This is a genomic window from Labilibaculum filiforme, assembly GCF_002843315.1.
Taxonomy (GTDB): domain Bacteria; phylum Bacteroidota; class Bacteroidia; order Bacteroidales; family Marinifilaceae; genus Labilibaculum; species Labilibaculum filiforme.
This window is the reverse complement of record NZ_MVDD01000022.1, coordinates 1-57671: the sequence shown is the minus strand read 5'-3', so window position 1 is coordinate 57671 and position 57671 is coordinate 1. Positions and strand designations below refer to the sequence as shown.

The window sequence follows — 57671 nt, the reverse complement described above, 5'->3', positions numbered from 1 at the left end:
TTCACTCGCTGATTTTTTCCTGATGCCACCTTTAAAATCATAGAGGTTGTATTTAATGGAAAATCTCACCCATGTGTTATCATTATCAGGATTTAAGCCTGCAACGATATTCCCATATTTATCTTCCCATGAATTATCAGAAGTGTTGAAAATATCATTGGCCATTATTGCAACGTTTAACTTTTTACTGAAAAAAGAAGTGTTTACACCAACAGACAACTTGGATGAACTCTCAAAATGCGTCATTAAATCTTTACTGCTGCTACTATATAAGTAATTTGCAAAAATACTTGTTCTGGATGTAATTGAATAATCGTTATTGGTTTGAAAATACCATGAGGATTGTCGTATTTTTCGAACTCCTTCCAAATATGGGATTTCGATAAATGGTTTCTCTCCTCCTAAACTAAAGGTTGAATTCAGTTTTTTTCCGGAATAATTGTAATTGATGTTCAGATACATGTATTCGGCTTGCTTGATATTAACAGGAGTATATTTTACGATATCTGGATTTACATCATCGCTAACTGCACTTTGAATTCGAGCATTTTTTTCGTATTTGTATGCAAAATTAACCGAGAGATTTTTGAACAAACCAAAACTAAGGTCAAGATTGTGACTGATTGTAGGTTTTATTTTTGGGTTTCCGGTACTATACGATAGTGCGTCAAAATAGGTAATGTCGGTACTTAATTCATTAAAACTTGGTCGGTCAATTTTTTTAGCGTAACTCAATGTTACATTTACATAGTCGGAAAATTCTTTGTTGATTAAGACAGAAGGAAACCAGTGCCCGTAAGTTGAATCGAGAACAGTTTTTTCGTTTGAAGATATTTTGGTGTCGGTATACTCATAACGAAATCCTGCTTCCAATTTGAAATTATTTAGTTTTGGTTCTAAGTTGAAATAAGCAGCACTTATACGGTCATCAATTTTATCATTAATTTGGTAGTTTTCTGTTGTGGTGATTTGATTCACTGAAGTAACTTTTCCATTGTTAGTAACTTTTGATGCTTTTACTCCTGTTTGCAGATTTATTGATTGGAGGAGACAAGTCTTAAAGTCTATCTTTCCACTATAGATCTTGTAATCATTTTGATTATCGATCAAGCTTTTCAAATTTGAATTATTTGTTATGTTCGCCTCACCGATATCTTCGGTTGAATGATTTGCAGACCTTGTGTAATCACCTATAACGGACAAAGAAGATGTACTGTCAATATCATATTGGTAATTCAGATTATAAATGTGCAGGTTTTTATCTACATCCCTGTCTTTTAAAATATTTCGATTGGTAACTCCATCATTTGTTTTGTTGATGGTTTGTTTCGAATCGGAGTCCTGTTTTTGATTGGTAGAAATATATGAATATTGGAAACCGATGTTGTTTTTTGCGTTGATTTCTTGATTGAGAGAAAAAAACAAATTGTGTGTTTTTGTTTTTGGAAGTCGAGTGGTTGAGTTATTGTTAGATATTGTATATTCACTTTGAGTGTTTATTTCATATGCATCTTCGTAGTTTTTTGATTTGAAATCTCGGTATTCATAATTAATTGAAGCAGTAGTTTTGTTGATTTTACTGGCGAGTTGCAATCCGCTTTGGGCGCTGAATTTTCTGGCAAAATAATTCCGGTTGTAAATCTGAAGGCTTATTTTATCATTTGTGATTCTCTTTGTTTTGATTCTCACAACCGCATTTCGCGAAGCACTGTATTCGGCTGAAGGATTGCGATCGATTTCTATGCTTACAATATCATCAGATTGTAGACTTTCTATTTCAGCTTGATTTTGAACTTCTTTTTCGTTGATAAAAACAATAGGAGTCCCTTTTCCGAATACGATAATGTTGTTGTTGTTATCAACAATTAATCCAGGTGATCTTTTTAGAGCATCAAAGATATCGCCAGCTTCACTCAATGCAGTTCCTTTTACATCAATAAGCAATCTTCCTTCAACTTGTCTAAAAGTTGGTCGCTTTGCAAAAACAGTAACTTCATCTAATTCTAAATTTTTCATTTGAACCGTTCCAATATCTATCGAATTGTTCTCTGATAAATCAATTTGTCGAGTTACAGTTTGGTAACCTACACATGAAATTTGTAAATAGCATTTGTTCTGTTCTATTTTTGGAAATTCAAAAATACCATCAATAAAAGCACCTCCGATTATGATACTTGAATCGGAGGGTGTTAATATTGTTGCTGTAAAATACTCTAGAGGTTTCTTGTTGGTATCACTTACTTTACCTCTAATATGAGTAGTTTGCGAGTAAATAAATTTGAATTGAGATAACAAAATAAAAAGAATAATTATCCAGCGTGTTTTTTTCATTCTTCAAGTTTGTTTAATCCTTGTTCGTAATGCAGTTCTAATAATTTAGGCAGATCCTCAAAATTTATTGGACAAACATTATACTCTGTACCATTTAACTTGTGCTCGTATCTAAAAAGGCTACAACCTCCATCACATATTGGAAATAATAAGCAGTCTTTACATTTAGGATCATTAAAAATATCAGTGCCAATAATATATTCAGATAGAATAGCGTAATTTCTCTCGTTTGAAAATATATTACCGATAATTCGATCTTCTTTACCTAGATCTACCCAACATTTGTATAAATCTCCAGTTGGACCTACAATGCAACTATTGGTGTAATCCACAGTACATCCTATGTCCTTAGGCTTGGGATAAAAGGATACCTCCTTAATATCATGACTATTTTTTAAATTCTTATAAAAATCAACATATTCTTTCTTAGATAGACATTTTACCTTGCAATTACCAAAATCTTCAGTAAATACCATATTTACATTCACATTATTATGTTTCCATTTATCTGATAGTGTATTATATAAAATAGGAAAATCTTCTTTGTTATCTTCATGTATGTTTACTCTAATATTTACATGACACTCAGGTGCAATTTTAACAAGGTTCTCAATATTATTAATTATTTTATCATATGTAGGAACTCCAGATTTATGTTTCCTACTTTGATTGTGTCTTTCTGGCAATCCATCAATTGTAATTTGAACAGAATTTAAATTGTGTTTCTTTAAATATTCAACTTTATCCTGATCAAGTAAATAGCCATTAGTTACTAATTGATGCGATCGGAGATTTATTTTATCAGAATTTTCAATATTATCTAGAATATTCTTCATCGCATCAAACGCAAGAAGTGGTTCTCCTCCATGCCAGCAAAGAGTTAAATTATTTGAACCATTATTTGATTCTATAAATTTTATGACTTCAGATTGAACTTCTTCTGACATCACTGTGGCAGGCAAATCTGCTTCATAACAATATGGACACATAAAATTACAAGCCATAGTTGGTGCTATAACTATTCCCATATCTGTCACTGAAAAACATTTCTGGTACTTTATGAATTTTCTTTGAGTATAAAAATTATTATCCTCATTTTGAGAAACAAACACTTTTGATTTATTTAAAATATCAAGAGTTTCAGGCTCTAAGACAATGTTATTTGCGTTAGACTTTTGATGTTCTAAAAGTGTTTTATATAAACTTTTATCTAATTTTAAAAATGAATTAGTTCTCGAATTATAAATGAAATATCCATATTTTTTAGAGTCGAATAAATAATTGTATTTGGAAAATATCATATTTTGTTATTTAAGTTTTATTAAGATGGGTTTCTTATTAAAACAGAAACCCATGCTATTTATTCTACCAAACAGAAATGTATTTTGTTTGACTATTATCTTCACCAGGTTTTTTGCATTTGGCTTTCCCAGTAGGGTTGCAACTAATAGGCTCAGAGTAATTACCGCCTTTGATTTGTTTTAATTCTTCTTGTAAAATATCTATTGGTTCTACAAGAATATTGATTAATGAATTGTTCATATTGTTAAATTAATTGTAGTTTAATTTATTGATCTTTTAGCATTTATTACCAAACGGATAAGTTTTGCGTTAGACTGTTATCTGTGCCTGGTTTTTTACATTTAACTTTCCCTGGACTACTACAGCTAATAGGCTCCGAATAATTACCACCTTTAATTTGTATAAGTTCTTCTTTAAGAATATCGGATGCAGCAACAATAATTTCTATTTTTTTAGTTTTCATACAAAATTATTTTTAAAAGAAAATTGATTTTAACTTCATGAAGTTATCAAACCAAAAGTAAATCTTCCTTAGAATCAGTATTTCCAGATTTGTATTTCACTTTTTTGGGTTGCTCATAATTGACTGTGTTGGAATAACCATCTTTTATATATTTTAGTTCATCGCTCATTATGTCAATTGGCTCAACTATTATATCAATTGTCTTTTTTTATTTATACTTATTTTAGTTTGTCCATTCCTTTCACAATTGCAAAATTCACCTCTTTCTAGTAGCTTTGTCCTTGCTTACAGGTAGCTATGGCTACTATAGCCACCTCCGGTAGAGGATGGATTTATATTCATGCGTAATCCGGGGCGGCTACTTTCCTAAATTATTTTTCCCTAAAAAGTAGATTGTCATATTATATTGGTTTAATTCTTCTGTTTTGATACATTCTTTTCTGTTACACATATATTCTCACCTCTTTTCCATCAATAATAACTGTGTAGTAATCTCTATCTTCTCCGCCTTTTACTTGGCCTAATTTGTTTCGGTTTAATACCTCCATTGCTTTGCTGTCTTTTTTCGTTTTCATGATTTTTACTTTTTTTAGTGAAGTATTCATTTAAAACTCTTTTAAAATTGGAACATAAAATCCAAAAAAACGATTAACTTTCTAACTGCTTGTAATTAGAAAACTAATCAAACAATAGGTGGTTTTCTAATCAAAAAAAGTGAGATAATGATCATCAAATGAAAACAGACAGAGCGTAAATTGGGTGTGGGGAAAAGCAAGCTCAATATTTAGTAGGACCTGGCAGAACTAACTATCTTTCTAATCATTCAATGACACTTTGGTTGCGATTTGATTAGAAAAGGTGGTGTGTTTTGATTTGAAATGAGCCTGTTTTTTTGACAAGAAAGCACAATTTAGAATTGTTCTAATAAAGAAAACTTTACTCTTTTTTAAAAAGAAAGATATCTTTATGTTATGAAAAACAAATTTTTCAAAAGACTCGGTGTAATGTCCGTACTGGTACTTGCAATACTTATTGGTTCGCAGGGATTGTGGTTATGGCAGCAGTTGGAGCAGGAAAAACAGACGTTTACATCGAAGCTGGAAAGCTCCTTGCAAGGCATGATCAATTTTCATGCTTTACAAGGGTATAGCACTCCTAATCTTACAAAACCGGATGTGGCTATTATTTTAATGGACGAAACAGCAAATGAAGAAATAGGTAAAGATACTTCTGCAGAATTGGGTAGATCTGAAATTAACACAAAAAATTACATTCCTGATTTCGCACTGGGAAAATTGATAGAAGCTTCATTTACAGATATTAGTTTAGGGAAAGGAAAATTTCATCTGTATGTTGTTGACTCATTGTTGCAAAACAATTTTCCCGAATTCGAAAAAATACAAGCTTACCGTATGCAGCTTCTGAAAAATGATCTGGCCATGGATAGTTTGCATATGGGAAAAGAAATGGATAAGAAATGGGGAAACTCCCCCTCAACATTACATGTTCGTATTCCCTTAGGCACAAAAGGGAGCTATGTTTTTATTGCTGATTTTCAGTTGAAAACCTTTCCTTTTTTAAGAGGAATGGTATATTCCATTGGCATATCGGCACTCGCTGTTGTTCTAGTCGCCATTTTTCTGCTGTGGTTGCTGTGGAAATTGCAGCAACAAATGGCACAGCTGCAGTGGCGCGAACGAGCCGTGAGTGGTATGGTACACGATTTAAAAAGTCCTTTATCTTATGTCTATACATTATTGGATTATCTGGCCAGCAAAGAACAATTGCCCGCCATGCAGCAACAGCTCAGGAATGCAAGTAGCAATGTCTCTAAACTGACTCACAAAATGGAGATTTTACTGACCTTATTTCGTTCGAAGAAAAAGAAAATTGTATTGGAGGTTACGCTATTCAACCTGGCGAAAAAATGCAGGGATTTACTCTCGGAATCGGAGCTTGTCTATCAAGATAAACAAGCTGAATGCAAGCTGTCGATTCCTGAAAATTTAGATATTTATGTGGATCCACTTTATTTCGAAGCAGCCTTACGCAATTTGTTGGATAACGCGTTTAAATATTCGGATGCATGTGTAAAACTGGAAATTAAAGCGATTCGGGAAAAAAAATACTTACACATTTGTGTTACAGATTCGGGGAAAGGGATTCCTAAAAAAGAGCAAAGGAAGATTTTTAAGGAATTTTACCGTGCAGATAACAACAGTAAGGGGCATGGCATTGGTTTGGCTTTTACCCAACAAATAGTAAAAGCTCACAAAGGGCGTGTCAGATTAGAAAGTAAGCTTGGGGAAGGCAGTACATTTAGTATTGTTCTTCCTGGAAAAGTTATTATTTAAGTTATGTAAAGAAGTGAAAATGGAACAATTAAAAGTGCTATTTGTTGATGATGATATCAATTTAGGAAGTTTTGTTACAACCATACTAGAGACTGAGTACAATTATAAAGTGCATTTCCAAAATACATTGCTGGGAATAGATTCGATTGTACAGACTCTGATGCCGGATATTATTATTTTAGATGTGGAAATAGGAGCGACTAATGGCATTGAAAAAGCGCGAGATATTGTGACAAGACACCCGCAAATTCCACTGCTGTTTGTCTCCTCTCATACTGAAGCTGAATTTATAACAAAGGGAATTAGTATTGGGGGCAGTGCTTATATTCCAAAACCTTTATCGATACCTGTTCTCGTTTCTTATATCCAACGTTTTGTCTCAAAATCAAATCCATCACAAATAATAAAATTAGCAGGTTGTCAACTCAACTTACTGTCAGGTGAATTGTTTTACGAGAATGAATTGATAAAAAAGCTGAGCCCTTTTGAAAAAAATGCTTTGGCAGTGCTAATGGAGCATCCCAATAAAATAGTAACTAAAGAGCAGTTGGCAGAAAAGCTATGGAACCATTCTTTAGTGCCGGAAAACAATGCCAGCCTAAACAATACGCTATCTAAGCTAAGAGATTTATTTAAAGATCAGAAGGTTTTACAAATTGATACCGTAAGAGGAGTTGGGTATGTATTGAATACTCATGTAGGGTGAACGAATATGGCTTCTCCACTTGTGTGCCTTGTTTGCCATTGACTCTGATACCATTTAAATAATAATCGGTATTACTAAGTTTGTTTTTTTAAATATTGCAGTATCTCTTCTTCCTGATCGGGATGAAACCATTCAATCTCTTTGTCTCTGTTGAACCAGGAAAGTTGACGTTTGGCATACCTGCGGGAATTACGTTTGATTAATTCCACGGCTTCGTCAAGAGAAATATTTCCCTCTAAATGTTCAAACAATTCTTTGTATCCAACCGTGTTTAACGAGTTGTAATGACGGAATTCAAATAATGCTTGTGCTTCCTTCAATAAACCTTCTTTCATCATTAAATCAACACGTAAGTTGATTCTTGCATACAATTCAGCTCTGTCTCTATTCAATCCGACTTTAATGATGTTGAAATCTCGTTTTTTTCGAGTATTTGTTCTTAATTCGGAATACGGTTTTCCTGTCATCAAACAAATTTCAACCGCGTGAATCACTCTTTTTGTATTTTTTAAATCAACTTGATTGTAAAATACAGGATCGAGTTGTTTTAACTGCATGCGTAATGATTCAGCTCCTTCATTTTTGGCCCGCTCAACAATTTCGTTTCTTAAATCAGGATCAATAGTTGGTATTTCATCTATACCATTGCAAATTGCATCGATATACATCATGCTGCCACCTACCAAAAGAACTTCATCTTTTTCTTTGTAAAGAGTAGATAGCAAGTCGATTGTTTGCTGTTCGCACTCCCAGGAACTAAAATAGTCGTGAATGGAGTGTGTATGAATAAAATGATGTTGTACTGCTTCTAATTGTTCTTTTTCAGGTACTGCAGTTCCAATACTCATTTCCCGATAAACCTGACGGCTATCCGAAGAAGAGATTACTGTATTGAAATGTTGCGCGATTTTAATGCTTAAATCGGTTTTGCCAACTCCAGTAGGTCCAAGAATTACGATAAGAGTTTTAGGCATAGTAGGTTTATGAGAATTAGTATGTCGAATTTATTCTAATTAATAATGAGTAATATCTTTCTGTTTGATAGCAAAAATATTACTCATTATTCATTGATTACAGAATATCGTCGTAGTCATCCAGACTTTCAAATTCAGGTCCTTCGTTAAATTCGTCATCGAAATCGGCCAAATAATCGTCTGCTGTTTTTGTTTTATCCGATTTTGATTCAAATTCGCCAAGTCCCAAGCCATCAAAATCTTCGGCATCCATTTTTATTTGAATGGGAGCTTCTCCTTTCGATAAAGTACATTTTGGATATTTAGTTTTCGATTTTGAAATTCCTTTTTTAATTAATTGAACGTGGAAAAAACGATCCGAAAAGAAATCAAAAACGTATATTAATTCCGGATTTTCAGAGGAAACAAATTCACGTATCATAGCAACATCCATAGCAACAACATTAAAATTGTCGTCATCTTCGGTATTCATTTCGAAAAGGGCAATCTCTAATCCTCTTTCTTTATCTGCTCCAATCTGATAGAATGAAGCCATTTGTGAGTTGTCGTATCCAATTGCTTTTTGAATTGTATTGTGAAATTCTAAATAAGTTTGTTCGTGGTCAATTTCTATTTCAAGAACAAAATTGTCTACCTCGGCGGAGGTGATTTTAAATTTATATAGCATGCTTTACTTTGATTTTAATTGGGTCAAAAATTCCATTGTATCTACATTGTCGGCATAATCCCACAGTTCTGGTTCCTGTGCTTTTCCAAATGGAATTGCGTTTGGTATGGTGTTGCCTACAATGCATTGAATTAGTTCGGTATTTGTGTTTAGGTGGACTTCTAAGTCTTTAATTTCGGAATAATATTCATAATTTACAACTCCTATTGGCGAGGAAATGGCCACGTTTTCGTTTAAAAGAATAAAGCCAGTATCTAAATGTTCTATTCTATTCATTAATAGTAAGGAGCGTTGATAATCGTAGTTGTTTGCGTATTTGTTGTGATCGGTTACAAAAGAATAATTTTTCCAGTTGTCGAGAAGATGTACCAAATTATATCCAACAGGAATATAAATTTTAGAAACATTTCTACATCCAAGACCAAAATATAAAAACACATCTCTTCCAAGGGCTTCTAATTCTTCATTGGTTTCGTTGCCTGTTAGTACTGCAACAGAATTTCTATTGCGACGAATAATATGTTCGTACTTTTTGAAATAGGCTTCGAAATAGCGCGCCGAATTATTACTTCCGGTAGCTATTATGGCATCGAATTTATTTTCTCCACTTAATCTATCCGATTGAAAGTGGATTAATTCTTTGAATTCAGAATTAATTTCAATGAGTAGTTTAGAGATAAAATTTAGTAGTTGATTATCTTTTGAGGATAATTTCCCGATGAAAGAATGTCCGGAAATTACTACCGACAACATATCGTGAAAGCCAACCATTGGAATGTTTCCTGCCATGATTACTGCAACTTTAACTTGCGTATTCTGATCGGAAACAGCGTAGCGTGCTACCCATTTATGTAGTTCATTTTCCTGTAAAAAGGCGCAAATTCCTTTTATCGACTCGTGCACATGCAAGGGGGTAAACCACAAATTTTCGTTGGAGACTCTGTCGAGTAAAGCTCCAAAGTCATCATAGTAGGTCGAGTTTAGGTTATGCTGCTTGCGATTCGCATCTTCTGATGTAAATTGAGATAGAAAAGATCCTAACTCAACGAATGCTTTTATTCTTTCACTTTTGTTCATGGTATAATTCAAAAAAATCTCCAATTAACTTTAGTGAAAAGTTGAATTTGGAGAATTTAATTTCTTAACTATTTCGCAAAGATAAAAATTGTTAGCAAAGTATACTGTTTGTTGTTTGATTTAAATTTTTTAGTTCGTTTTTTAATGTTGAAAACTTATTTTGATCGCGTAAGAAACGACTATTAAAAGCGCGCTTAAAAAAAAGAGATATTTTAAAGTCGTTGCTCCCCACGAAAATTTAAACTTTAAATGAAGCGTAAAAAGTAAAAGCATGCTTAGTATTGGAAGAAGCGCAGGGTATAAGAGTATGGATTCCCAAATGTGCCCCTTGAGAAGAGCAAGCAGAGAGGATTGAAAACCACAGCCCGGACAAGCAATTCCAAAATGTTTTTGGAAAGTACAAGTTGTTAAATGATTTTCGAGCCAGTCGAGGAGCTTCTGCCACATTTTATGGAATACCGTTTATTTTTTTTCAAGTTGATGTAATTTATAAAAAAAAATGACAAAAAAAGCCGATGTATATAACACCGGCTTAATAATTAATGGGATACAATTACAAATCTCGTCTTTGGTATAGAGCATCCTCCATATCCATTTCGTCGAATTGCATGTATTTGTAAACTTCTTTTTGATTTGCTTCTATTTTTTCCTTGTAAATTTCCAGGTACTCAGCAGGAGTAGGTAACTTACCTAAAACCGAAACAACAGCCCCAAGTTCGGCGGAACCTAAATAAACTTGTGCACCTGTTCCCATACGATTGTTGAAATTACGGGTTGATGTCGAATAAACATTAGCGTTATCTGGTACACGAAGTTGGTTTCCCATACACAATGAGCATCCAGGAGTTTCAATGCGAACACCTAATTGCGAAAAAGTGGCAAAAGTTGCTTCTTCTTTTAATACTGCCTGATCCATACGGGTTGGAGGGGCAATGTATGTTCTCACCTTATCGCTGGGGCTATGTCCTTTCCAAACTTTTTCACAAGCACGAAAATGACCAATATTTGTCATGCAAGAACCAATAAATACATCCTGAATTTTAGTATTCTGAACATCAGAAAGTAATTTTACATCGTCTGGATCGTTTGGACAGCAAAGAATAGGTTCGTGAATTTCTGAAAGATCAATTTCGATAGTTGCTGCATATTCAGCATTCTCATCTCTCGAGATCAATATCGGATTTGCTAACCACTCATTACAAGCATCAATACGGTTCTGAATAGTTTGAGCGTCATCGTAACCCATTTTAATCATCGATTTCATCAAGGCAACGTTCGATTTCACATACTCGATAACACGTTCTTCCGATAACTTAATACAACCGGCAGCTGCAGAACGTTCTGCTGTAGCATCAGTTAATTCGAAAGCTTGTTCAACCGTAATGTCTTCAAGACCTTCCATCTCGATAATCTTACCATTGAAAATATTGATTTTATTTTTCTTAGGAACTGTTAATTGTCCATTTTGAATTGCAAAGTAAGGAATTGCATTTACCACATCTCGTAAAGTGATACCTGGGTTTAATTTCCCTTTAAATTTGATTAAAACAGATTCGGGCATATCTAATGGCATGAATCCTAATGCTCCTGCAAATGCAACTAAACCAGAACCTGCTGGGAAAGAAATACCCAATGGAAAACGTGTGTGTGAGTCGCCACCTGTTCCAACAGTATCAGGAATTAGTAAACGGTTCAGCCACGAGTGAATAACACCATCACCTTGCTTCAAAGGCACTCCTTTGCGTTCCGAGATGAACTTAGGTAAGCTTTTGTGCATGATTACATCAGTTGCTTTAGGATAAGCTGCTGTATGGCAGAAAGATTGCATAAACATTGGCGCTTCAAAACTCAAACATGCTAATTCTTTTATTTCATCTCTGGTCATAGGACCAGTTGTATCCTGAGAACCAACGGTAGTCATTTTTGGGGCGCAAGAAGCACCCGGCAATATGCCTTTAACACCACATGCTTTTCCTACTATTTTTTGAGCCATTGTATATCCCTGATTTGCTTTTGGTTTTGGGTTATTTGCAACAGCGAAAATATCAGTGGCAGGCATTCCTAACAAGGTGCGCGATTTCTCAGTTAATGCTTTTCCAATAATTAAAGGAATACGTCCGCCGGCACGGTATTCGTCCGACAAGGTATCTGGAGCTAAAGAGTAGGTACAAACAACTTCTCCATTGCGAGTAATTTCCCCTTTTTTGTTATTGATGATGATTTCGTCACCAGTTGTAAGAGCCGAAACATCGGTAATAATAGGTAGTCCGCCGGAATCTTGAGTGGTATTATAAAAAATAGGAGCAATAGCACCACCAATTACGACACCAGCTGTACGTTTGTTTGGTACAGCAGGAATATCTTCCCCAATATGCCAAAGTAATGAGTTTGCCGCTGATTTACGAGAGGAACCTGTTCCCACCACATCTCCAACAAAAGCAACTTTGTGACCTTCTTTTCTCCAGCCGGCAATGGTTTCAATTCCGTCTTCGAAACGTCCTGCTCCCATCGCTAAAGCGTGCAATGGAATATCGGGGCGTGTAAACGCTTGGGAAGCAGGAGAGAAATCATCGGTGTTGATTTCTCCTTCTACTTTATAAACTTTCAATTTAATTTCTTCGGGCAATTTGGCACGTTTGGTGAACCATTCTGCATTAGCCCAAGATTCGAGTACACTTTTGGCTGCTGTATTATTTTTCGCTAGGTCGGCAATTGTTTGGAAAGAATCGTATACTAAAATGATACCTTTTAGTGCTTCTGCAGCGGCTTCGGCTAAGGTTTCATCTTTTAATGCTTCCACCAATACGGTTACATTGTATCCTCCCATCATACTTCCCAAAATTTGAATTGCTTCCGATTTTGTGATGATTGGGGAACTCAATTCGCCTTTTAAAAGTTGTCCGAGAAATTCTGCTTTTACTTTTGTTGAATCATCAACTCCAGGAGCAATTCGCTGGGTGAAAAGATGCAATAAAAGAGCTTCATTTCCAGCAGTAGGATTTTCTAGTAATTTGCACAATTCAGCAGTTTGTTCCGAATTTAAAGGCAAAGCAGGAATTCCTTTTTCATTCCTTGCTTGTTCGTGTTTTAGATATTGTTCTAACATCTTTTTTTAGTTGGTGTTGTTGTGTAAGTGTGATAGTGATAAAAAAAATAGAGAATTAATTCTCTATTGACAGGGCAAACATATGGTTTTTCTGATTACACGATTAAGAAAAATCATATGTTTTATATCATATTATGGCATAAAAAAAGCTCCCCAAAAAGGAGAGCTTTAAATTCTATATCTATAGAAGGATTACTTTACAGAATCCATGTATTGAATCAATTCACATACTTTAGTAGAATATCCCATTTCATTATCGTACCATGAAACAACTTTTACGAAGTTTGGAGACAATTGGATACCTGCTGTTGCATCAAAGATAGAAGTTCTAGTATCGCCAACGAAGTCGTTAGATACAACTGCATCTTCAGTATAACCAAGAACACCAGCTAATTCGCCTTCTGAAGCTTCCTTCATAGCAGCACAAATAGCTTCGTAAGTAGTTCCTTTTTCCAAACGAACAGTTAAATCAACTACAGATACATCTGGTGTAGGAACACGGAAAGACATACCAGTTAATTTACCATTCAAAGCAGGAATTACTTTACCTACGGCTTTAGCAGCACCAGTAGAAGAAGGAATAATATTTTGACCAGCTCCACGTCCACCTCTCCAATCCTTAGCAGAAGGACCGTCAACAGTTTTTTGAGTAGCAGTTGTAGCGTGTACAGTTGTCATTAAACCTTCAACAATACCAAACTTGTCATTCAACACTTTAGCTACAGGAGCTAAACAGTTAGTTGTACAAGAAGCGTTAGAAACGAAAGCCATATCTTTAGAGTATGATTTATTATTCACACCCATTACGAACATTGGAGTATCATCCTTAGAAGGAGCAGACATCACAACTTTTTTAGCACCAGCATCGATATGACCTTGAGCCGACTCTTTTGTTAAGAAAAGACCAGTTGATTCAACTACATACTCAGCACCTACGGCACCCCAGTTAATATCAGCAGGATTTCTCTCTGCAGAAACACGAACAGTATTTCCGTTAACTACTAACATACCATTTTTAACTTCAACAGTACCGTTGAATTTTCCATGAGTAGAATCATATTTTAGCATGTAAGCCATATAATCTACATCAATAAGGTCGTTAATTGCAACAACTTCGATATTACCTTGTGCAACTGCCTGACGGAATACAAAACGTCCGATACGTCCAAATCCGTTGATACCAATTTTAATCTTTGACATTGTGTCTAAATTTTAATTTATAAACCCTTTGTTTCTCAAGGGCAAAAGTATGTATTTTAAAAATATTTTATGTAGAAAAAGTGAAAAAAATAAATTATTTATTTTTTGTTGATTCTGGGGGTAATGATTGGGGAATCAGTAGTTTAATGTATCTTAAAACGATTGCATTCTTTAATTGTAAAGCAAAAAAAAATCTCAAGGAATGAGATTTTTTAATTGATTTAAACGGTTTTGCTTGTACAACTCGTATTTGCTTTTGTATAAGCAGGACATCTTTTATCAACTGCGCATGATGTTGAAATTATTCCAAGTAGGAATAATATTGCTAATGCGTAAAGTGTTTTCTTCATAGGTGCTAAAATTAAAAGTCAAGTATATTTGGTTCTAAATTTCGGAAAAGATATAAAAAAATGTTGTAAATCTACAAAATACAATTATTTGCGTTTTGTTAAATTTATACTGTCTTTTATACCTGCTCTGCATTGTTTTTGTTTGGGAAATATCGAAATTAATTAATGAAAAAACTATTTCTAAGCTTATTTATCAGCTTCTATTTATTTTCTTTTGGGTTTTCTCAAGAGAAATATTTTGTTCTTAAAATTGTTGAATGTGCCAATAATGGGGCGTTTCGAGAGGTAATGCAGGAAGGAACAGAGAAGTTTTTTGCAGAGGAAATGGTTTTGAAACGACTGGAGAATAAAATTTCAAACTTAAAACAAAAAGGGTATTTGGAGGCCAGTGCCGATTCAATTTCCTTTACTAAGGATACTATTTTTGCAATAATTCATCGAGGAGAAAAATACGAATGGGAAAAAATTAATTTTCGGATAGATAGTAATTTAAACCTTACCACATTAGGCTTACGATCGGTGAATATAAAAAGAAAAATGCTTCGTTTTTCGAATCTGGATATTTTACAGACTAAAATTTTAAATGAATTGGGAAATAATGGATATCCATTTGCTCAATTAAAAATTTCAGAAATTAGTATTACAGACAAAAAGATAAATGGGGAATGGGAGATTATTCCTCATAATTTAATACGATGGGACAGCATTGTGCTAAAAGGAACTTCTAAATTGCAAATTAAGTTTTTGCAACGCTATCTGGGCATTTTTCCAAATAAAATGTATCAGGAAAATATTAGTCGGTCTGTTTCAAAAAAAATCGGTAATCTTGGTTTTGTAAAAGAAATTAAGGCTTCAGAAATCGAATTCGATAATGAAAGGGCACGATTGTATACTTATTTGGAAAAGGTAGCTGCCAATCAGTTTGATGGCATTATTGGTTTTCAGACAAACAAGGACAATAACAAACTAGAGTTAACGGGAGAGGTAAAGTTGACTTTGGAAAATATATTTTCGGTTGGCGAAAGTATTCACTTTAATTGGCAGAAATTTGCTGAAAGCAGTCAGAATTTATCCTTAGAATTTGTTTACCCTTATTTGTTTTCTTCGAGTGTGGGTGTTGATTTTGCTTTTGATATTGAAAAGAAAGATTCTGCATATTTAAGTACGGCAATAGATTTAGGTATTCGGTTTACTCAATCCGGAGGAAATTATAGCAAGCTGTTTTTTAAACGAAATTCATCATCATTATTAACAACTACTCATTTGGTAAGCGCTTCGGTACTTCCCGATTATGCCGATGTAGAATCCTATTTATATGGATTTGCTTATCATTTCGAAAATTTAGACTATTCCTTTAATCCTAAAAAAGGATGGAAGCTTCATTTTTCTATCGCAGCAGGAACACATAAAACGAAAAAGAATTCAAGTATTCCGAGTGAATTGTATGAGGGAATGGATTTGTCTAATAATTTAATAGATGCAGAATGGGTTGCAGAATACAACATTCCAATTCAAGAGAAAGTAAGTTTCCGATTAAGAAATAGCGGGGGAGTAAAAGATTCAAAGAATTTGTTTCAAAACGATCTGTTTAAGTTAGGCGGTTTGAATTCTTTTCGGGGATTTAATGAGGATTCTTTTCGAGCTTCGAGATATTCGCAGATAACTACCGAATTACGATTTATTCCTCAAGCAAATACCAGTTTTTATTTATTTGCCGATGGAGGATATTACCTTAATAATTACCTGCAGAAAAAAAATGAAGATTATCCTTTAGGTATTGGTTTTGGATTGAATTTTGCCACAAAATCGGGAATTTTTACTTTAAATTATGCAGTAGGAAAACAACAGGGTACTAAATTCGATATTCAGGAAGCTAAAATTCACTTTGGATTTGTTAGCCGATTTTAATGCAGATAGGTTTATGTTTTACTGTTTGTTTTAACCAATAAATAGTAACAAATTAAAATGGAAAATCCTGTAATACAAGATGCTATGATATTTGGTAGTTGTCCTTCCATCAAAAGGTTTGCGGTAAAAATAATAAGAAGAGCTAGAATTATTCCAATAGGGAATGATTTAAGGATGTAATTAAAGTTCGACTTTGAGGTTTCTTTTGCAAGATTTTCCAGTTGTTCCACATCTACTTCAAATTGTTCAATTGCTTTTGAAAAAGCAGCTATTTCTTCGTTGAAAAAATCATTTTCTTCTTGGGATATGAAAAATAAAAATGAGCTAAAGTGGTAACAGGCATATACATTATAATCCAATCTTTCCTTTTTAATAATCTCAATTTCAACTCTTGTTTTCCATTTTATTGGATTTAAAGATAGCAGATAACCAGTATTACTTCCTCGATGAAAAGTCATGCCTTGTGCATTAGCCTCCATTAGAGTATAGCCTCTTACTTCATAGAATTTTATGATATCGGAAACTAATAGCTTTTTATTTCTTTTTATATTGAATCCAATTAGCTTTTTCATGAAATGAAATTATGTATTTCAAATGTATTAAAAAAAACGAGATACTGCAATTTTTCCAAGTTAAACAGGGCTTTCAACAACCTATTGTATTTGAGTAGAATAGTGTTTTTTGTTGTAAGGGATGTGCTTGTTAAAGAATTAATGTAAGCATGAGTTATTGTTTATAGTATTGAATAGGAATGTGTTGAAGCTTAGATAAAATATGAAAAAAAGGCTGCTTTTTTACAACTCAAAGCTCAAAAAAAGAGTATAAGCATTGTATTCTCCTATTTTTACTAATGTAAATTCCCTCTATGGTTAAGGTTAATTCTCTTTATTCCCCTAAAAAGTCAGTATCAAAAAATACGTTAGAATGTTTTGATACGCTTCCTATTCCCAAAAATTTAAATACTCTTTTAAATGATTTTTCATTTTTAAGTAAATGTTCGTGTTTGTTCGTAGATTATAAAAATCGATACGTTTATAGTAACGATTCTAAAGCAATGACATTGTTGGATAGTGAATTTACTGGAGGGACTAATGATCTTTTTGCGGAGGTTTCGAAAGTTAAAACCGAAAGAGAGGATGAATGTGTTGAACTTGTTTATGCGAATTATACTAGAGCTGTATTTATACCTGTAAAGGTGAAAGGTGCTGTTTTTGGATATTTTGTTTACGGACAATTTATTCAAAATTCGGATTTACAAGCTTGGGAAATTGCACAAGGAAATTTACTGATTGAGGAAGAAAAAGAAGCCTCTAAACTTGTAAAAGTACTTTCAAGAGAAGAAATCGAAGAGAATATTAACAGATCGATTCGTTTTGTAAGAGTAATTGCATCTCAATTCGAAATGAACTATGATTTAAATAGTGAGATAAGAAAGAATCAAGAGGCAGCAAATGAACTTCGAATTCAAAAAACTTTCTTTGAGAATTTGTTCGATCACTCTTTTGATGCAATTGTGATATTAGATAATGATGATATTGTAATTCAAGCAAATAAAGAATTTCTTAGGTTGTTTGAATATTCGGAAGAAGAAATTATATCAAAAAAAATAAATGATTTAATAGTTCCAGAAAGATTTAAGGAGGAAGGTTTACAAGCAACAAAAAATGTTTCCATTGGTAACCAAACGGACCTTACCACCATACGTCATACTAAATTTGGGAAGCAAATTCATGTCCAGTTGCTAGGAAAGTCAATTGTACTAGATAATAATCAACTTGCTGTTTATGCAATTTATAGAAATTTGACACAGCTGGTCTGGAATCAAAAAAGGGAATTAATTATACGTCACATTTCGGATCTTTTGAATTCGTCGATGAATTCGGTTGAGTTGATTAATAAAATAGGAGAGGAATTAGAACAGGTTATTGGTGTAGGACAGTTGTTTTTAGAATTAATTGCACCCGATAAGCGTTATTTACGTGCATTTATCGAAAAAGATAAAGATTTTAAGGCGATTGACTATTCCGAATCGTTAAGCAGTGTTGTAATTAGAGAAAAAAGAACGCTTTACTTGAATGAGGAACAGGTAAACGATTTTGTTCGTTCCAATAAACTTTCTTTAGAAAGAATTCCCAAAAGCTGGTTGGGAATTCCTCTAATTGCAGAAGAGAAAATAGTTGGTGTTTTTGGTGTTACTAGTTTTTCAGAAGCTACAGAAATGAATGCTGAAAGTATTAGGTTGCTGGAAGAACTTTCTATTCAATTGGCAGCCGGAACAGTTAAAAAAGCAAATGATATTAAATTAAGAATTCTGCAACGTTCTACAGAGCAAAGTCCAGCATCAATTATCATTACAGATACGCAAGGAAATATTGAATACGTAAATCCAAAATTTTGCCAAGTAACTGGCTATAGTTTTAATGAGGTTCGGGGGTTAAATCCTCGATTTCTGAAATCAGATTCAACTCCTTTGGAAACTTATAAGGATATGTGGGATAGCGTGCTTGCAGGGAAAGAATGGGGTGGAGAAATTCTGAATAAGAAGAAAAACAAGGAGCTTTTTTGGGAGCGATCTATATTTTCACCGATAAAAGATGGGGAAGGGAAAATTACCCATATCGTTGCAGTAAAAGAAGATATCACAGAAACTAAGAAATTTCAAAGAGAATTGCTTTTGTCTAAAAGAAGAGCAGAGGAATCGGATCGATTGAAATCGGCTTTTTTGGCAAACATGTCGCACGAATTAAGAACCCCACTTAATGCGGTTATTGGATTTTCTAATTTGTGCGATGAGTCATTGTCGATAACCGAAATTATGGAGTTTGTACGCTTAATAAACATGAGCGGAAATCAACTACTAGGAATTATTGAAGATATTTTGAGTTTTACCTTGATTGAAAGCGAAAGTGTTCAAGTAGATGAAGAGGAGTTTTTTATGGCCGATTTTCTGGAAAGTATTAAGAAAATGTCTAAGGAAAAACAGATTCAGGAAAATAAGCACCGTCTAGGTTTGCAGTTTAAAAACGACAACAGATATTCCAATATATTGGTAAAAACCGATTTCCATCGGTTGTTACAGGTTGTGACTAATTTAATGAAAAATGCCTTGAAATTTACTAATGAAGGTTTTGTTGAATTTGGATATAAAGTGGATGGTGAAATTTTGACTTTGTATGTTAAGGATAGTGGAGTTGGGATTAATGAGGATAAGAAAAATGTGATTTTTGATCGGTTTCGTCAAGCAGATGAATCCATAACCAGAACTTTTGGAGGTACTGGATTAGGCCTAGCTATTTCAAAAAAAATAATGGATATGTTGGGCGGTTCCATTGAAGTAGAATCGGAGCTTAATGTTGGTTCAATTTTCACTTTAAAACTAGATTGTATCCTCTCCACAGTAAATAGTAAGAAAGAATTAGATACAACAAATGGTATGAAAACAGAAAATACACCATTAATATTGGTTGCCGAAGATGAAATTTCAAATTTTAAATTAATCGAAGCAATATTGAAAAGAAGTGGCTATGAGGTTGTTAGGGCTGAAAATGGCGAAGAGGCGGTTGAGATGTGTAGGAAAAATCAGAATATTTATTTGGTTTTAATGGACATACGAATGCCAGTAATGGATGGTTTAATTGCTACAAAACAAATTAAGAGCTTTAAGCCTGATTTGCCAATTATTGCACAAACTGCTTATGCCATGGATGGGGATGAAAATAAAGCAATTGAAGAGGGGTGTAACGATTATATTTCAAAACCAATAAAAAAGGAACTATTACTAGAAAAAATTAAAGCATTGATTTCGTGCAAACAATAGGATTTAAGTTCCAAAAATAAACTGGCCTTAAATTGGATAGTTTACCGAGTCAGTTGATTTTTTTTTAACTGGTTCTTTTTGCAGGTAAATGGTTTTAGATCACTAGAAAAGTGACGGTTTAGTATTTTTGTTTTTAGGATAAAAGGCGTACCTTAATTTAGATAATTTAAGTGTGTGATTTGAAGACAAAGAAGAATTTATTAGTTGGATTGTTGATGCTTTTCAGTGTGTTTGAGATTTATTCCTGTAGGCATGATTTTAGACTCATTGTGAATGAAATGGAAATATCGCAACGAAAAAAGGATAGGCTTTTTCAGGTGAAATATCCTGAATTAAGTTACAATAGTCGTGCCTCTCGCGATGTTTGCGATTCTTTAAATAGGGATATTAAGAATTTTGTAAATTCACTTTTAGGAGAAATGAGATGCGATGAAAATATTAAATTCAAGTTAAATCGCGAGGTTCAAAATAAAGAATTAAAGGTGGATTATAATTTGGATGTTTTTGCTGAAAATTATGTAAGTGCCAGATTTACAGTTTATACTTATCGGGGTGGAGCACATGGACAAACCTATTATAAGTGTTTTAACTATAGCGCGCAAGGGGCAAAACAATTGAAATTGAACGATTTGCTATATTTAAAAAAGAGGAGTGAATTGCAATCTTTAAATAATTTATTGCAGAAGTATTTTGTGAATCCCAATCAGTGTTTCAGCGACTTACCTTCTGTTACATCCGATTTTCAATTCTTTTCCTTTCAGAAAGATAATTTTGTATTTTCCTTTTCAGACAATTCATTAGGAGATTATGTTTGCGGAACTACTGAAATTAAAATTCCTGTGTGGGAGTTAAAACAGCATGGATTATTGAAATTATAATCGCAAAAAATTATATCAGGAAATAAGCCTATTTTTAATTTCTTGTATGTTAATAATGATCTGCTTATGTGGGAAGTTTTATTTGGTAAAAACTTAAATTTATAAACTCATGAAGGCGCTTGTTATTGGAGGATCTGGTTTTACAGGGAGAAAATTAATTGAAATTTTATTACAAGATGAGGAGTATGGTGAGGTTTATGCCTTGGTTCGCCGTAAACTTGATCTAACAAATGATAAGTTGTTCCAAATTATTGTCAATTTTGAGGCTCTTTCCTCAGATAATATCCCTTCATGTTGCGATATTGCTTTTTGTTGTATGGGAACTACTATTCGAAAAGCTCAAACTAAAAGTAATTTTCGGAAAGTAGATTTCGAATACATCACTAATTTTGCAAAACTTTGCGAAATTCATTGCATAAAAGAATTTCATCTCATAAGTGCAATTTGGGCAAGTCCTCAATCTATTTTCTTTTATCAGAAGGTAAAAGGAGAGTTGGAATGCTTTATTAATTCGCTGAATTTTGAAACTGTTGTTGTCTATCGCCCTTCGGTAATTTATGGAGATAGAAAAGAATTTCGGCTTTTCGAAGCATTTGCAGCCTGGATTAGCCGAAATATGTATTTTCTTTTTATTGGTAAATTAAAACGAATTATTGCAGTTACTGGAGATCAATTGGCTAAAACAATGCATCAAAATTCTAAAAAACATAGTTTGGGCAGATGGATTGTGGAGTCAGAGGAAATCGCTGCAACTAACTAATAAATCGATTATCCTTAAGCTCTATTAACATCTCTTGCCGAAGCTTGATTGGTTGGCATTATTAAAATGTCATTAATGTTTACATGAGCAGGTCTTGTTACAATAAATTCAACTGTTTCTGCAATATCTTCTGCATAAAGAGGGGTGAATCCCTGATATACTTGATCTGCTTTTTTCGAATCCCCTTTGAATCGAACAACTGAAAATTCTGTTTCAACCATTCCTGGAGCAATCGAAGAAACTTTAATATTGTGCGGTAGTAAATCAATTCTCATTCCTTTAGTGATTGCATCAACAGCATGTTTTGTTGCGCAATACACATTTCCGCCAGGATAAACTTCTTTTCCAGCTATTGATGTGATGTTAATGATTTGGCCTTTTTTATTTGCAATCATTAAAGGAGTAATTGCTCTTGTTACATATAAAAGACCTTTTAAATTTGTATCAATCATTCTTTCCCAATCGTCAATTATTCCTTCCTGAACAGCAGATACTCCTACAGCTAAACCTGCATTATTCAATAGAAGGTCAATTTTAGTCCATTCCTCGGGAAGAGAATTTATTTTAGTTGCAACTTGATCTTGATTTCTTACATCCAATTCAATTGCCAAAACTTTTATTTTATAGTTTGCAATTAACTCTTGTTTCACTTTTTCCAGGTTTTCTTTTCGTCGTCCCGAAATAATTAAATTGAATCCTAATTTGGCTAACTTTTTAGCACAGGCTTCACCAATGCCTGCGGTTGCTCCTGTTATAAATGCAATTTTGTTCATTGTACTTGAAAGTTTATATTGATTTTACTTTAGAATATCTTATAATTTCATATCGAAAGTAAAGTTAAAAACTACCGGGATTATTCGTGTTACTATCTTATTTTTTTTAAATTTAAATATTATCACCTTAATTCTTTCATCATGATAAAACAGGAAGTTTCAATACAATTAGCAGAAGATTTGGGAATTAGCCAAGAAGGATTTGAAAGAATTTCTAAAAATTTGGGTCGATTACCAAATTTGTTGGAATTGCAGATATATTCTGTAATGTGGTCTGAAAATGTATCTTATAAAAGTTCTTTTAATTGGATCAGTTCATTGCCAAATAAAGGGATGAATATTATTTCTGGTGCTCGTCAGTCAAATGCCGGTGTTGTTGATATTGGAGATGACGAATATTGTGTTTTTAAAATGGGGACACATAATCATCCTTGTGGAATTGATCCGTATCATGGAGCTGCTACTTGTGTGGGCGATGTGTGTCGCGATTTAGTATCTGTTGGAGCAAAACCAGCACTTATTTTAAATTCTTTACGTTTTGGCGAAGCTTCTTTAGATAGAACCAAATGGTTGATGGATGAGGTGATAAAAGGAATTCATGATTATTCTTCGGTACTCTATATGGAAAATATAGGCGGAGATGTTTGTTTTAATACTTGCTACGACACCAATCCTATTGTTAATGTGATGGTTGCAGGAGTGGTTCCAAAGAATAAATTACTTTTAAATAGAAAAGTGTTGCCCGGTCAACTTGTACTTATTGCAGGAAATGCAACTAGTGCCGAAGGAGTTTATGGTCAGGATGATGATTTTACAATTCCGAAAGGAAATCCAAGTATTGCCAGTTCACTAATTGATTGTATTCTTCAATTGAATGATGAAAATGCAATTGTCCGTATCGAGAATTTAGATATGGCCGGCATTGTTAATGCTGTTGCCTCCATTAGTGTGCATGCAGCAACTGGTGTCGATATTGATTTAAATCAAATTCCTCTTAGTCAGGCAGGACTTGGTTTAGAGCAGGTTCTTTTATCAAGAACACAGGAGAGAATCGTGTTTGTTATTGATAAAGATAAGCAAGAGATGGTTTTTAATACTTTTGAAAAAGCTAACATTCTTTGCAACAAAATCGGAGAAATTACCAATGGTAAAACCATTCGCTTTTCAGAAGCATCAAGTATTATCGCGGAATTAAATGCGAATGATTTAGTGATGGGATATGGTGCACCACCTGCAAACAGAAAACATCACCCAATTCAAACTGAAAAAGAAATTGATTTTTTAGAGCTTATTCCCGAGCCAGATAATTACTGGAAGGTAATTAATGAAATGGTAAATAATCCAAATTTAATAGTAAAGGAGTTTCTGCAACTTAGTTTTGAAGAGGATACGAATAAGTCACCTTCCGATGCTCAAATAGCTACCATGAATTCAAATGGTAAGGCGCTTTGTTTTACCCTGTCAGGCAATTCAGTTTATGCCTTCAATAATCCAAATTTAGGGGCGCAGATTAATATTGCCCGAGCAGTTCGTAGAATTGTTTGTTCTGGAGGAAAGCCATTGGCTCTTAACGATTGTTTAAATTTTGGCAGTCCGTTTGATGAACATGTTTTTTCTCAATTTGTTGAAACCATTAAGGGAATTTCTAATGCTAGTGAGTTTTTCGATACTCCTGTAGTTGCTGGAAATGTAAGTTTTTTTAATGAAAGTTCGGTGTTAGGTAAGCGAGTTGCAATTCATCCAACTCCTATTATTGGGATGTTGGGGGTAATAAAACCAGAAACGAATCATATGTCGTATATGTATAGAAACAAAGGGGATATGATTTTTCTGATTGGGGAGTCTCGAAATGATATTTCGGGTTCGGAATACTTGTGTTCGATTCATAAAAAGTGTAATGCAGGAGTACCTTATTTTAATCTTGATGAGGAAAAAGCTATAAATAAAGTACTTACAGATTTGATCGAGGCGAAACTAATTAGTTCTGCACATTCTGTGGAAAGAGGAGGGCTTTTCTTTAATTTAATTGAATCATCAATGCCTCTAGGTTTAGGTTTTGATGTTACTTCGCCTGCGGAAATTCGTAAAGATGCATTTTTGTTTGGGGAAGCTCAGGGAAGAGTTGTGGTGTCGGTTTCTATGGAAGATGAGGACGATTTTGTTGATATGATGATGGAAAGTGGAGTTTCATTTTCTACTTTAGGCCACGTAACTAAAGGAGAACTAAGAATAGATGATATTTCGTATGGTTCCGTTGTCGAGTATAAGAAAGGATATCAGCAAAAAGCAATTAAGTAAGTTTGTATTACAATACGGGGGTTTTACTTTTTAACAAAGAATCAGGTAATGGTTCTTTGTTTTTCATTCACTATATTTGTGCTTTCGTAATTGAATTGGCCATTTGGCTATGCATTTTAATCATTATATTTTGTATTCGTGGTAAATCCCTATAAAGATTTAGATAAGAGTAAAAAAGATCAGGTTGCCCTGATGTTTAATAATATTGCAAGGAAATATGATTTTTTGAATCATTTTCTTTCCATGGGAATTGATAAGCTTTGGAGAAGGAAAGCCGTTAAATTGTTGAAATCTATTCAGCCCAAACAGCTTCTCGATATTGCAACAGGAACTGGCGATTTTGCTTTGGCTTGTTTGAAATTAAATCCAGTTAAGGTTACTGGAATTGATATTTCTACAGAAATGCTCGCGGTTGGACGCGAAAAAATTGCAAAGAAAAATCTTCAAAATAAAATAGAATTATTTGAGGGAGATTCGGAAAATATTCAGTTTGCTGATAATTCATTCGATGCGATTACCGTCGCTTTTGGGGTTCGTAATTTTGAGAATTTAGAAAAAGGCTTGCGCGAAATGAATCGCGTTGTGCGCCCAGGAGGTAAAGTGGTGATTCTTGAATTTTCAAAACCTAAGAATTTTCCAGTAAAACAATTTTATAATTTTTACTTTTTTAATATTCTTCCTTTGTGGGGTAAAATGGTTTCTAAAGATAGTTCAGCATATACGTATTTGCCTGAATCTGTTGGAGCTTTCCCGGATGGAGAGAATTTTCTAAAGATATATAAGTCTTGTGGTTTTACAGATACAGAACAAATAAAGTTGAGTTTTGGGATAGCCTCCATTTATATTGGAACCAAGCCAATACAATAAAACGGTATTTTGTAGGTTTATACTTAAAAGAATTTCAGAAATTTGAAAAGAATACTATTTATACTATTGTTATTGCTTAGTTTCACTTCTTGTTTTTCACAAAGAGGGTATAAGGCAGAGAGTATTTTAAACTATCAAAAAATTGACCAGAAATGGTTGCATTTTGGGTTTACTCTCGGCGTGAATAGCATGGATTTTGCGATCTATAATTCTGGTGTTGGGAATGCCAGAGCAGAACAGGTTGTGTTCTCGCCAGGATTTTCAGTGGGAATTGTATCCGATTTGCGATTACATGAAGATTGGTCTTTACGATTTCTCCCAGGATTGGAGTTTGGTCAAAGAACCATCCGATATTCTAATCTCGAAGTGGAAGAGGTTAATGTTGAATCCGTTTTGGTAAATCTTCCATTGCTGCTAAAATACCGTGCCCGTCGATTAAATAATTATCGTCCGTACTTAATTGGTGGTGCTAGTTTTAAAATTGATGTGCAATCGCAGGATGCACTCGATCCTGAAAATGATATGCTGGTGCGATTAAAAACAACCGATTTGTATTTGGAATTAGGAGCAGGAGTTGATTTTTATTTGCCTTATTTTAAGCTTGCAACCGAGTTGAAATTTGCTGTAGGTTTAAAGGATATTATAAATCATGAATATGATATTGATAATCCTGGTTACGAGGCTTATACCGATGCTTTTAGGGAAGTGAATTCAAAAATAGTCACTCTTTCTTTTCATTTCGAATAGAGATTTTCATCTCCTAATATTTTCTTAGAATGATTACCGAATTAGATATTGTACTGAGTCCGAAGGATGCTTCGGATGAAAAATATTACAAACCAATTTTAGCCAAGAAGTTAAAACTTTCTACCTCTCAGATTTGGGGAATTAAAATTTTGAGAAAATCGATTGATGCTCGTCGCCGAAATATCTTGGTAAATCTAAGATTTCGTGTTGCTTGTGAGGAGAATTTTCCAGAATCCGAAGAGTTTACCTTTAACTATTCTAATGTAGAGGGGAAAAAGAAAGTGGTTGTGGTGGGAGCCGGACCAGCAGGTTTGTTTGCCGCGCTCCGTTTAATTGAGCTTGGATATCAGCCAATTGTTTTAGAAAGAGGCAAAAGTGTTGAGGGTAGAAAAAAAGATTTAGGCGAATTGCACCGAACACGAACGGTAAATTCGGATTCCAATTACAGTTTTGGCGAGGGAGGAGCAGGTACTTTTTCCGATGGAAAATTGTATACTCGTTCGAAAAAGAGGGGCGACTTAAAGAAAATTCTTAGGGTTTTACATTTTCATGGTGCGCAGGACGATATCTTGTTTGATGCACATCCGCACATTGGTACCGATATTTTGCCAAAAGTAATTGTACGAATTCGCGAAAATATTCTAAAAGCTGGAGGAGAGGTTCATTTCTCGACAAAGGTGGTGGATTATATTTTGGAAGGCGACAGAATTTGTGGTGTTACTACTGAAAGTGGGAATAAAATTGTTGGCGATGGAGTGATACTAGCAACAGGACATTCGGCTAGAGATGTATATCGTAAGCTTCAGCAGCAAGGAATTGAATTGGAGGCTAAATCATTTGCAATGGGTGTTCGAATTGAACATTCGCAAGAATTAATTGATCAAATTCAATATCATAATCCTGCTGGAAGAGGGGCTTATTTACCAGCAGCAAGTTACAGTTTTGTTCATCAGGTGGAGGATCGTGGTGTATATTCATTTTGTATGTGCCCGGGTGGCGTAATTGTTCCTGCAGCAACAGGCGACAGACAGCAAGTTGTGAACGGAATGTCATCCTCGAACAGAAATACAGCTTTTGCAAATTCAGGAATGGCGGTTGAAATTCGCACTCAGGATTTAAAGGACTATCAACAATATGGGGTTTTGGCAGGTCTTTACTTTCAGGAAGAATTAGAAGAAAAAGCATTTATAGAAGGTGGAGAGAACTTAACAGCACCGGCTCAAAGAATGGGCGATTTCGTAAATGGACGCAAAAGTAGTTCTTTGCCTAAAACATCTTATCAACCAGGAGTTGTTTCTTCTTCTATGCACGAATGGTTGCCAGAACATATCCGATTTCGTTTACAGGAAGGATTCAAGGCTTTTGGACAAAAATCCAAAGGATTTCTTACGAATGAAGCAATTATTTTAGGGGTAGAATCACGAACATCCTCACCGGTTAGAATTCCAAGAGAGCGAGAAAATTTTCAACACATTCGAATCGAAGGCTTGTTTCCTTGTGGCGAAGGTGCTGGTTATGCTGGTGGAATTGTGTCTGCAGCAATGGATGGTGAACAGTGTGCCGATGCATTCGACAGGTATCAAAATCCAAATAAATAATTAAAATTCTTGTCTTCTGAATTCGGAACAAATAATTGAAGTTGCAACAGATACATTAAGGGATTCAGATACAGCTTTCCCATTCGGAAAATCGGGAATGTATAGTTTATTGGTCACTAAATTCTGAATTTTTTCGGAAACGCCTTTTCCTTCATTTCCCATAATTATAAATCCCTTTTTTTGAAGCTTACAGTTGTAAATAATTTCTCCTTCTAAAAAAGTACCATAAATGGGAAAGGATGGATTTTTGTATTGTAAAATTAATTCTTCAAGCTTTGTGTAAATAACAGATACGCTTGATATTGCTCCCATGGTAGCTTGAATAACTTTAGGGTTGTATAAGTCAACAGTATTTGGAGAACAAAATATGTGTTTTATCCCAAACCAGTCGGCTACTCTTATTATGGTTCCTAAGTTTCCAGGGTCTTGAACATCATCAAGTACCAAAGATAAAGAATTCTGAATGTCTGCTTTATCAATAATTCGAGAAGGAATTTTAAACACAGCAATAACCGAAGATGGCGTTTTTAAAGTGCTGATTTTTTTTATTTGGAGAGCATCTGTTTCAATACGATTATTGATTTTTGTTTTCCTGGAAATAGAATTAGACGCTTTCCATTCTTTGGTGTAAATAAGAAATTCTACTTCGACATTTGCCTCAATAAGATCTGATACTAATTTATTCCCTTCTGCTACGAAAAGCTGATGCTGATCCCTGTATTTTTTCTGTTGAAGGCTGGTTATCAGTTTGATTTGATTTTTGGATAGCACGGTTTTTATTTTGAAAAATTATCATTTTAAGGCCGTTAAAGCCAAGAATATATCATTGAAGTTAAGTATCTTTGTCGTAATTTTAAACCGAATAATACTTTTATTATACTTGAAATCTCACGAGAAATACAAAAGTAGTTATAATTTCCCTATTTTATTTTTTTTAGTAAGCATGGTTTTCATTCTGGGAGCTTGTTCTACTACAAAATATGTTGGAGAAGGAGAATATCTATTAAGTAAGGTTATTGTTGATTCAGACGATAAATCTATTGCAACAAATGAATTGAAACGTAATGTGAAACAGACTTCAAATTTAAAAATATTGGGTTTCTGGAAGTTTCACTTGGGTTTATATGATTTATCTGGAAAGGATAAAGAAAAAGGCTTTAATAAATGGCTTAGAAGAATTGGTGAGGAGCCTGTTATTTATGAGGATTTTCAAACCAAACGCTCTTTACAGCAATTAGAGATTTACCTGCAGAAGAAAGGTTACTTTAATGCGGAAGTTCGCGATTCGGTAAGTTTTAAAAGAAAAAAAGCAAAGGTATATTACTTTGTAAACTCCAAAGAACCTTATCGTTATCAAAATGTGTATCGCGAAATTAATGAGCTTCCGTACAACTTTCTTTCTCCTTTTCAAGAAAAGGGGGAAATGTCCGATTCAAGTTTGGTTCGTCATTATGTTATAGCGGATAAAATCAATTCGGATGTTCAGTTAGGCGAAAAAGTGGATGCTGATGTCTTAACTAAGGAGAGGGTTCGAATTTCGAAATTATTAAAGAACCAAGGTTATTTTAATTTTTCAAGGGAGTATGTTCATTTTGTAATGGATAGTACTAACAAAGATCATAAAATGGATGTTTTTGTAGGACTTAAAACCCCCGATGAAAGCAATATCATTAAAAAATATCGAATTAATCAAGTTTCAATATTTACAGAGTACGATCCTAAGTTAATCATGTTGAATGATAAAAAGTATTTTAAGGCTCTGGATACTATTCAATATGAAGGAGTTGAATTTATTTATAGAGAAAAAATTAAAGTGAAGCCCGACGTAATTTTATCATCTATATTAATACGGCAAGGAGAACTTTATAATTTAAAATCAGTAGAGCAAACTTATAGTAGATTGCAATCTTTAGGACAGTTTAAGTTTCTAAATGTGAAATTTGAAGAACTTGCTGGTTTCGATGAGGATGAGTTTGGAAGTCTAAATTGTATTATCCAGCTAACACCTCATGAGCAACAGTCTTATTCTGTTGAATTAGAGGGTACTAATTCATCAGGAAATATAGGTTTTGCCGGAAACTTAAATTATCAACACAAAAATTTATTTGGTGGTGCAGAAATTTTCGATCTGCAATTTTCTACAGCAAAGGAGACCTTAAAGTCGAGTCAACAAACCGATTTTAGTTCGTCGGAATATGGAATTGAATCGAAATTAAGTATTCCTAAATTTTTATTGCCTTTGCTTAATGCCGAGAAATTTCGAAAATCTTTCAATCCTAAAACAGTTTTTTCGCTGTCCTATAATTATCAAGAACGTCCAGATTATACTCGTACCATTGCTGATGCCAGTTTTGGTTATGTGTGGAAATCATCGAAATTTTTACAGCATACTCTAAACTTAGTAGAGTTAAATTTTGTTGATGTTAAAAATTTGAGTGATGATTTTTTGGAGTCAATAGATAATTTATACATTAAAAATTCATTTACCGATCACGTAATATCTACTAGTAGATATTCGTTGACCTATAATGATCAGAATATTAATAGACCAGGGAACTATAACTATCTGCGATTTAATATTGAATCGGCTGGAAATAGCCTTAAAGCTATCAGTCAGTTGATTGGAAGCTCTGAAAAGATAGATTATGACGATTCTGGTAGTGTAGAAGGTAAGTATTATGATTTTATTGGAATTCGATTTGCTCAATATTTAAAAAGCGATATAGAATATCGTTTTAATCATCATATCAATAAAGCAAATACGATGGTTTATCGGGTTTTCTTAGGGGCAGGCTTACCTTACGGAAACTTAGAAGTTTTGCCGTTCGAAAAAAGTTATTTTTCAGGAGGAGCGAATGGGATTCGAGCTTGGCAAGTAAGATCCTTAGGTCCAGGTTCTTATTATTCTGATGATGCGGCGATTTATCCAAATAATTCGGCAGATTTAAAATTTGAAGCTAATTTAGAATATCGGTTTAAACTATTTTGGGCCTTAGAGGGAGCATTATTTGTAGATGCAGGTAATATCTGGGCAATTTCGAAGAAGGATGATCGTGTTGGAGCTGATTTTGAATTTGATAGATTTTATAAAGAAATTGCTTTAGGAACAGGTTTTGGTACTCGTGTCGATCTAAACTTTATTCTTTTCCGTATCGATCTAGGTCTTAAATTACGCGATCCTGCTCTAAGCTCTAGTGATAGATGGATTATTGCTCATCGTCCGTTTAAATTAAGTCAATTAACCTTTAATATTGGAATTGGATATCCTTTCTAAATCGCATTCGTTTGCGTAATTTTCTTATATCCAAAACAGTGCAAAATCTAGAATTTCTTTTTAACTTCGTGGTCAAATTGACTTTCCAGCCGATTTTTTTTAGAACTATCCGATAAAAATATATTATTATGAAACGAGTATTAGATGTAGTTAAGCCAGGTGTGGTAACTGGTGACGACGTTCAAAAATTATTTCAAGTTGCTAAACAAGAAGGATTTGCTATTCCTGCTGTAAATGTTGTTGGTACTAACTCAATCAATGCAGCTCTTGAAGCAGCACGTGAAGTTAATTCACCAATTATTATTCAGTTCTCTAATGGTGGGGCTTCATTTTTCGCTGGAAAAGGAATTGCTGCAGAAGGACAAGGTGCTGCTGTTATTGGTGGAGTTGCTGGTGCTAAATATGTACACGCAGTTGCTGAACATTACGGTATTCCGGTGATCTTACATACCGATCACGCAGCTAAAAAATTACTACCTTGGATTGACGGTTTATTGGATGCAGGGGAAGAGTTTTTCGCGCAAACAGGAAAGCCATTATTTAGCTCTCACATGTTGGATTTATCCGAAGAGCCTTTAGAGGAAAATATTAGTACTTGTGCTAAATATTTAGAGCGTATGAATAAAATGGGAATGACTATTGAAATTGAATTAGGTTGCACTGGTGGTGAAGAAGATGGTGTTGATAATTCAGATATGGACAACTCATTACTATATACACAACCTGCAGATGTTGCATTAGCTTACGAATCTTTATTGAAAGTTTCTTCTCGCTTTACAATTGCGGCCTCTTTTGGTAACGTACATGGTGTATATAAGCCAGGTAACGTTGTTTTAACTCCAAAAATATTATTGAATTCACAATCTTTTATTTCCGAGAAATATGGGGTTGCAAAAAATACAGTTGATTTTGTTTTTCATGGTGGATCGGGTTCAAGCGTTGAAGAAATTCGTGAAGCAATCTCTTATGGAGTAGTTAAAATGAATATCGATACAGATACTCAGTGGGCATGTTGGGATGGTATTCGTACTTTCGAAGCTAAAAATCATGACTACCTTCAAGGTCAAATTGGAAACCCTGACGGGGAGGATAAACCAAATAAGAAATTTTACGATCCACGTGTATGGTTACGCGCAGCTGAGGTTTCTATGAAAGATCGCTTGGTAAAGGCTTTTAACGATTTAAATGGAGTTGGACGTAACTAATATTTCCTGCCTTCAAAATATAATAGATGAAACCCGGATTTTTCCGGGTTTTTTTATTTAATGATTTCTTAATCAATATAGAGGTTTTGAATTTGAAGTTAATTTTAGCAAATTTGGAACTCCTCGAATTAATCCAGCAATTAAAATAAATCAATGAATAAAAATAAGCTCTCTGCCCGCGATGTGTTTTCAAGTAAATTTGGTGTAATTGCGGCAGCAGCAGGTTCTGCTGTTGGTTTGGGTAACATTTGGAAGTTTCCCTATATCACAGGTGTATATGGGGGAGCGGCATTTTTATTTGTGTACCTTGGATTTATTGCACTTATTGGATTGCCTGTAATGCTTTCCGAGTTGTCTATTGGACGAAAGTCGAGGAGTAACGTTTTTGGAGCATTCAAAAATCTCGCTCCAGGCTCTCCTTGGAAATTTGTTGGTATGCTTGGTGTTGCAGCCGCAGTTATGATTTTGGCTTTTTATGGGGTGGTTGCAGGTTGGAGTATCGACTATGTAGTGAAAGCAGTGACAGATAATTTTGCAACGAGGAGTCCGAATGAAATGGAAGCCATGTTCGTTAATTTTATTGAGAGTCCTGTAAGTCCTGTTCTTTATCAGCTTTTGTTTATGCTGATGACCATGGCAATTGTTATTATAGGTGTTAAAGATGGTATCGAGAAATACGCGAAGTTTTTAATGCCCTTACTCGTCGTAATTATTATAGTTCTTTGCCTTCGATCGGTTACTCTTGATGGGGCTTCGGAAGGCTTGAAGTTTCTATTTAATCCAGATTTCTCGAAGCTAACTGCTGATGGGATATTGAGTGCATTAGGACACGCATTTTTTTCTCTTAGTTTGGGAATGGGAACATTGGTGACTTACGGTTCATATATCGATGAAAAAAATAATATTTCAGTAACAGCGCTTCAGGTTACAATTGCCGATACAGTAATTGCTTTATTGGCAGGAATAGCTATTTTCCCAGCAGTATTTGCATTCGGAATTGAACCAAGTAGTGGTCCTGGATTGGTTTTTATAACATTACCAAACGTTTTTCAACAAATGCCCGGTGGCTTTTTCTTTTCTATATTATTCTTTTTACTCTTAACGGTTGCAGCTTTAACCTCTTCAATATCTATATTGGAGGTAGTAGTAGCTTATTTTCGGGAAGAGCTTAATTTGAAACGAAATTTTTCTACTATTTTGGCAACAGTAATGATCTCTATCATTGGAATATTTTGCTCCTTGTCTATGGGAGTGTTAAAGGAGTACACTTTGTTTGGATTGAACTTCTTCGATTTGCTGGATTGGATATCTGCCAATATACTGCTTCCTTTAGGTGGCTTATTTATCTCCCTGTTTGTAGGGTGGTTTTTAGGGCGAAAGAAAATGGAGGAGGAGCTGGCTAAGGGGGCAAGTGTGGTTAGTTGGTTACTTAGCGTATTTATTTTTTTAGTGAAGTTTATAGCTCCTGGTGCCATCGCAATTGTTTTCTTACATGGATTAGGTGTATTTAATTTTGGATAATTGTCATAATTTATTGAAATTGTTAAACGTTAACGTAGTTGATCATTTGCATATTTCAATATAAATGAATTTTAAACACACTTTAAGAGAATATTTTTCTTATTCATCTTCTGAGAAAAATGGCTTATTAGTATTGGTCTTTATTTTGTTAGTATTGTATTTTTTGCCTGTTGCTTTTACGACAAGGGAAGGCGTTGAAGATAGTCTGGATCAAAAAAGACAGTTTCAAATCGATAGTGTCATCTCTGTTATCGAAAATCGAAAGAATAATAAAGAAGCGAAAATAGCTTTCACAACCTTAAGTTATTTTGATCCTAATACTGTGGGTAAAGAGGAGCTAATAGGTCTTGGCTTCACAAGTTTTCAAATAAGTAACCTTATTAAGTTTAGGAATAAAGGTGGCTTATTTAAAAAGAAAACCGATCTACTTAAAATTTATGGTATTGAGACTTCGGATTTAGAGCGTTGGAACCTGTATATTCATATTGTTGCCGATGATAAGGGTAATAATGAAAATAGGGTGAGCAAAACGAAAAGTTATTCGCTTTTTCCTTTCGATCCTAATTTAATAAGTTTGAAAGATTGGGAGCGTTTAGGAGTTAATAGCAGTATAAGTGTTCGTATTAAAAAGTATCTTAATGCTGGTGGAAGTTTTAAGCATGCTGTTGATTTAAAGAAAATTTATGGTTTTGATAGCGTAAAAATTGCCGAACTTATTCCTTACGTGAATATCGTAGCTAAAGTCGATCATGAAATTCCAAGGCAAAATGAACTTCTTTGGCTAAATAGTGCGGATACAAATCAATTAAAGCAGTTGCCAGGAATTGGAAGCGTGCTTTCGACTCGAATTGTGAAGTATCGCGATATGTTAGGGGGATTTGTTGTTAAAGCTCAATTACAGGAGGTTTATGGCCTTTCAAGAGACAAATATACTCGAATAGCCACTCTAATTCGTGTCGATTCACTTTCTGTTAGAAAAATAGAGATTAATTCGATCGAAGAATCACGCTTGAAAAAACATCCTTATATCAATGCCCGAATGGCAAAAGATATTGTCCGTTATCGGGATAGAAATGGCAATTTTACTTCTCTCAAACAGTTACGAAGTCATAAATTAGTGGCTGATTCACTATTTTTAAAATTAGTTCCTTATTTGGAATTAAAATAGAAATTTTGCTGTAAGTGAAGGATGCATTGGTTATTTACTATCTTTGTGCTTCCGCTTTGATCTGTAATTTCTTTATTTGAAGTAATATTGTATACTTTTCTTCAAATATATTTGAATTATAGTGAATGAATTAATAAATTTGCGGCTCAATAAGAAAAACAAATATTTAAAGGAGAAAATTATGATTATTATTCCTATGAAAGAAGGCGAAAATATTGAAAGAGCCTTGAAAAAATTCAAAAGAAAATTCGAAAAGACTGGAGTAATCAAAGAGCTAAGAGGAAGACAGGTTTATACAAAACCATCTGTGAAGAAAAGAGTAGAAAAGCTACACGCTATCTATGTTCAGAACATGCAACAGAACGAAGATTAATTTCTTTTAATTCCTTGATATCTTAATTTTTTGTATCTTGGATTATCCTGTTGGATAAATATCCTGGATGTATGAGTTATAAGGAATCTTTTCTGTCTTATTTACAATTCGAAAAACGATATTCGGTACATACAATTCTATCTTACGATTGCGATCTAACTCAATTCTTTGATTTTGCATCAAAAAATGAGTTTGGAGAAATACAAGATGTGAGTTTTAAGGATGTGCGGAAATGGATCGTTTTTTTAATGAATGAAGGTAATTCTTCACGAACTGTAAATAGAAAGTTGTCTTCTTTGAAATCCTTTTTCAAATTCCTTTTGCGGGAGACTGTTATTGAAACCAATCCTATGGATAGGGTGGTTGGTCCACGACAAGGGAAAAAAATTCCCGGATTTGTTGCTGAACATGCAATGCAGTTGTTGCGGGAAGTTGATTTTGGTGAAGGATTTGAAGGGGTTAGAGATAGATTAGTTGTTGAAATGTTTTATCAAACTGGCATGCGATTGTCGGAATTGATGAATCTTAAAATGACTAGTTTTGATCAAAAAACCTCTTTAGTGAAGGTCTTAGGTAAACGAAATAAGGAAAGGATCATTCCGGTAAGCAAAAGTCTGGAAAAACTTCTTGATGAATATCTTGAAGTGAAAAAAATGACTTTTGATGATGGGGGTGATTTTCTTTTTGTAACTAAAAAGGGGGTGCCTGTATACGAAAAGTTGTTGTATCGAATTGTGACAAAGCATTTGTCGAAGATTACAACACTTGCCAAGCGAAGTCCTCATGTGTTGCGACATACGTTCGCTACACATTTGTTAAATAACGGAGCTGAATTGAATGCGGTTAAAGAACTACTTGGACATTCCAATCTTTCTGCAACGCAAATTTACACTCATACAACATTCGAGCGTTTAAATAAAGTATATAAACAAGCTCATCCAAGAGCATAAAAAATGTGGAGGTAAGTGTATGGTGAATATTCAATCAATTGGTTTTGTTGCTGACAGTAAGCTTGAAACTTTTATTCAGAGTAAAGTGAATAAATTGCTGAAACTTGAAGATGATGTTATTGGAGTGGAGGTTTTTCTGCGTTTAGAAAAATCAACCTCTGCAGGAAACAAATTAGTGGAAATCATTTTAGATTTAAAAGGTGCCGATTTATTTGCCAAAAAGCAAAGTCAAAGCTTCGAAGAGTCTACAGATATGGTGATTGAAGCACTTCGTCGTCAGCTTGTAAAGCATAAAGAAAAACTTCGCACAAAATAATCGTAAAAAATGTTCGATTAGCTTGTGATAAATTTAAAATATATTTACATTTGCAAACCATTTTCAGGGAAAAGTATGCCTGTTAAATAGATGGTTTGTAAGTTGCCGATATAGCTCAGTTGGTCAGAGCAGCTGATTTGTAATCAGCAGGTCGTGGGTTCGAATCCCTCTATCGGCTCGGTAATTTATATTTTTTTTGGGGGAGATACCAAAGTGGCCAACTGGGGCAGACTGTAACTCTGCTGACTTCGTCTTCGTAGGTTCGAATCCTGCTCTCCCCACAAAATAAACAAAAGAGACAGTAGTGTTTCTTTTTGCGGGAATAGCTCAGTTGATAGAGCATCAGCCTTCCAAGCTGAGGGTCGCGAGTTTGAGTCTCGTTTCCCGCTCACGTTTTTGTGATTGCCGTTGTAGCTCAGGGGTAGAGCGCTTCCTTGGTAAGGAAGAGGTCATGAGTTCAATTCTCATCAATGGCTCAGAAATATATTGTATTGTTTTTAATTGTTGTCTAATTTTAATTAACTTTTTGAGTTATGGCTAAAGAACATTTTGACAGGTCAAAACCACACGTAAATATCGGAACCATCGGTCACGTAGATCATGGTAAGACTACCTTGACTGCTGCGATCACAACTGTGTTGGCAAAAAAAGGATTTTGCGAAATAAAATCTTTCGATTCTATCGATAATGCACCTGAAGAAAAAGAAAGAGGTATTACTATTAATACTGCACACGTTGAATATTCAACTGCAAATCGTCATTACGCTCACGTTGACTGTCCTGGTCACGCGGATTACGTAAAGAACATGGTAACTGGTGCTGCTCAGATGGATGGTGCGATTTTGGTTTGTGCTGCAACTGATGGTCCTATGCCTCAAACTCGTGAACATATCTTGTTGGCTCGTCAGGTAAATGTACCTAAAATGGTAGTTTTCTTGAACAAAGTTGACATGGTTGACGATGAAGAGATGCTTGAATTAGTAGAAATGGAAGTTCGTGAACTTCTAGATTTTTACGAATTTGACGGAGAAAACACCCCTATTATCGCTGGATCTGCTCTTGGTGGATTGAATGGTGAGCCAGAATGGGAAGAAAAAATTCTTGAGCTTATGGATGCTGTGGATTCATGGATTCCACTTCCTCCTCGTGATATTGATAAGCCTTTCTTGATGCCAATCGAGGATGTATTTTCTATCACTGGTCGTGGTACTGTTGCAACAGGTCGTATCGAATCAGGTATTGTTAAAACAGGTGAAGAGCTTCAGATCATTGGTTTAGGTGCTGAAGGTATGAAAACTGTTTGTACTGGTGTTGAGATGTTCCGTAAGATTTTGGACGAAGGTCAAGCTGGTGATAATGTTGGATTGTTGTTGAGAGGTATTGAGAAATCTGCTATCAAACGTGGTATGGTTATCTGTCACCCTAAAACAATCAAGCCTCATACAAAAATCAAAGCTGAGATTTATGTATTGAAGAAAGAAGAAGGTGGTCGTCACACTCCTTTCCATAACAAATATCGTCCTCAGTTCTATATCAGAACTCTTGATGTAACTGGTGAAATCACTCTTCCAGAAGGAGTTGAGATGGTAATGCCAGGTGATAACGTAACAATTAATGTTGAGTTAATCACTCCAGTTGCTTGTGATCTAGGTTTACGTTTTGCTATGCGTGAAGGTGGTAGAACAGTAGGTGCTGGTCAAATTACTGAAATTATTGAGTAATTAATTATATAGAGATTGATCTGGTTCTCCAGGTCAATCTTAGTATAGACGGGTGTAGCTCAGTTGGTAGAGCACTGGTCTCCAAAACCAGGTGTCGGGAGTTCGAGTCTCTCCACCCGTGCAAAGACAAATAAGCCTTATGAAACTGAAAATTTATTTTGAAGAAGTTTATAAAGAACTAGTTCAGAAAGTATCTTGGCCATCATGGTCTGAACTTCAAAGTAGTGCGATCGTTGTGATGGTTGCTTCCGCTATTATTGCAACAGCGATTTTTGCTATGGACTTTGGGTTTACGAAATTGATGGAGATTATATACAGTATGTTTTACTAATTCCTGAAAGAAAACATGGTTGAAATTGATAGAAAATGGTATGTTCTTAGGACTGTCGGAGGAAAAGAAAAGAAAGTCAAAGAATATATTGATAGTGAAATTTCTAATCTTGGACTGCAGGAGTATGTATCACAGGTTCTAATTCCTACCGAAAGAGTATTTCAAGTGCGCAACGGTAAGAAAATTAGCAAGGAAAGAATATTCTTACCTGGCTATATTCTTATTGAAGCATCACTCGTTGGAGAGATCCCCCACATCCTTCGTGGTATCACGAATGTGATTGGCTTCCTGGGAGATACTAAAGGCGGAGACCCTACACCAATGCGAATGTCAGAAGTGAATCGCATTCTTGGAAAGGTTGATGAATTATCCGGTAAACATGAGGAAATTAGTATTCCTTATTTTGTTGGAGAAATGATTAAGGTAACGGATGGACCGTTTAATGGTTTTACTGGCGTGATTGAAGAGGTGAATGCTGAGAAGAAGAAACTAAAAGTTATGGTTAAAATCTTCGGAAGAAAAACTCCTCTCGAATTAAGCTTCATGCAAGTAGAAAAAGAATAATTAAATCCTTAGAAAAGAAAGCTATGGCTAAAGAAGTTGCAGGATTAATAAAATTGCAGATCAAAGGTGGTGCTGCAAATCCTTCACCCCCAGTAGGACCGGCATTAGGGTCTAAAGGGGTTAATATTATGGATTTTTGTAAACAATTCAATGCAAGAACTCAAGATCAAGCTGGGAAAGTAATTCCAGTTGTGATTACAGTTTATTCTGATAGTTCTTTCGAATTTATTACAAAAACTCCTCCCGTTGCTGTTCAAATTCTAGAAGCTGCTAAATTGAAATCTGGTTCTGCTGAATCAAACCGTATTAAAGTTGGTTCTATTTCTTGGGATCAAGTTCGCGAGATCGCAGAAGGAAAGATGAAAGATTTGAATGCTTTTAAAGTAGAAAGCGCCATGAGTATGGTTGCTGGAACAGCGAGAAGTATGGGTGTCACTATTAGTGGTGATAATCCTCTTAATCAATAATTATAAATACTGCAAGTAAAATGGGTAAACTAACAAAAAATAGTAAGTTAGCTTCAGAGAAAGTGGAGACTGGTAAGCTATATTCTATGGACGAAGCAGCAAAGTTGGTTAAGGAGATTACTTTCACCAAATTTGACGCCTCATTGGATATGGATGTTCGCTTAGGAGTTGACCCAAGAAAAGCTAACCAAATGGTTCGTGGTGTTGTTACTCTTCCTCATGGTACTGGTAAAAATGTTCGTGTTTTAGTTCTTTGTACTCCTGATAAGGAAGAAGAAGCTAAAGCTGCAGGTGCCGACTTTGTTGGCCTTGACGATTATGTTGCCAAGATCAAAGGGGGATGGACTGACATTGATGTAATCATCACGATGCCTACTGTTATGGCAAAAGTTGGTGCTTTAGGACGAGTTTTAGGACCACGTGGTTTAATGCCAAATCCTAAATCTGGTACTGTAACAATGGATATTGCTAAGGCAGTTACCGAGGTGAAAGCTGGAAAGATTGATTTTAAGGTCGATAAATATGGTATAATTCACTCATCCATTGGTAAAGTATCTTTCGATGTAGATAAAATTCATGAGAATGCTAGAGAGTTTGTTAGCACAATCAATAAATTGAAGCCTTCTGCAGCAAAAGGAACTTATATCAAGAGTGTATACCTGTCAAGTACAATGAGCCTTGGTATTCAGGTGGATGTCAAGTCGATTCTTGACTAATTTTAATTTTTAATCAAGACCTTAGTAATCATGAAAAGGGAACAAAAAATTCAGATTATTGATAGCTTGACGGAGGAAATCAACGCTTCAAACCATTTTTATCTTACTGACATCTCAGATATGGATGCAGAAAAAACATCTTCTCTTCGTAGAATTTGTTTTGAAAAAGATGTGAAATTGGTTGTTGTGAAGAATACACTTCTTCGAATTGCTTTGGAAAAAGCAGAAGGTGATTTTGAAGGTTTAAACGTAGCACTTAAGGGATCTACATCTCTTATGTTATCAGAAACTGGAAATTTACCTGCAAAGCTTATCAAAGAGTTCCGTAAGGGACATGATAAACCTATCCTGAAAGCGGCATATGTTGAGCAATCGCTTTATATTGGAGACAATGAGTTGAATGCTCTTTGTTCAATTAAATCTAAAGAAGAACTTATTGGTGATATTGTTGCATTGCTACAATCTCCAATCAAGAATGTTATTTCTTCCTTGGAATCAGGAAAGAATATCCTAGCTGGTGTTGTGAAAACACTTTCAGAAAAAGAGTAATATATTTAGTAAATTAAATTTTAAAAACTGAAGGAAAATGGCAGATTTAAAAAAGTTTGCAGAAGAATTAGTTAATTTGACTGTTAAGGAAGTAAGTGAGTTAGCTACTATTTTGAAAGATGAGTACGGTATTGAGCCAGCTGCTGCTGCTGCTGTTGTTGCAGGTCCTGCTGCAGGCGGTGCTGATGCTGCTGCTGAACAAACAGAATTCGATGTAATTCTTAAATCAGCAGGTGGTTCTAAACTAGCTGTTGTGAAATTGGTTAAGGAATTAACTGGTCTTGGATTGAAAGAAGCTAAGGCTGCAGTTGATGCTGCACCAGCTCCATTGAAAGAAAAAGTTTCTAAGGACGAAGCTGAAGCATTAAAAGCACAATTAGAAGAAGCTGGAGCTGAAGTTGAACTTAAATAGAAGCGCTAAAACCTATATATAGGGTTATTTTGGTTTAGAGTTCCTAACCGGGACTCTAAGCCTTTTTGTTGTTTATTATCGTTTAGGTTCAATTAATTTTAAGTAAATGTCTTCAAATACAATTAGTCAAAGAATTAGTTTTACTTCCAATAAAAATCAGCTTCAATATCCTGATTTTTTAGAAGTTCAATTAAAATCTTTTCAAGACTTTTTTCAGCTGGAAACTACCCCGGAGAAAAGAAAGAACGAAGGATTATTTAAGGTATTTAGTGAGAATTTTCCAATTACTGATACCAGAAATAATTTCGTATTGGAGTTTCTCGACTATTTTGTTGATCCACCCCGCTACGCAATCGAAGAATGTATCGAAAGAGGCTTAACTTACAGTGTTCCACTTAAAGCTAAGCTAAAACTATACTGTACCGATCCGGAACATGAGGATTTTGATACTGTAATTCAGGATGTATATCTTGGAACGGTTCCTTATATGACCGAAAAAGGTACTTTCGTGGTAAACGGAGCAGAACGTGTTGTTGTTTCTCAACTTCATCGTTCACCAGGTGTGTTCTTTGGACAAAGTGTACACGCTAACGGAACCAAGTTATATTCTGCCAGAATTATTCCATTTAAAGGTTCTTGGATTGAGTTTGCAACGGACATTAATAATGTCATGTTTGCTTACATTGATCGTAAGAAAAAACTTCCTGTAACCACTTTGTTACGTGCAATTGGTTATGAAAGTGATAAAGAAATTTTAGAAATATTTGATCTGGCCGATGAAATTAAGGTTTCTAAGACCGGACTCAAAAAAATTGTAGGTCGTAAACTTGCCGCTCGTGTTCTTAAGTCGTGGATTGAAGACTTTGTGGATGAAGATACAGGAGAAGTTGTATCGATTGAACGTAACGAGGTAATTATTGATCGCGAGACAATACTTGAATCGGAACATATAGAAGAAATTCTTGAGTCAGGAGCAAAGACTATTTTATTGCACAAAGAAGAGCAGAATCTTGCTGATTATGCAATAATCTATAATACTTTGCAGAAAGATCCATGTAACTCGGAAAAAGAAGCAGTTCTTCACATTTATCGTCAGTTAAGAAATTCGGAGCCACCAGATGAGGCTACCGCTCGAGACGTAATCGATAAATTATTTTTCTCGGACAAACGTTACGATTTGGGTGACGTAGGAAGATACCGTATCAACAAAAAGTTGGGGTTAAATACAGCTAATGATACTAAGGTATTAACCAAAGAGGATATTATCGAAATTATTAAGTATTTAATTAAATTATTGAATGCACGAACTGATGTTGATGATATTGATCACCTTAGTAATCGTCGTGTTCGTACTGTTGGAGAACAACTTCACACTCAATTTGGTGTTGGTTTAGCTCGTATGGCTCGTACTATTCGTGAAAGAATGAATGTTCGTGATAACGAGGTATTTACTCCAATCGATTTGATTAATTCAAAAACATTATCTTCTGTAATTAATTCCTTTTTTGGAACTAATGCCTTATCTCAATTCATGGATCAAACGAATCCATTGGCGGAGATAACACACAAAAGAAGAATGTCAGCACTTGGGCCAGGTGGTCTTTCTCGTGAGAGAGCAGGTTTTGAGGTTCGAGATGTTCACTATACTCATTATGGACGTTTATGTCCTATTGAAACTCCAGAGGGACCAAATATTGGTTTGATTTCTTCTCTTTGCGTTTACGCAAAGATTAATAATCTTGGATTTATCGAAACTCCATACCGTAAGGTCGTGGATGGTAAGGTAGATTTATCTTTAGAAGGTATCAAATATTTATCTGCTGAAGAGGAAGAAGGGTTAGTAATTGCTCAAGCAAATGCTCCTATTAACGACGATGGATCTTTTGTAAATCCAAAAGCAAAATCTCGTAAAGATGGTGACTTCCCTTTTGAAGAAGTTCATAAGTTGAATTTGATGGACGTTGCTCCTAATCAAATTGCATCTATAGCGGCTTCGTTAATTCCTTTCTTGGAGCATGATGATGCTAACCGTGCGTTGATGGGATCTAATATGATGCGTCAAGCAGTACCGGTTATTAATCCTGAATCTCCTATTGTAGGAACAGGTTTAGAGTCTAATCTTGTAAGAGATTCTAGAACTCAGATTTGTGCTGAAGGAACTGGAGTGATTGAATTTGTTGATGCAACAAAGATTGTAATTGATTACGAACGTTCTGAGGAAGATGTTTTCGTTAGTTTTGAAGGAAATAGTAAAACCTATTTACTTCCTAAATATGGAAAAACGAATCAGGGAACAACTATGGATCTTAAACCAATTGTGTCTAAGGGAGATAAAGTTGTTGCTGGTCAAATTCTTACTCAAGGATATGCTACTCAATTAGGTGAGCTTGCTTTGGGACGTAACCTTAAAGTGGCATTTATGCCTTGGAAGGGTTATAACTATGAGGATGCGATTGTAATTTCTGAACGTATTGTTAAGGATGATGTGTTTACATCGGTTCACGTTGATGAATATACATTAGAAGTTCGCGACACAAAACGTGGTATGGAGGAATTAACTTCCGATATTCCAAATGTTAGTGAAGAGGCGACTCGAAACCTTGACGAGAATGGATTAATTCGTATTGGTGCTACTGTAGAACCAGGCGATATTCTTATTGGTAAAATTACACCAAAAGGAGAATCTGATCCTTCACCGGAAGAAAAATTACTACGAGCTATTTTTGGCGATAAAGCTGGTGATGTAAAAGATGCTTCTTTAAAAGCTTCTCCATCATTGCGTGGTGTAATTATCAACAAGAAGTTATTCTCTCGTTCTATGAGAGATCGTAAATCAAAACAATCGGATAAGCCAATTATTGCTAAATTAGATGAAGAACTTGCTCATCAGTTTCAGGAATTAAAGAATCGATTGGTTGATAAATTGTTCATCTTAGTAAATGGAAAAACTTCTCAAGGGGTTAAGGATTACTTAAACGTTGACGTAATCACTAAAGGAGTTAAGTTTACACAGAAACTTTTATCGGATATAAACTACATGGAAATTAATCCAAGTAAGTGGACAACTGATAAAGACAAGAACGATACGATTAAGAAATTACTGCACAATTACATCATTAAGCACAAAGAGCTTGAAGGTGCTAACAAGCGTAAGAAATATAATGTTACCATTGGAGATGAAATGCCTGCAGGTATTATTCAAATGGCTAAAGTTTATGTAGCTAAGAAACGTAAGCTCCAAATTGGTGATAAAATGGCAGGTCGACATGGAAATAAAGGTATTGTATCACGTGTAGTACGTGAAGAAGATATGCCTTTCCTTGAAGACGGAACTACAGTGGATATTTGTTTGAATCCACTTGGGGTGCCATCACGTATGAACCTTGGTCAGGTATTTGAAACAGTACTTGGTTGGGCAGGAAAAGAACTAGGATTGAAATTTGCTACCCCTATCTTTGACGGTGCGTCTCTTGATGAGATTACTGAATATACAGATAGAGCTGGAGTTCCAGCCTTTGGTAAAGCTTATTTACATGATGGTGGTACCGGTCTTAGATTCGACCAACCGGCAACAGTAGGTATTATTTATATGCTGAAACTGGGGCACATGGTGGATGATAAGATGCATGCACGTTCTATCGGACCTTATTCACTGATTACTCAGCAACCTCTTGGAGGTAAAGCACAGTTTGGTGGTCAGCGTTTTGGAGAGATGGAGGTTTGGGCTCTTGAGGCCTTTGGTGCGGCTCATATCTTACAGGAAATCCTTACCGTTAAGTCGGATGATGTAGTGGGAAGAGCGAAAGCTTATGAAGCTATTGTTAAAGGTGATCCAATGCCTAGTCCTGGAATACCAGAATCTCTTAATGTATTATTACATGAACTAAGAGGTTTAGGGTTGAGCGTTAAATTAGTATAAGCCTTATTATAAAGCGAATGTTGGCATTCCCAACATTCGCCTTGCTTGAAACAAAATTGTTAATTTCCTAATTTTCAACATATGGCATTCAGAAGAGATAACAAAGTAAAGAGTAGTTTTACAAAAATCTCTATCAGTCTCGCTTCGCCGGAAGAGATCTTAGAAAGATCCAGTGGCGAAGTTTTAAAGCCTGAAACCATCAACTATCGTACTTATAAACCAGAGCGCGACGGATTATTTTGTGAAAGAATTTTCGGTCCTGTAAAAGATTATGAGTGCCATTGTGGTAAATACAAACGAATTCGTTATAGAGGAATTGTTTGTGACCGATGTGGTGTTGAGGTAACCGAGAAAAAGGTGAGACGTGAGCGAATGGGACACATTCAGCTTGTTGTACCTGTTGCCCACATTTGGTATTTTAAATCGTTGCCAAATAAAATAGGTTACCTTTTAGGTTTACCTACCAAAAAGCTTGATTCTATTATTTACTACGAAAGATATGTAGTAATTAATGCTGGAATTAAAGCGGCAGACGGGATTAAGTACCTTGATTTCCTTACAGAAGAAGAGTATCTTGATATTTTAGATGAACTTCCAGCAGATCAGCAGCATCTTGATGACGACGATCCGAATAAGTTTATTGCCCAAATGGGAGCTGATGCTTTGTTTAGCTTGCTTGCTCGTTTGGATCTTGATGCTCTTTCATATGATTTGCGTCATAAAGCAAACACTGAAACTTCACAGCAACGTAAAAACGAAGCTTTAAAGAGACTTCAGGTTACAGAATCTTTCCGTGAATCACAAGGAATCAATCGTCCGGAATGGATGATTGTTAAAGTAGTACCTGTAATTCCACCAGAATTGCGTCCTTTAGTACCTTTGGATGGTGGTCGTTTTGCAACTTCCGATTTGAATGATTTGTACAGAAGAGTTATTATCCGTAACAATCGTTTAAAAAGACTTATAGAAATCAAAGCACCAGAAGTAATTCTTCGAAATGAGAAGCGTATGCTTCAGGAAGCTGTTGATTCATTATTTGATAACTCGAGAAAGTCTAATGCAGTTAAGACTGAAAACAATCGACCATTGAAATCTCTTTCAGATTCATTGAAAGGTAAGCAAGGTCGTTTTCGTCAAAACTTGTTAGGTAAGCGTGTTGATTACTCGGCACGTTCGGTAATTGTTGTTGGACCCGATTTAAAAATGCACGAATGTGGTTTGCCTAAAGATATGGCAGCTGAGCTTTATAAGCCATTTGTTATTCGAAAATTGATCGAACGCGGTATCGTAAAAACAGTAAAATCGGCGAAGAAGATCGTAGATCGTAAAGATCCTGTTGTTTGGGACATTCTTGAGAATGTACTTAAAGGACATCCTGTTCTTCTTAACCGTGCTCCAACTCTTCACCGTTTGGGTATTCAGTCCTTTCAGCCTAAGTTGATCGAAGGAAAAGCAATTCGTTTGCATCCTTTAGCTTGTACTGGTTTTAATGCGGATTTTGATGGTGACCAGATGGCGGTTCACTTGCCTTTAGGTAATGAAGCTATTTTGGAAGCCCAAATGTTAATGTTGTGTTCTCACAATATTTTGAACCCTGCTAATGGTGCACCGGTAACTGTTCCTTCTCAGGATATGGTACTTGGATTGTATTATATTACTAAGGCACGAACAGGTGGAAAAGGTGAAGGTTTAAGCTTTTATTCAGCAGAAGAAGCAATGATTGCTTTTAACGAAAAAGCTGTTGATTTGCATAGTCAGATTAAAGTAAAAGTAAAAGATCTGAATGAGAATGGTGAGTTAGTGGACACAACTGTGGAAACTACTATTGGTCGTATCATTTTGAACGAAGCAACTCCTGAAGGGGCTGGTTTTATTAATCAATTGATTACTAAAAAAGCTTTAAGAGATATTATCGGATTTATTTTCAAGAAATGTGGCGTACATGCTTGTGCTAACTTCTTGGATGATATTAAAGATCTTGGTTACCTTAAAGCGTTTGAGGGAGGACTTTCGTTTAACCTTTCTGATGTTCAGGTTCCTGCAGAAAAAGAAGCTTTAGTAGCTGATGGTTATGCTCAAGTTGAAGAAGTGTTGAGTAACTACAACATGGGTTTCATTACTAATAATGAGCGTTACAATCAGATTATTGATATTTGGACGCATGTGAATGCGAACCTTACTCAAACTTTGATGACTCAGTTAGCGGAAGATAATCAGGGATTCAACTCTGTTTATATGATGCTTGACTCAGGAGCTCGTGGATCTAGAGAACAGATTCGTCAGCTTGGTGGTATGAGGGGATTGATGGCTAAGCCTCAAAAATCTGGTGCTACAGGTGGTCAAATTATCGAGAACCCAATTCTTTCGAATTTTAAGGAAGGTTTATCGGTTCTTGAGTACTTTATTTCAACTCACGGTGCTCGTAAAGGTTTGGCGGATACGGCTCTTAAAACGGCTGATGCTGGATACTTAACTCGTCGTTTAGTGGATGTAGCTCAAGATGTTATTATTACCGAACAAGATTGTGGTACTCTACGTGGACTAACTACTGGTGCAATTAAAAATCAAGAAGAAGTAGTTGCTTCTTTATTCGAAAGATTGCTTGGTAGAACTACTGTACATGATATTTTCCATCCTATTACTGGAAAATTAATTGTAGAGGCAGGAGAGGAAATTACTGAAGAAATTGCTCAATTAATTGAGGATTCACCAATTGAAAAGGTAGAAATTCGTTCTGTTTTAACCTGTGAGTCGAAACGAGGAGTTTGTGCAAAATGTTATGGACGTAACTTAGCAACTGGTATTGCTGTTCAAAAAGGGGAAGCTGTTGGTGTTATTGCTGCTCAGTCTATTGGGGAGCCAGGAACACAGCTTACACTTCGTACTTTCCACGTAGGGGGTACAGCGGGTAATACTTCTGCAGAGAATTCTGTTGTGTCTAAATACAATGGTTATGCTGTATTTGATGAATTACGTACCGTTGAGCACAAAGGTGAAGATAAGAAGAAGTATCATGTTGTTATTGGTCGTTTGGCTGAATTACGTATTGTTGATAGAAATACCAATATTACATTAACAACACATGCTATTCCATACGGATCTAAATTATACATTAAAGACGGTCAGGATGTTAAGATTGACGATCTTCTTTGTGAATGGGATCCTTATAATGCCATGATTATTACTGAATTTTCAGGAAAAGTGTCATTTGATAATTTGATTGAAGGGATAACTTTTACTCAGGAGTCGGATGAAGCAACAGGTTTTGCTGAAAAGGTAGTAACTGAATCTAAAGATAAAACAAAAAATCCTGGCGTTAGAATTTTAAGTTCTAATGGTGACGTTTTAAAATCGTACAATTTACCAGTAGGAGCTCACGTTTCTGTTTCCGAAGGGGAAATGGTTTTGGCAGGACAGTCATTAGTGAAAATACCGAGAGCTGTTGGAAAAACTGGTGATATTACGGGGGGACTTCCACGAGTAACAGAGTTGTTCGAAGCACGTAATCCTTCAAATCCTGCTGTAGTTTCGGAGGTGGATGGAGAGATTAGTTTCGGAAAAATTAAGCGTGGTAATCGTGAAGTTATCGTTACAACAAAAGGAGATGATGTTAGAAAGTATTTAGTACCTCTATCTAGACAGATTCTTGTTCAAGAGAATGATTATGTAAGAGCTGGAACTCCATTATCAGATGGTGCTACGACTCCTGCAGATATCCTTGCCATTAAAGGACCAACTAAAGTACAGGAATATATTGTGAACGAAGTTCAGGATGTATATCGTATGCAGGGTGTGAAAATTAATGACAAGCACTTTGAAATTATCGTTCGTCAGATGATGCGTAAGGTAATTATTGATGACCAAGGGGATACAAGATTCCTAGAGAAACAAATTATCGATAAAATGGCTATCATGGAAGAAAATGATGAAATTTTTGGTAAGAAAGTGGTTGTTGATGCTGGTGATTCTGAGGAATTGAAATCTGGAATGATTGTTACTTCTAGAAAACTGAGAGATGTGAATTCAGTATTGCGTAGAAGAGATTTGAAACTAGTTGAAGCTCGTGAAGCAATTCCTGCTACTTCTACTCAAATTCTTCAAGGTATTACTCGTGCTGCTCTTCAGACTAAGAGTTTTATTTCAGCGGCTTCCTTCCAGGAAACAACTAAGGTTCTTAATGAAGCTGCAATTAGCGGTAAAATTGATAATCTTGACGGTTTAAAGGAAAATGTTATTTGTGGTCACCTTATTCCTGCAGGTACAGGATTAAGAGAGTACAGAGATGTTGTAGTAGGTCCGAAAGCAGAATATGAAAAACTATTAGATTCTTCAAAAGAATATTAAAAGTTACTCTAACTAATATAAAAGGGGTGTTTTCAGTAGGAAAACACCCTTTTTTATTTTTCTATTGAATCGTATTCGCAAATATTTTCATAATTTAGCAGGAAGACAATTCATCTAATTATTAAAATACAATCATGAACGATAAAAAACAATCCAATCAAATAGATATTCAGCTGAAAGAGGATGTAGCTCAAGGGATATATTCAAATCTTGCTGTAATTACTCATTCAAGTTCAGAATTTGTTGTTGATTTTGTGAGAATTATGCCTGGAATTCCTAAAGCTGATGTGAAATCAAGAATTATTCTTACACCAGAACATGCTAAGAGATTAATGCTTGCTTTACAAGATAACATACGCAAATTTGAAGCTTTACATGGATCTGTGAAAGTAGAAGAAAATCATGGTCCACAAGGTACAGTAATGCCCATGAGCTTTGGGCCTACTGGAGAAGCATAAGATATTAACAGTTAAAATAGGAACCGGAAAAAAGCATTGACTGTTTTCCGGTTTTTTCATTTGGTATAATTTTTAGAAGAACTTTGGGTTAACCTTTTATAGGTTTTCTATGGATATGGATCAAAAACCAAATATATAAGGAGACCGAAATTAGAATTCCAAAGAAGACGCTAGCTTGATAATTTATTGCGAGACCTCCATTTTTATTGGGAGCAACTAGGAGATAAGTAAAGCATATTGCTGTCATAAATAGAGCTGGAACACTTAAGAGTAAATGATTTTTGCCATTCTTAGCCAAATACATAGCGGCTGTCCATAACATTACCATAGAAAGAATTTGATTGGATAAACCCAAATATTTCCAAATAGTAGCAAATTCAAGTTGGGAAAGAATGAAACCTAGGGTGAATAATGGGATCGATACCAATAGTCGGTTTTTAATTGACTTTTGTTTGTAATTAAAGATATCTGCTATTATAAGTCGTGCGCTTCGGAATGCTGTATCACCGGTAGTAATGGGGCAAGCTATTACACCAACAATGGCAAATACTGCACCAATTTTTCCAAGCCAAGTATTGCATATTTCATTTACAATCCAGGCAGGATTGTGTCCTGAAGCTACTGTAGAATTTAACTCATTAGCATTTCCAAAGAAGTTCATTGCCGCAGTAGCCCAGATTATTGCTACGATTCCTTCTGCTATCATTGCGCCGTAAAAAACAGGTCTACCATAACTTTCCTTTTTCATACAACGAGCCATCATTGGTGATTGTGTTGAATGAAATCCTGAAATTGCGCCACAAGAAATTACAATAAACAACATCGGGTAAAGGAGGTTTTGCGTAGGATCTACATGAAGGTTTTTTAGGTCGATAAGAGATATTTCGTTTAAAACTAAGGTTCCTGTTGTTGCTTTAAATATCATTATTCCAGCAATACTTACTGCCATAAGTAATAATGCGATTCCAAAAAGAGGATAAATTTTACCTATAATTTTATTAATTGGTAGTAAAGTGGCAAGAATGTAATATGCGAAAATTCCATACAGCCACCAGTTAAAACCACCTCCCGTAAAATCAGTAAGTAATCCGGCAGGACCAGTAACAAAGGCTACACCAACAAATAAAAGTAATAATATAGTGAAAACTCTTATGAAATTTTGAATGCCTGAACCTAAGTATTTGCCTACGATTTCGGGTAAGCTAGCACCTTCGTTTCGTAGGGAAAGCATTCCTGAAAAATAGTCGTGGCTGGCTCCCATAAATATGCATCCAAACACAATCCAAATGTATGACATTGGTCCATACATCGCTCCTAAAATAGCACCGAAAATTGGACCTAAACCGGCAATGTTAAGGAATTGGATAGTAAACATTTTCCAAGCTGGCATTGGAATAAAGTCAACACCATCTTCGAGTCGTAATGCTGGAGTTGTAATGGTATCATCTGCACCAAAAAATTGTTCCATAAATTTACCATAGAAAAAGTATCCGAGGACTAATGCTAAAATTGCGCTTAAAAATGTTATCATGTGTTTTAGTCTTATTTATCATTAACAAATTTAAAATTTTAATACTATTTCATGGCTAGTAAAGAGGTATAAGTGTAAGCTGATTTTTGCAAAATTAGGGAAGGGTTTATTGTTAGAAAAGAAATTGGAAGCGAGAAAATTGGAATTTTCTATTTAAAATAGGATTGGGGAAAAATAAAAAAAGGCTTCGTTTGTATTACTTAAAACGCACTGTATCAGTATGTAATAGTGTTTTTTATTGAGCTTGCTTTTTCATTTTGGGATACTAATTTATTTTTAATTTGACCTGTTGTGTAACTCGCAATCTAGATTTGTTTTAAGTACTCTAATCTTTATATTTGCTAATCTCTGATTTTGAATATTTCAGCAATTTTAGAGTAAACCTGAATAAGGAAATATTAATAAGTGATTGGATGATTTAATGAAAAATAATTACTAGCAATTTGCATTCAATTATTTTTCGATAAATCTGAATTAGTTACAGAAGATAAAATAGATATTACAATGAAAGGATTAAAAATTGTTGTTCTTGCTAAGCAGGTTCCCGATACCAGAAATGTTGGGAAAGATGCGATGAAAGCCGATGGAACTGTGAATAGAGCTGTATTACCAGCGATCTTCAATCCTGAAGATTTAAATGCGCTTGAGCAAGCTTTGCGTTTAAAAGATAAGTACGCTGGAACAGAAGTTACTCTTTTAACTATGGGACCTGGTAGAGCTGCAGAAATTATTCGTGAAGGTTTATACCGCGGTGCAGATAATGGTATTCTTTTATCGGATCGTGCTTTTGCTGGCTCTGATACTTTGGCTACATCCTACGCACTTTCTTGTACCCTAAAAAAAATGGGTAAAATTGATATTATTATTGCTGGACGTCAGGCAATTGATGGAGATACTGCTCAGGTGGGACCTCAGGTGGCTGAAAAGCTAGGGTTTCCTCAAATTACTTATGCCGAGGATATTGTTTCTGCCGAAAAGGGAAAGATTGTGATAAAACGTCGTTTAGAACGTGGTATTGAGATTGTTGAAGGAACTTTGCCTATGGTGGTAACGGTGAATGCTTCGGCTCCAGAATGTCGTCCTCGTAATGCTAAATATGTAATGAAATATAAGCATGCAAGAGCGGTTTCCGAAATGCAGGATGCTTCCGAAGATTATACTTTACTTCATAATAATCGTCCTTATTTAAATATTGGCGAATGGAGTGTAAATGATATCGAAACTAAGGCCGAAGAGCTTGGTTTAACTGGATCTCCTACGAAGGTGAAAGCTATTGAAAATGTAGTTTTTCAGGCTAAAGAGGCAAAGGTTTTGGAACCAACTGATGCTGATATGGGCGAGTTAATGAAAGAATTAATCGCTAACCATACTATCGGATAGCAGTTAACCAGTTTACAGTTGCAAGTTATCAGTTGTCAGTTATTTTGAACTGTACTGTGTACTGCTTACTGTTCGCTGTAAAAGTGGAATTTAAAAAATTGAAACCGTGAACAACGTATTTGTATATTGTGAAATAGAAGAGGGACAGGTTGCAGATGTAAGCCTTGAACTTTTAACCAAAGGTAGAAAACTAGCTGACGATTTAAAGTGTGAGTTAGAAGCTATCGTAATTGGAGCTGATCTTAAGGGTGTTGAGAAGCAAATTATGCCTTATGGTGTAGATACTGTTTGGATTGCTAGTGATAAGCGTTTGTATCCATACACTACATTGCCTCACACAGCAATTATTGTGAAATTATTTGGGGATGAAAAACCGCAAGTAGCTTTGATGGGTGCTACTAGCATCGGTCGTGATTTAGGACCTCGTGTTTCTTCAGCTCTTCATTCAGGTTTAACAGCTGATTGTACCAGTTTGATTATTGGTGATCATGAAGACAAGAAAAACAATAAAGTATATAAGGATCTATTGTATCAAATTCGTCCAGCTTTTGGTGGAAATATTGTAGCTACCATTATCAATCCTGATTGTCGTCCGCAAATGGCTACCGTTCGTGAGGGCGTAATGAAAAAGGAAATCAGATCGGAAGCGTACAAAGGGAAAGTAAAGCAATTGGATGTTGAAAAATATGTAAGTGCTGAAGATTTTGTAGTGAAAGTGATCGAGCGTCATATGGAGGCTTCAAAAGTAAACATCAAAAATGCAGGTATTATTATTGCTGGTGGATACGGAGTTGGTTCTAAAGAGAATTTCGATAAATTGTATGAATTAGCGGATGTTATTGGTGCAGAAGTGGGAGCTTCTCGTGCTGCTGTTGATGCTGGTTATGCTGCCCATGAGCGCCAAATTGGGCAAACAGGGGTTACCGTTCGTCCAAAACTTTATATTGCTTGTGGTATTTCAGGACAGATTCAACATACTGCTGGTATGGAAGAATCATCAATGGTAATTGCAATTAATACCGATAAGAATGCACCAATAAACAATTTCGCCGACTATGTTATTACAGGTGATATTGCTGATGTGATTCCAAAAATGATTAAGCAATACAAGGAAAATACTAAGTAACCTGATGAAGGTAATGGTGTTTACTAATCGCTTTAAATTTTAACAATAAAACATCCAAAGAAATGGCTAATTTCTATAATGATAATGATGATTTGAAGTTCCACTTGGATCATCCGTTAATGAAAAAAATTGTTGCCCTTAAAGAGCGCAACTTCGAAGATAAAGAAACATACGATTACGCACCTCTTGATTTTGAAGATGCAATGGATTCTTACGATCGCACCTTGGAAATTGTAGGTGAGATTTGTGGAGATATTATTGATCCTAATGCAGAGAGTGTTGATCAGGAAGGACCAAAAGTAGTAAACGATCGTGTAATTTATGCAAGAGGAACTCAAGAGAATCATGATGCTTTAACAAAAGCTGGATTGATTGGAATGAGTTTACCTCGTGAGTACGATGGTTTAAATTTTCCTTTAGTACCTTACGTAATGGCAGCAGAGTTGGTATCTCGTGCAGATGCTGGCTTCGCTAATATTTGGGGACTTCAGGATTGTGCAGAAACGATTCACGAATTTGCTTCAAAAGAGCAAAAAATGAATTACCTGCCACGTTTTGCTAAAGGAGCTACAGCAGCTATGGATTTAACAGAGCCGGATGCAGGTTCCGATTTGCAAGCTGTTCAATTAAAAGCTACTTATAATGCTAAAGAAGATCAGTGGTATTTAGACGGAGTGAAACGTTTTATTACCAATGGTGATGGCGAGGTTGCGTTAGTTTTAGCTCGTTCTGAAGAAGGAACCAATGATGGTCGTGGATTGTCTATGTTTATCTACGACAAAAAACATATGGCTGTTAAAGTTCGTCGTATCGAACACAAAATGGGTATTATCGGATCTCCAACCTGTGAATTGGTATTTACTCATGCTCCTGCAGAATTGGTTGGAGATCGTAAAATGGGATTGATTAAATACGTAATGTCATTAATGAATGGTGCACGCTTAGGTGTTGGAGCTCAATCTGTTGGTATTGCTGAAGCTGCATATCGTGAAGGTTTGGCTTATGCAAAAGAGCGTCGCCAGTTTGGCAAGGCAATTATTAAATTTCCTGCAGTATACGAAATGTTAACCAATATGGAAGCGAAGTTGAATGCTTCTCGTTCTATGTTGTATGAAACATGCCGTATGGTTGATGTTTACAAATGTTACTATCATATTTCTCAAGATCGTTCTTTAGACAAGGAGGAGAGAAATGAGATGAAAAAATACCAAAAAGTTGCCGACGTGTTAACTCCAATGTTGAAATTATTTGCATCGGAGTATTGTAATCAAATTGCTTACGATTCATTACAAATTCACGCAGGGTCTGGATATATGAAAGATTACGCAATTGAAAGATTGGTGCGTGATGCTCGTATTACGAATATTTATGAGGGAACATCTCAACTACAAGTTGTGGCTGCGGTTCGTGGAGTTACTACAGGTCAGTATCTAACTCAAATTAGAGATTACGAAGCTTCCGATTTAAATCCACAATTGGAGTATCTTAGAACTATGCTTAAGGGAATGACGGAGCAGTATGAGAAAGCTGTTGCAAAAGTTACTGAGATTAATACAGGTGCAGATCATAACGATTTCTTAGATTTCCATGCTCGTCGTTTGGTTGAAATGGCAGGTTACATTATTATGGGATATCTTACTTTATTGGATACTACTCGTGATGATAAATATCAAGAGTCATGCGAAGTATATGTGAAAATGGGTAAATCTATTTGTGCTGGTCACTTGGATTACATTCAAAATTCGGACTTGAAAGACTTGGGTATTTTTAAGAAATAATACCTAAATAAAATTAAAATTGACGGAAGTTCCTATAGTGGAGCTTCCGTTTTTTTTATAACTTATTGAGAAAGATTTATTGCCGTTAATTGGCGCTGTGTATCCGTCTCCACAATAGCGCATAGTTTCTTGAGAAAAAACTTTTGATTTTTACATTCTTAAAATTCACATAAAAAGGATGTAATATGATTTTCAATTTCACGGCCACGACACGTTTTTATTTTTTTCGAGAACCAGTAGATATGCGTAAGGGAATTCATTCGCTTTATCATCTGGTAAAGACTTTAGGTAAAAAGGATGCACTAAATGGCAATGCTTATGTTTTTGTTGGTAGCACGCGTAAATCAATTAAGGTTTTACGATGGCAAAAAGAAGGATTTGTTCTTTACAACAAGAAGCTTGAATTGGGTTGCTATACTCTGCCACAACAAGTAGGCGATGCACCTTTCTTTGAGGTAGAAAGTACTATTCTTGATCAAATCGTCAACTCAATAAAACACAAAAGCAATTTGAACGAACTTCGCTTAAAAGCTATGATAACTGCCTGATATAGAGTGTGAAAGATGTGAAAATAGTATGTGTTTTGCATGGTAAAACCCTACTATTTTTGTATCTTTATATCATGACAAACAGAGAGTTAAGCGCTTTTTATCAGGAACAGATTTCAGAATTAACAGCTGTACTGGCATCTTTGACTAAAACCATAGAAGAACAAGCTAAAGAGTTAACTGCTTTAAAGGTAGTACTTTTAGAGAAAGACAAAGATGCCCAGAAGTTGAAGCGATTTGCGAATATCAACCTTCCTAAAAAGACCGAAAAACGTAAATATACAGCTCCTGTTGCAGTCGATAAAAAACCAGCTCTCTCCCCAAAAGAAAGAGGTAATAATGGTGCTAAACGAAAGGTTTACGATAATATAGAAGAGCTTGTTGAAGATGTACTGCCTTGCGATGCCGACTTTGACGAAAAAGTTGCTGTTTACTTGTTTCACCGTGACGTGATAAGGTATACATATATACCACCCCGACTGATCAAACATATTTATCGTTGCAAGAAATATCGGATGGGTGATAACATTTTTGAAGGAAAAGCTCCAGTGGCGCCATTTCAGAACTCCAACTTCGATAGCTCGATATTGGCACACTTAATTCAACAAAGATATGTGTACGGCATGCCCGTAGAACGCATTATGAAATACTTGAACGAGCTGGGCATTGATATCCCCAAAGCAACTGTTCATGGCTTAATTGAAAAATCAGCGGATCTGCTCGATAGATTGACTCCACACCTTAAGGATGCTATTCTTGCAGATCCTTATATCCATTTCGATGAAACCTATCATACCGTATTAGACGGCGATAAAGGAAGTCGCAAAGGTTACTTTTGGAGTGC

General features: G+C 35.2%; 47 protein-coding genes and 5 tRNA genes (1 of these 52 running past the window's edge). 37 read left to right on the top strand and 15 right to left on the bottom strand.

Features of this window, described 5'->3' with window-relative positions:
- From BZG02_RS18505 to BZG02_RS20895, 5 genes are all read right to left on the bottom strand, one after another.
- On the bottom strand, window positions 1-2331 hold the 5' portion of the coding sequence (locus BZG02_RS18505; protein ID WP_101263237.1) for an outer membrane beta-barrel family protein. 21 nt of this gene lie to the left of the window's left edge; 2331 of the gene's 2352 nt are visible here — the first part of the coding sequence; it begins with the start codon at window positions 2329-2331; its stop codon lies off the left edge, out of view.
- A complete protein-coding gene (locus BZG02_RS18500) occupies window positions 2328-3632 on the bottom strand; it encodes a radical SAM/SPASM domain-containing protein (protein ID WP_101263236.1) in 1305 nt (434 codons plus the stop codon). The genes BZG02_RS18505 and BZG02_RS18500 overlap by 4 nt, the downstream gene beginning before the upstream one ends.
- A 64-nt stretch (window positions 3633-3696) precedes the next feature.
- Window positions 3697-3873 (bottom strand): hypothetical protein, encoded by a 177-nt coding sequence (locus tag BZG02_RS20905; protein WP_180335785.1) that lies wholly within the window; start codon window positions 3871-3873, stop codon window positions 3697-3699.
- A 46-nt stretch (window positions 3874-3919) separates the two neighbouring features.
- Window positions 3920-4096: a hypothetical protein gene (locus BZG02_RS20900; RefSeq protein WP_180335784.1), complete on the bottom strand. Its 177-nt coding sequence runs from the start codon at window positions 4094-4096 to the stop codon at window positions 3920-3922.
- Between the two features lie 443 nt (window positions 4097-4539).
- Entirely contained in the window at window positions 4540-4701 is a 162-nt protein-coding gene (locus BZG02_RS20895; RefSeq protein WP_180335783.1) for a hypothetical protein, read from the bottom strand.
- 366 nt (window positions 4702-5067) lie between these two features.
- Between BZG02_RS20895 and BZG02_RS18495 the strand changes: the two genes are divergently transcribed.
- Together BZG02_RS18495 and BZG02_RS18490 are read left to right on the top strand one after the other, a co-directional pair.
- Window positions 5068-6450 carry a sensor histidine kinase gene (locus BZG02_RS18495; RefSeq protein ID WP_101263235.1) on the top strand — a complete coding sequence of 461 codons (1383 nt, stop codon included), beginning with the start codon at window positions 5068-5070 and terminating at the stop codon, window positions 6448-6450.
- Between the two features lie 19 nt (window positions 6451-6469).
- The gene (locus BZG02_RS18490) at window positions 6470-7156 is read left to right on the top strand and encodes a response regulator transcription factor (RefSeq protein WP_143470517.1); all 687 of its coding nucleotides are present in this window, start codon (window positions 6470-6472) and stop codon (window positions 7154-7156) included.
- Window positions 7157-7230: 74 nt separating this feature from the next.
- Here BZG02_RS18490 and miaA read toward each other — a convergent pair whose 3' ends face one another.
- The 6 genes from miaA to gap form a co-directional block, all read right to left on the bottom strand.
- Window positions 7231-8130: a tRNA (adenosine(37)-N6)-dimethylallyltransferase MiaA gene (gene miaA / locus BZG02_RS18485; protein ID WP_101263233.1), complete on the bottom strand. Its 900-nt coding sequence runs from the start codon at window positions 8128-8130 to the stop codon at window positions 7231-7233.
- A 97-nt stretch (window positions 8131-8227) separates the two neighbouring features.
- Window positions 8228-8797 carry an IS1096 element passenger TnpR family protein gene (locus tag BZG02_RS18480; protein WP_101263232.1) on the bottom strand — a complete coding sequence of 190 codons (570 nt, stop codon included), beginning with the start codon at window positions 8795-8797 and terminating at the stop codon, window positions 8228-8230.
- A gap of 3 nt (window positions 8798-8800) precedes the next feature.
- Window positions 8801-9874, bottom strand: a complete 1074-nt coding sequence (locus tag BZG02_RS18475; protein WP_101263231.1) for an acyl-CoA reductase — start codon at window positions 9872-9874, stop codon at window positions 8801-8803.
- A 141-nt stretch (window positions 9875-10015) separates the two neighbouring features.
- Complete coding sequence (locus tag BZG02_RS21380; protein ID WP_101263230.1) at window positions 10016-10321, bottom strand: DUF2752 domain-containing protein; 306 nt, start codon at window positions 10319-10321, stop codon at window positions 10016-10018.
- A 106-nt stretch (window positions 10322-10427) separates the two neighbouring features.
- Entirely contained in the window at window positions 10428-12980 is a 2553-nt protein-coding gene (locus BZG02_RS18465; protein ID WP_101263229.1) for a bifunctional aconitate hydratase 2/2-methylisocitrate dehydratase, read from the bottom strand.
- Window positions 12981-13172: 192 nt separating this feature from the next.
- Window positions 13173-14180 (bottom strand): type I glyceraldehyde-3-phosphate dehydrogenase, encoded by a 1008-nt coding sequence (gene gap, locus BZG02_RS18460; protein ID WP_101263228.1) that lies wholly within the window; start codon window positions 14178-14180, stop codon window positions 13173-13175.
- Window positions 14181-14695: 515 nt separating this feature from the next.
- On the opposite strand from gap, the gene BZG02_RS18455 reads away from it, so the two are divergent.
- A complete protein-coding gene (locus BZG02_RS18455; protein ID WP_101263227.1) occupies window positions 14696-16438 on the top strand; it encodes a ShlB/FhaC/HecB family hemolysin secretion/activation protein in 1743 nt (580 codons plus the stop codon).
- Between the two features lie 11 nt (window positions 16439-16449).
- Here the strand turns inward: BZG02_RS18455 and BZG02_RS18450 are convergent, their stop codons facing one another.
- Window positions 16450-17010, bottom strand: a complete 561-nt coding sequence (locus tag BZG02_RS18450; RefSeq protein WP_101263226.1) for a hypothetical protein — start codon at window positions 17008-17010, stop codon at window positions 16450-16452.
- 482 nt (window positions 17011-17492) lie between these two features.
- On the opposite strand from BZG02_RS18450, the gene BZG02_RS18445 reads away from it, so the two are divergent.
- The 3 genes from BZG02_RS18445 (at window position 17493) to BZG02_RS18435 (ending at window position 21893) form a co-directional block, all read left to right on the top strand.
- The gene (locus tag BZG02_RS18445; protein ID WP_180335782.1) at window positions 17493-20255 is read left to right on the top strand and encodes a PAS domain S-box protein; all 2763 of its coding nucleotides are present in this window, start codon (window positions 17493-17495) and stop codon (window positions 20253-20255) included.
- Window positions 20256-20434: 179 nt separating this feature from the next.
- Window positions 20435-21133: a PdaC/SigV domain-containing protein gene (locus BZG02_RS18440; RefSeq protein WP_143470516.1), complete on the top strand. Its 699-nt coding sequence runs from the start codon at window positions 20435-20437 to the stop codon at window positions 21131-21133.
- A 109-nt stretch (window positions 21134-21242) separates the two neighbouring features.
- Entirely contained in the window at window positions 21243-21893 is a 651-nt protein-coding gene (locus BZG02_RS18435; protein WP_101263223.1) for a Rossmann-fold NAD(P)-binding domain-containing protein, read from the top strand.
- 14 nt (window positions 21894-21907) lie between these two features.
- Here BZG02_RS18435 and BZG02_RS18430 read toward each other — a convergent pair whose 3' ends face one another.
- Window positions 21908-22666, bottom strand: a complete 759-nt coding sequence (locus BZG02_RS18430) for an SDR family NAD(P)-dependent oxidoreductase (RefSeq protein ID WP_101263222.1) — start codon at window positions 22664-22666, stop codon at window positions 21908-21910.
- A 141-nt stretch (window positions 22667-22807) separates the two neighbouring features.
- On the opposite strand from BZG02_RS18430, the gene BZG02_RS18425 reads away from it, so the two are divergent.
- The 4 genes from BZG02_RS18425 (at window position 22808) to BZG02_RS18410 (ending at window position 28176) form a co-directional block, all read left to right on the top strand.
- Window positions 22808-24964, top strand: coding sequence for an AIR synthase related protein (locus BZG02_RS18425; RefSeq protein WP_101263221.1), 2157 nt, complete (start codon window positions 22808-22810; stop codon window positions 24962-24964).
- 138 nt (window positions 24965-25102) lie between these two features.
- Window positions 25103-25831, top strand: coding sequence for a bifunctional demethylmenaquinone methyltransferase/2-methoxy-6-polyprenyl-1,4-benzoquinol methylase UbiE (gene ubiE, locus BZG02_RS18420; RefSeq protein WP_218972299.1), 729 nt, complete (start codon window positions 25103-25105; stop codon window positions 25829-25831).
- 42 nt (window positions 25832-25873) lie between these two features.
- Complete coding sequence (gene porT / locus BZG02_RS18415; protein ID WP_143470515.1) at window positions 25874-26578, top strand: type IX secretion/gliding motility protein PorT/SprT; 705 nt, start codon at window positions 25874-25876, stop codon at window positions 26576-26578.
- Between the two features lie 29 nt (window positions 26579-26607).
- A complete protein-coding gene (locus tag BZG02_RS18410; RefSeq protein WP_101263219.1) occupies window positions 26608-28176 on the top strand; it encodes an NAD(P)/FAD-dependent oxidoreductase in 1569 nt (522 codons plus the stop codon).
- Here the strand turns inward: BZG02_RS18410 and BZG02_RS18405 are convergent, their stop codons facing one another.
- Entirely contained in the window at window positions 28177-28947 is a 771-nt protein-coding gene (locus BZG02_RS18405) for a TrmH family RNA methyltransferase (RefSeq protein WP_218972298.1), read from the bottom strand. It lies immediately after the preceding gene.
- Between the two features lie 172 nt (window positions 28948-29119).
- Here BZG02_RS18405 and tamL point away from each other — a divergent pair, with 172 nt between their 5' ends.
- The 22 genes from tamL (at window position 29120) to BZG02_RS18295 (ending at window position 50464) form a co-directional block, all read left to right on the top strand.
- Window positions 29120-31450 carry a translocation and assembly module lipoprotein TamL gene (gene tamL, locus BZG02_RS18400; protein ID WP_101263217.1) on the top strand — a complete coding sequence of 777 codons (2331 nt, stop codon included), beginning with the start codon at window positions 29120-29122 and terminating at the stop codon, window positions 31448-31450.
- A gap of 128 nt (window positions 31451-31578) precedes the next feature.
- On the top strand, window positions 31579-32655 hold the full coding sequence (gene fbaA, locus BZG02_RS18395; protein WP_101263216.1) for a class II fructose-bisphosphate aldolase: 1077 nt from the start codon (window positions 31579-31581) through the stop codon (window positions 32653-32655).
- A 153-nt stretch (window positions 32656-32808) separates the two neighbouring features.
- On the top strand, window positions 32809-34176 hold the full coding sequence (locus BZG02_RS18390) for a sodium-dependent transporter (RefSeq protein WP_101263215.1): 1368 nt from the start codon (window positions 32809-32811) through the stop codon (window positions 34174-34176).
- A gap of 64 nt (window positions 34177-34240) precedes the next feature.
- Window positions 34241-35344, top strand: a complete 1104-nt coding sequence (locus BZG02_RS18385; protein ID WP_101263214.1) for a ComEA family DNA-binding protein — start codon at window positions 34241-34243, stop codon at window positions 35342-35344.
- A gap of 181 nt (window positions 35345-35525) precedes the next feature.
- Complete coding sequence (rpsU, locus tag BZG02_RS18380) at window positions 35526-35717, top strand: 30S ribosomal protein S21 (protein WP_101263213.1); 192 nt, start codon at window positions 35526-35528, stop codon at window positions 35715-35717.
- A gap of 71 nt (window positions 35718-35788) precedes the next feature.
- Window positions 35789-36667, top strand: coding sequence for a tyrosine-type recombinase/integrase (locus BZG02_RS18375; protein ID WP_101263212.1), 879 nt, complete (start codon window positions 35789-35791; stop codon window positions 36665-36667).
- 19 nt (window positions 36668-36686) lie between these two features.
- The gene (gene hpf / locus BZG02_RS18370; RefSeq protein WP_101263211.1) at window positions 36687-36983 is read left to right on the top strand and encodes a ribosome hibernation-promoting factor, HPF/YfiA family; all 297 of its coding nucleotides are present in this window, start codon (window positions 36687-36689) and stop codon (window positions 36981-36983) included.
- A 104-nt stretch (window positions 36984-37087) separates the two neighbouring features.
- Window positions 37088-37161, top strand: a tRNA-Thr gene (locus tag BZG02_RS18365).
- 21 nt (window positions 37162-37182) lie between these two features.
- A tRNA-Tyr gene (locus tag BZG02_RS18360) sits at window positions 37183-37264 on the top strand.
- Between the two features lie 35 nt (window positions 37265-37299).
- Window positions 37300-37372 (top strand) — tRNA-Gly (locus BZG02_RS18355).
- Between the two features lie 15 nt (window positions 37373-37387).
- Window positions 37388-37459 (top strand) — tRNA-Thr (locus BZG02_RS18350).
- A gap of 57 nt (window positions 37460-37516) precedes the next feature.
- Complete coding sequence (gene tuf / locus BZG02_RS18345; protein ID WP_101263210.1) at window positions 37517-38704, top strand: elongation factor Tu; 1188 nt, start codon at window positions 37517-37519, stop codon at window positions 38702-38704.
- A gap of 48 nt (window positions 38705-38752) precedes the next feature.
- Window positions 38753-38825: transfer RNA gene (locus BZG02_RS18340), tRNA-Trp, on the top strand.
- An 18-nt stretch (window positions 38826-38843) separates the two neighbouring features.
- Window positions 38844-39035: a preprotein translocase subunit SecE gene (secE, locus tag BZG02_RS18335; protein WP_101263209.1), complete on the top strand. Its 192-nt coding sequence runs from the start codon at window positions 38844-38846 to the stop codon at window positions 39033-39035.
- A 15-nt stretch (window positions 39036-39050) separates the two neighbouring features.
- Entirely contained in the window at window positions 39051-39599 is a 549-nt protein-coding gene (nusG, locus tag BZG02_RS18330; protein WP_101263208.1) for a transcription termination/antitermination protein NusG, read from the top strand.
- A 23-nt stretch (window positions 39600-39622) separates the two neighbouring features.
- Complete coding sequence (rplK, locus tag BZG02_RS18325; protein ID WP_101263207.1) at window positions 39623-40066, top strand: 50S ribosomal protein L11; 444 nt, start codon at window positions 39623-39625, stop codon at window positions 40064-40066.
- Window positions 40067-40086: 20 nt separating this feature from the next.
- Window positions 40087-40782: a 50S ribosomal protein L1 gene (gene rplA / locus BZG02_RS18320; protein WP_101263206.1), complete on the top strand. Its 696-nt coding sequence runs from the start codon at window positions 40087-40089 to the stop codon at window positions 40780-40782.
- 30 nt (window positions 40783-40812) lie between these two features.
- Window positions 40813-41331, top strand: coding sequence for a 50S ribosomal protein L10 (rplJ, locus tag BZG02_RS18315; protein WP_101263205.1), 519 nt, complete (start codon window positions 40813-40815; stop codon window positions 41329-41331).
- A gap of 37 nt (window positions 41332-41368) precedes the next feature.
- A complete protein-coding gene (gene rplL, locus BZG02_RS18310) occupies window positions 41369-41743 on the top strand; it encodes a 50S ribosomal protein L7/L12 (RefSeq protein ID WP_101263204.1) in 375 nt (124 codons plus the stop codon).
- Between the two features lie 106 nt (window positions 41744-41849).
- A complete protein-coding gene (rpoB, locus tag BZG02_RS18305; protein ID WP_101263203.1) occupies window positions 41850-45662 on the top strand; it encodes a DNA-directed RNA polymerase subunit beta in 3813 nt (1270 codons plus the stop codon).
- An 81-nt stretch (window positions 45663-45743) separates the two neighbouring features.
- Window positions 45744-50006 carry a DNA-directed RNA polymerase subunit beta' gene (gene rpoC, locus BZG02_RS18300; RefSeq protein ID WP_101263202.1) on the top strand — a complete coding sequence of 1421 codons (4263 nt, stop codon included), beginning with the start codon at window positions 45744-45746 and terminating at the stop codon, window positions 50004-50006.
- Window positions 50007-50140: 134 nt separating this feature from the next.
- A complete protein-coding gene (locus tag BZG02_RS18295) occupies window positions 50141-50464 on the top strand; it encodes a DUF3467 domain-containing protein (protein ID WP_101263201.1) in 324 nt (107 codons plus the stop codon).
- 88 nt (window positions 50465-50552) lie between these two features.
- Here BZG02_RS18295 and BZG02_RS18290 read toward each other — a convergent pair whose 3' ends face one another.
- Window positions 50553-51995: a carbon starvation CstA family protein gene (locus BZG02_RS18290; RefSeq protein ID WP_101263200.1), complete on the bottom strand. Its 1443-nt coding sequence runs from the start codon at window positions 51993-51995 to the stop codon at window positions 50553-50555.
- 504 nt (window positions 51996-52499) lie between these two features.
- Here BZG02_RS18290 and BZG02_RS18285 point away from each other — a divergent pair.
- From BZG02_RS18285 to BZG02_RS18265, 5 genes are all read left to right on the top strand, one after another.
- Window positions 52500-53375, top strand: a complete 876-nt coding sequence (locus BZG02_RS18285) for an electron transfer flavoprotein subunit beta/FixA family protein (protein WP_101263199.1) — start codon at window positions 52500-52502, stop codon at window positions 53373-53375.
- Between the two features lie 106 nt (window positions 53376-53481).
- The gene (locus tag BZG02_RS18280) at window positions 53482-54501 is read left to right on the top strand and encodes an electron transfer flavoprotein subunit alpha/FixB family protein (protein WP_101263198.1); all 1020 of its coding nucleotides are present in this window, start codon (window positions 53482-53484) and stop codon (window positions 54499-54501) included.
- 62 nt (window positions 54502-54563) lie between these two features.
- On the top strand, window positions 54564-56279 hold the full coding sequence (locus BZG02_RS18275) for an acyl-CoA dehydrogenase family protein (RefSeq protein WP_101263197.1): 1716 nt from the start codon (window positions 54564-54566) through the stop codon (window positions 56277-56279).
- 185 nt (window positions 56280-56464) lie between these two features.
- Window positions 56465-56827 carry an IS66 family insertion sequence element accessory protein TnpB gene (tnpB, locus tag BZG02_RS18270; RefSeq protein WP_101263196.1) on the top strand — a complete coding sequence of 121 codons (363 nt, stop codon included), beginning with the start codon at window positions 56465-56467 and terminating at the stop codon, window positions 56825-56827.
- A gap of 74 nt (window positions 56828-56901) precedes the next feature.
- A partial coding sequence (locus BZG02_RS18265; RefSeq protein WP_143470514.1) for an IS66 family transposase occupies window positions 56902-57671 on the top strand: 770 nt, incomplete at its 3' end.

Coding starts and splice junctions, on each gene's coding strand:
- BZG02_RS18500 (WP_101263236.1), bottom strand. CDS start 3,632: ATGATATTTTCCAAATACAATTATTTATTCGACTCTAAAAAATATGGA.
- BZG02_RS20905 (WP_180335785.1), bottom strand. CDS start 3,873: ATGAACAATTCATTAATCAATATTCTTGTAGAACCAATAGATATTTTA.
- BZG02_RS20900 (WP_180335784.1), bottom strand. CDS start 4,096: ATGAAAACTAAAAAAATAGAAATTATTGTTGCTGCATCCGATATTCTT.
- BZG02_RS20895 (WP_180335783.1), bottom strand. CDS start 4,701: ATGAATACTTCACTAAAAAAAGTAAAAATCATGAAAACGAAAAAAGAC.
- BZG02_RS18495 (WP_101263235.1), top strand. CDS start 5,068: ATGAAAAACAAATTTTTCAAAAGACTCGGTGTAATGTCCGTACTGGTA.
- BZG02_RS18490 (WP_143470517.1), top strand. CDS start 6,470: ATGGAACAATTAAAAGTGCTATTTGTTGATGATGATATCAATTTAGGA.
- miaA (WP_101263233.1), bottom strand. CDS start 8,130: ATGCCTAAAACTCTTATCGTAATTCTTGGACCTACTGGAGTTGGCAAA.
- BZG02_RS18480 (WP_101263232.1), bottom strand. CDS start 8,797: ATGCTATATAAATTTAAAATCACCTCCGCCGAGGTAGACAATTTTGTT.
- BZG02_RS18475 (WP_101263231.1), bottom strand. CDS start 9,874: ATGAACAAAAGTGAAAGAATAAAAGCATTCGTTGAGTTAGGATCTTTT.
- BZG02_RS21380 (WP_101263230.1), bottom strand. CDS start 10,321: ATGTGGCAGAAGCTCCTCGACTGGCTCGAAAATCATTTAACAACTTGT.
- BZG02_RS18465 (WP_101263229.1), bottom strand. CDS start 12,980: ATGTTAGAACAATATCTAAAACACGAACAAGCAAGGAATGAAAAAGGA.
- gap (WP_101263228.1), bottom strand. CDS start 14,180: ATGTCAAAGATTAAAATTGGTATCAACGGATTTGGACGTATCGGACGT.
- BZG02_RS18455 (WP_101263227.1), top strand. CDS start 14,696: ATGAAAAAACTATTTCTAAGCTTATTTATCAGCTTCTATTTATTTTCT.
- BZG02_RS18450 (WP_101263226.1), bottom strand. CDS start 17,010: ATGAAAAAGCTAATTGGATTCAATATAAAAAGAAATAAAAAGCTATTA.
- BZG02_RS18445 (WP_180335782.1), top strand. CDS start 17,493: ATGACATTGTTGGATAGTGAATTTACTGGAGGGACTAATGATCTTTTT.
- BZG02_RS18435 (WP_101263223.1), top strand. CDS start 21,243: ATGAAGGCGCTTGTTATTGGAGGATCTGGTTTTACAGGGAGAAAATTA.
- BZG02_RS18430 (WP_101263222.1), bottom strand. CDS start 22,666: ATGAACAAAATTGCATTTATAACAGGAGCAACCGCAGGCATTGGTGAA.
- BZG02_RS18425 (WP_101263221.1), top strand. CDS start 22,808: ATGATAAAACAGGAAGTTTCAATACAATTAGCAGAAGATTTGGGAATT.
- BZG02_RS18410 (WP_101263219.1), top strand. CDS start 26,608: ATGATTACCGAATTAGATATTGTACTGAGTCCGAAGGATGCTTCGGAT.
- tamL (WP_101263217.1), top strand. CDS start 29,120: ATGGTTTTCATTCTGGGAGCTTGTTCTACTACAAAATATGTTGGAGAA.
- fbaA (WP_101263216.1), top strand. CDS start 31,579: ATGAAACGAGTATTAGATGTAGTTAAGCCAGGTGTGGTAACTGGTGAC.
- BZG02_RS18390 (WP_101263215.1), top strand. CDS start 32,809: ATGAATAAAAATAAGCTCTCTGCCCGCGATGTGTTTTCAAGTAAATTT.
- BZG02_RS18385 (WP_101263214.1), top strand. CDS start 34,241: ATGAATTTTAAACACACTTTAAGAGAATATTTTTCTTATTCATCTTCT.
- rpsU (WP_101263213.1), top strand. CDS start 35,526: ATGATTATTATTCCTATGAAAGAAGGCGAAAATATTGAAAGAGCCTTG.
- BZG02_RS18375 (WP_101263212.1), top strand. CDS start 35,789: ATGAGTTATAAGGAATCTTTTCTGTCTTATTTACAATTCGAAAAACGA.
- hpf (WP_101263211.1), top strand. CDS start 36,687: ATGGTGAATATTCAATCAATTGGTTTTGTTGCTGACAGTAAGCTTGAA.
- tuf (WP_101263210.1), top strand. CDS start 37,517: ATGGCTAAAGAACATTTTGACAGGTCAAAACCACACGTAAATATCGGA.
- secE (WP_101263209.1), top strand. CDS start 38,844: ATGAAACTGAAAATTTATTTTGAAGAAGTTTATAAAGAACTAGTTCAG.
- nusG (WP_101263208.1), top strand. CDS start 39,051: ATGGTTGAAATTGATAGAAAATGGTATGTTCTTAGGACTGTCGGAGGA.
- rplK (WP_101263207.1), top strand. CDS start 39,623: ATGGCTAAAGAAGTTGCAGGATTAATAAAATTGCAGATCAAAGGTGGT.
- rplA (WP_101263206.1), top strand. CDS start 40,087: ATGGGTAAACTAACAAAAAATAGTAAGTTAGCTTCAGAGAAAGTGGAG.
- rplJ (WP_101263205.1), top strand. CDS start 40,813: ATGAAAAGGGAACAAAAAATTCAGATTATTGATAGCTTGACGGAGGAA.
- rplL (WP_101263204.1), top strand. CDS start 41,369: ATGGCAGATTTAAAAAAGTTTGCAGAAGAATTAGTTAATTTGACTGTT.
- rpoB (WP_101263203.1), top strand. CDS start 41,850: ATGTCTTCAAATACAATTAGTCAAAGAATTAGTTTTACTTCCAATAAA.
- rpoC (WP_101263202.1), top strand. CDS start 45,744: ATGGCATTCAGAAGAGATAACAAAGTAAAGAGTAGTTTTACAAAAATC.
- BZG02_RS18295 (WP_101263201.1), top strand. CDS start 50,141: ATGAACGATAAAAAACAATCCAATCAAATAGATATTCAGCTGAAAGAG.
- BZG02_RS18290 (WP_101263200.1), bottom strand. CDS start 51,995: ATGATAACATTTTTAAGCGCAATTTTAGCATTAGTCCTCGGATACTTT.
- BZG02_RS18285 (WP_101263199.1), top strand. CDS start 52,500: ATGAAAGGATTAAAAATTGTTGTTCTTGCTAAGCAGGTTCCCGATACC.
- BZG02_RS18275 (WP_101263197.1), top strand. CDS start 54,564: ATGGCTAATTTCTATAATGATAATGATGATTTGAAGTTCCACTTGGAT.
- tnpB (WP_101263196.1), top strand. CDS start 56,465: ATGATTTTCAATTTCACGGCCACGACACGTTTTTATTTTTTTCGAGAA.